We start from the raw sequence: 57,391 nt of genomic DNA, 5'->3' as shown, positions 1-57,391 counted from the left end.
CCGATCTCGGCGCCACGCTACGGCATCTACAGCCACCGTCTCGGCGACGCCTGGCTGGCGGGCGGCGCGTCGAACTCCGGCGGCAAGGTGCTTGCCCAGCATTTTTCCGTCGCGCGCATCATCGAGCTGAGCGCCGCGATCGACCCGGCGACCGAAACCGGCCTCGACTACTATCCGCTCGGCATACCCGGCGAGCGCTTCCCCATCGCGGATCCGGCGCTGCCGCCGCGGCTCGAGCCGCGACCCCAGTCCGAAGCCGACTATCTTAAAGCCATGCTGGAAGGCATCGCCGGCATCGAAGCGCTCGGCTATAGAAGGCTTGCCGAGCTCGGCGCGCCAAAACTGACCTCGGTGCGCAGCGTCGGCGGCGGCGCCGCCAATGCCGCATGGACCGCGATCCGCCAGCGCAAGCTCGGCGTCGATTTCCTGGCCGCGCTGTCCGACGAAGCCGCCGCCGGCACGGCGCGGCTGGCGCTCAAGGGCGCAAGCGAAGCGGGGCTGCTGTGAGCGCGAAACAGGCCAGACATCTCGACGGGGTCGCGGCACTCGCCGAGCGCTACGGCCTGTTCCTGCTCGACCAGTTCGGCGTGCTGCACGACGGACAGCAGCCCTATCCCGGCGCGGTGGAGACCCTGTCCGCGCTGAAGCGCGCCGGCAAGACGGTGATCCTGATCTCGAATTCCGGCAAGCGGGCGGCGCCGAACGAGCGCCGCCTGCTGAAGCTCGGCTTCGAAGCTGGAAGCTGGGATCATTTCGTCTCCTCCGGCGAGGTGGCGTGGCGCGCCTTCCACGACATGGCGGCCACGGGCGCGCTGAGGGCCGGCACGAAATGCCTGCTGATCAGCCGCGACGATGACCGCTCGGCGATCGACGGGCTGCCGCTTGCTCTGACCGACACCGGCAGCGACGCCGAGCTGGTGCTGATTTCCGCCAGCGAAGGCGATCGCTACGACCTCGAGCACTATCGCACTCTGCTAGCTCCGGCGGCGGCGCGGCGGGTGCCGTGCTTCTGCACCAATCCCGACCGGATCATGCTGACGGCTGTCGGATCGCGCTTCGGCGCCGGCGAACTCGCCGATCTCTACGAAAGCCTCGGCGGCAACGTCACCCGCATCGGCAAGCCCTATCCGGCGATCTACGAGGCGGCGCTGGCGCTGGCCGGCAATCCAGATCGCGGCAGCGTGGTCTGTGTCGGCGACAGCGTCGAGCACGACATCGCCGGCGGAGCCGGCGCGGGCGTCGCAACCGCGCTGGTGCGGTCGGGGATATTGGCCGACGTCAACGACCTCAGCGCGCTTTTCGACCGGGAAGGCGCGTACCCCGACTATACGCTGGACGCGTTCCGCTGGCGCTGATCGGCCGGCTTACCCGATCCGGTTTCCATCTTTCGGATCGAACAGGTGCAACGCCGCCGGATCGGCCGACAGCCGCACAATGTCGCCCGGCCTGACGTTGCTGCGCCCCATGACGAAGACGCAGACCTGCTGGTTGGCGAGCCTGACATAGAACTGCGTCGACAGGCCGAGCGGCTCTACCACCTCGACCTCGCCTTTCAGCGCGCCATCGTCGGCCAGTCTGATGTGTTCCGGGCGCAGCCCTATGGTGAGCGCATCGCCATCCTCCAGAGGCAGCCCGTCCGGCAGCCTGAGCTTCTGGCCGTCGGCGAGCACGGCATCGACCTTGCCGGCCTTGGGGACCTTCGCCGGCAAGAAATTCATGCCGGGCGAGCCGATGAAGCCGGCAACGAAAGTGTTGACCGGCCGGTCGTAGAGTTCGAGCGGATGGCCGACCTGCTGCACGTAGCCGTCATGCATGACGACGATGCGGTCGGCCATGGTCATCGCCTCGACCTGGTCGTGGGTGACGTAGACCGAAGTGGTCTTGAGCTGCTGGTGCAGCGCCTTGATCTCGGCGCGCATATGGACGCGCAGCTTTGCGTCGAGATTGCTGAGCGGCTCGTCGAACAGGAAGACTTTCGGATCGCGCACGATGGCGCGGCCCATGGCGACGCGCTGGCGCTGGCCGCCGGAGAGCTGGCGCGGCAGGCGGCCGAGGAAACTGTCGAGGCCGAGGCGTTTGGCGGCAGCGCCAACCCTGCCATCGATGGTCGTCTTCTCGGCCTTCTTCAACAACAGGCTGAAGCCCATGTTCGACGACACGTCCATATGCGGGTAGAGCGCGTAGGACTGGAACACCATGGCGATGTCGCGGTCCTTGGGCGCCACATCGTTGACCAGCCGCTCGCCGATGCGGATCTCGCCGCCCGAAACCTCCTCCAGCCCGGCGATCATGCGCAGCAAGGTCGACTTGCCGCAGCCGGACGGGCCGACCAGCACGACGAACTCGCCATCGGCGATCTCGAGGTCGACGCCGTGCAGGATGCGCAGCGAGCCATAATCCTTCTCGACATGTTGCAGCGTGACGGAAGCCATCGATTATCCTTTGACCGCGCCGGCGGTGAGGCCGGTGACGAGATAGCGTTGCAGGAAGGCGAAGAAGATGCAGACCGGGATCAGCGCCAGGATGGAGGCCGCCATCATCTGCCCCCAGTCGACGGCGAACTTGCCGATGAAGGTGAGCAGGCCGACGGCGAAGGTTTTCTGGTCGTCGCTCGAGATCAGCATCAGCGCGAACAGCAATTCGCTCCAGGCGGCGGTGAAGACGAAGCCGAGCGTCGCGCCCATGCCGGGCAAGGTCAGCGGCACGATCACACGGCGCATTGCCTGTGCACGCGTGCAGCCGTCGATCATCGCCGCCTCCTCCAGATCCTTCGGGATGCCGTCGAAGAAGGACTGCATGAGGAAGGTGGCGAAGGCGGTGTTGAAGGCGGTGTAGATGATGATCAGCCCGGCCAGGCTGTTGGTCAGGCCGAGATCGCCCATGATGCGGTAGATCGGCGGGATGACCATGACCAGCGGGAAGGTCTGGGTCAGCAGGAGCAAGATGGCGAGCGTCGCCTTGCCGCGGAAGGCGAAGCGCGACATGGCGTAGCCCGCGAGCGTGGCGATGACCGTCACCAATGCCGCCGTCGACACCGAGACGATGACGCTGTTCAGGAAATAGCGCGGGAAGTCGGAGGCTTCGAGCACGGTGACGAAATTCTGCAAGGTCGTCTGCGACGGCCAGAAGGTGATGCCTTCGGAATAGAGCAGGCGTTCCGGCGTCACCGAGATCTTCAGCGTCCAGAAGATCGGGAACAGCGCGAAGATCATGTAAGCGGCGATTGCCGCGTAGAGGCCGATGCCGCCGGCGAGGCGCGAGGAGGTGGAGCGACCGGCGATCATCAGACATGCCTCACAAGCGTCCGGCGGATGGCGATCAGCCCCACCGCATAGGCGAGCAGCAGCACCAGGAGCAGCACGGCGACCGCCGAGGCATAGCCCTTGTCCAGCGACTTGAAGGCGCTGACATAAATGTAGACCGGCACCGTGCTGGTCGATCCCGCCGGTCCGCCTTCGGTCATGACGAAGATCAGGTCGGCGAAGGTGGCGATCCAGATCGTGCGCAACATGACGGTGATGACGATGGTGGGCGCCAGGAACGGCAGCGTCACCTTGGTGAAGCGCTGCCAGGGCGAGGCGCCGTCGATTGCCGCGGCCTCGTGCAGTTCCGACGGGATCGACTTCAGCGCCGCCAGCAGCGTGATGGCGAAGAACGGGATGCCGAACCAGATGTTGGCGACAATCGGTCCCCACATGGCGGTGGCCGGATCGGAGAGCACATTGGTCGGTTCGGCCTTCAGCCCGAGCGCGAAGAGCCAGTGCGGCAGCGGCCCGATAATCGGGTTGAACAGCCAGGCCCAGGTGAGGCCGGAGAGGAAGGACGGCACCGCCCAGGGCAGGAACACCACCGCCTGCACCACCTTGCGGCCATAGAACGGCTTGTCGAGCAGCAGCGCCAGGCCGAGCCCGAGGAAGAACTGGAAGAACAGGCTGGCGACGGTCCACCACAGCGTGTTGATCAGCGCCTGACCAAGGACGGCGTCCGAGAGCATCGTCTGATACTGGCCGAGCCCGACATATTCCGACTTGAAGGCGGAGAATTTGCGGAAGGAATAGCTGATGCCGATGACCAGCGGCACCAGAAGCACAACGACAAGCAGGACGATAGCCGGCGAAAGATAAAGCCAGGGCTCGATCGCGGCCTTGCTCAGCCCGCTCTTGCGCGGCCGGGCGGCGGATCGGATTTCGGACACTGCGTAGGTCATACGGTGCTCGCGTTGGAGGGTGGGTGCCGGCGTTGGCGGCAGCGTCCTTCTCCCCGTTCACGGGGAGAAGATGCCGGCAGGCAGATGAGGGGCGGCGCGAACCTATGAAAGTATGGCGCTGCCCCTCATCCGGTCCTTCGGACCACCTTCTCCCCGTGAACGGGGAGAAGGAAGAAGGGTCACTTCTTGTTCTTAGCCAGCCAGTCCTGCTGCTCCTTGGTCAGGAACGCGGCCCATGCGTCGGCCGCCTCCTTGGCCGTCTTCTGGCCGAGCAGCACTTCCTGGAAGTTCTTGATCGCCACCTGGTCGACGAAGTTGCCGAGGTTTTCCAGATGCGTCGGCGGCGTCACCATTTCATATTTGGAGCTGTCGCTGAGCTCGGTGAACCAGCCCTTGAACTGCTCGGTCTTGAAATGGGCATCCTGGTCGGCGCCGTTGTGGATCGGCACGACGCCGACTTCCTTGGCCCATTCCAGATTGTCCTTCGGCGACAGCAGGGTGGCCATCAGCTTCCACGCATCGTCCTTGTGCTGGGAATTGGCGAACATCGCCCAGCCGGCATAGCCCAGCGTCGGGTAGGACTTGCCGCTCGGTCCGACCGGCAATGGCGCGACGGCGAAATCATCGGCGCTCATCTTGTCGGCGATGCCGAGCAGCGCATCCGGGTCCTGGTTGAGCATGGCGCAGGTGCCGGAATAGAAGCCGGTGACGGTCTCGTTGAAGCCCCAGCTCACGGCATCCTTCGGCGCCAGGCCGTTCTTGTACATGTCGGCCAGCATCTGCAGGCCCTTGACCGAGCCTTCGTCGTTGATGGTCGAGGTGCCGTCCTCGTTGAAGTAGCCGCCCTTGCCGGCGGCGATGTTCATGAACATGTGCATGCCGTTGAAAGCGCCCGGGCCGCCGCGCAAGCAGTAGCCATATTTGCCGGGGATGGCCGAGATCTTCTTGGAGTCCTCGACGAACTCGTCGAGCGTCGCCGGCGGGCCGTCGAGACCGGCTTCCTTGAACAGCTTCTTGTTCCAGAACAGAGCGTTCACATAGTAGCCGTAGGGGATCATGAACTGGGTGTTGTTGACGGTCGAGCCGAATTGCTTGGCGCGATCGCCGAGCGTCTTGGCGTCGTCCCACTTGGCCATGTAGGGACCGAGGTCTTCGAGCTGGCCGTTGTTGGCATAGAGGCCCATCCAGCGTTCCGGCATCTCGACGACGTCGGGCGTGTCGCCGGCCTGGACCATGGTGAGGAACTTCTCGAAGGCCTGGCCCCAGGGCAGCGAGACGAGCTCGACCTTGACGCCCGGATTGGCGGCCTCGAATTCGGCGATCTGCTTCTTCAGGAATTCGGTGCGCGGCGGGCTGGTGATGACCTCGACCATCTTGATTGTGCTGTCGGCCAGCGCGCCGCTGGCGGAAATCGCCAGGCCGGCGACGGCGGCAAGCATCAGCGTCAGTCTCTTCATGTTCAGGACTCCCATTTTTGAACGCTCAGTTTATTTTTTTGCTTTGTCGAAGGCCTGGGCGATGTCGGCCCAGAGATCCTCGACGCTTTCCAATCCGACATTGAAGCGGATGGTTCGGGGGCTGACGCCGAAGCGCGCCATCGAATTCAAGCCCGGCGTCTGCTCGAGCGAGGCCTTGGCCGGCACGACCAGGCTTTCATGACCGCCCCAGCTGACGCCGATGCGGAAGAATTTCAGCGCATCGACGAAAGCGGGAATGTCGACATCCTCCGTCACCTCGAAGGAGAATAGCCCGGCATAGCCGGCAAGCGTCGCCTTGCCGGGATGGTTGGAATAGGCGGGATGGTTGACCCGCTCGACCTTGCCGTGCGCCTTCAGCCGCTCGGCGAGGATGAGACCGCTTTTCATGTGATGCGGCAGCCTGAGCGGCAGGGTGCGCAGCCCGCGCAAAAGCAGCCAGCCTTCGAAGGGCGACAGCTTGCCGCCGAGCGAGGAATAGGTCTGCTCGTTGATGTGCCTGATATGGGCGGCGGAGCCCGCCACCACGCCGGCGACGGTGTCGCTGTGACCGCCGAGATATTTCGAAGCCGAGTGCAGGACGAGGTCGACGCCGTGCGCGATCGGCTTCTGGAACACCGGCGTCGCCCAGGAATTGTCGATGGTGGTGACGATGCCCTGCTCCTTGGCCAATCGCGTCAGATGGGCGATGTCCTGCAGTTCGAACATCATCGAGGTCGGGCTCTCGAGGTAAAGCAGCTTGGCGCCGGGAAGCGCCGCGGCAACGGCATCAGGGTCGGAGCCATCGACATAGTCGACCTTGATTTGCAGGCGCGGGAACAGCCGCTCGAACAGCCGGTAGGCATCGCCATAGCAGTTGCGCACGGCGACGATGCGCTCGCCGGCGCCGACAAAGGCGAGCACGGTGGCGCTGATCGCCGCCATGCCGCTGGAGAAGCCGCGCGCGGCTTCGGCGCCTTCCAAAGCCGCGACACGCGCCTCGAACTCCATCACCGTCGGATTGTCGCCGCGCGAATAGATCGGTTGCTTTCTGCGGCCGGCGAAGGTGTCGGCCATGTCGGCATAGCTGGCGAAGGTGAACAGCGAGGTCTGGTAGATCGGCGGCACCACCGGACCACCCGGGAACGGATCGTCATGCGCCAGCAGCGTCGCCGCCTCGGCCAGATAGTCGCTGCTGGAAAGGCCCGGGTCGAAACCGGTCGGGTGCTCGTTCATTTGCGGTCCGAAAGCTTGAGGTTGGCGGCACCGCGCTTCAAATCGTCCTCGACGGTGGCGATGAGCTTCAGCGCCTCGACGCGGGCGCCGTCGGGGTCACGCGCGGCAATGCAATTGAAGATGGTGCGGTGATATGGAAAGCTGGCATGGCCGAAATCGCGCACGCCCAGAGGATGTTCCCAGAAGCGGTGAAACATCTCGTACATGGCGGCGATGATCTGCTCGAACAGCGGATTGCCGGAGGCGCGGAAGATCGCCTGATGGAATTCCCAGTCCTCCTCCGACGACATGCCGGCGCGGGTCTGGAAGGCCTCCTCCATCAGGTCGAGCTTGCGCTCGATCTCGGCGAGCTCGGCCTTGCCGGCACGAATGGCGCAGAGCGCGGCGGCCTCCGCTTCCAGCGCGCGGCGGATCTCCAGCGTGGACATCAGGCCGGCGAAATCGTTACCGCCGGCAAGCGTCAGCGGCATGTGCAGCATGTCGGGCGAGACCGCGGCCTTGAGATAGGTGCCTGAGCCCTGACGGCGCTCGACGAGGCCGAGGCCCTCCCAGCGCGTCAACGCCTCGCGCACCGTGTTGCGGCTGACCTTGAGGCGCTCGGCCAGGATGCGCTCGGTCGGAAGCTTCTCACCGGGGCCGAGCGCTTCCTGTCTGACGAACCCCGCCAACGCCTTCAGCACCGCGTCGTCGCGGGCCGTCGTCTGGATGGGGGGCAAGTGATCGGTCACGCCGGCGGAGCCTAAAGTGGTTCAATGGTCCAACCAATTTCTGCACAGACCGACGGGCGAGTCAACAGCCGAGACGAGACAGGCCGAACGGCGCATGGATGCGCCATTCGGCCGGAAGGTTCAGCCGTGGGCGCGCACCGGGGCATTGCGCCAGCGCGCGAACATTTCCTCGCGGACCCGCCGGGACGCCGAGAGCCGCTCTTTCGCCTCCGCCAACACGGCAGGTGATGCCTCTGCGGGCGTGCCTGAACGGAAGGGAGGTGCCGGCGCATATTCGAGTGCAAGCTGCACGGTTTCGGCTTCGGCCTGTCCGAGCAGCCTGGCGACCAGGAGAAGACCGAAATCGATCCCCGAGGTGACGCCGCCAGCGGTGATCAGCTTGCCGTCCTCCACGATCCGCTCATCGACAGGGATGGCGCCGAATTCTTCCAGGAAATCACGCGCATACCAATGCGTTGTCGCGCGCTTGCCCTTCAACAGCCCGGCCGCGCCGAGCACCAAAGCGCCGCTGCACACCGAGGTGATGTAGCGCGCCTGCACCGCGCGCTCCCAGACGAAGTCGAGAACTGTCTGATCCTCCAGCAGTGCGTTGACGCCGCCGCCGCCAGGAATGCACAGCACGTCGAGAGGCCGGCAATCGTCGAAGGTGGCTGTCGCGGTAAGGGGCAGCCGCGTCGACGACATCACCGGATCGCGATCCTTCCAGATCAATTCCACCTCGGCGCCCTTTGCCGATGCCAGGACTTCGTAGGGGCCGGTGAGGTCGAGTTGCTGGACGTTGGGGAACACAAGGATGCCGAGACGAAGGACCATGGAAATCTCCTCAGGTTGACTCCGGCCAAGCTAAGGCATCATGCTTTGGCAAGATCGCCAATCACCCCTCGTTTCAAGCCAAAGCCATGCGCCGTATCGAAATCCTTGCCTATCCCGACGTCCAGCTCCTCGATGTCAGCGGGCCGCTACAGGTGTTCGCCAGCGCCAACGACTTCAAGATCCAGGCCGGCGAACCGGCGGCCTATGAGGTCATGGTCGTCGCCGCCTCGCCGCGGATCAGGACGTCGGCTGGCCTCGTGCTCGAGGCTACGCTGCTGCCGCCGCATGGGTCCGGGATCGACACGCTGATCGTGCCGGGCGGATGGGGCGTCAACGCGGCCTGCGAGGATCGCGAGCTCCTGCAATGGGTGATCGGCCGCTCGCGCGATGCCACGCGAACAGCCTCGGTTTGCAGCGGCGCCATGCTGCTGGCGACGGGAGGCCTGCTCGACGGCCGGCGCGCGGTTACCCATTGGGGGCGCTGCGCCGAATTCGCCCGGCGCTTTCCGAAGGTTCGGCTCGAACCCGATCCGATCTTCATTCGTGACGGCAATGTCTGGACGTCGGCGGGGGTCACGGCCGGCATAGATCTCGCGCTGTCCTTCGTCGAGGCCGATCTTGGCCGACGCATGGCGCTTGCCGTGGCACGCGAGCTGGTGGTGTTCCTGAAACGTCCCGGCGGCCAGGCGCAATTCAGCCAGACACTCAAGCTGCAGGAAGGCGACGAGCGCTTCGACCGGCTGCATGGCTGGATCCTGGACAATCTGGACGGCGACCTTTCGCTGCCGAATTTGGCCGACCGCGCCAACATGAGCCCGCGCAGCTTCTCGCGGCATTATCGCGAAGCGACGGGTCGGACACCGGCCCGCGCCATCGAAGAGATCCGAATCGAGGCGGCGCGGCGAATGCTGGAACGGGGACAGGCGATCAGCCAGACGGCCCGGCGCTGCGGCTTCGGCTCGGAAGAAACGATGCGGCGCGGCTTTCTACGCGTCCTCGGCACCAACCCGCGCGACTATCGCGAGCGTTTCTGATCGCGCCTTCTCGCCCTGAATGTTCGCTACAACGGGCTCTCGACCAGCCGATGTGACTGCACGGCGGCGCGACCGATTTCGGTCAGCGCGTAGATGCCGCGTTCGGCCCTGGCGAACCAGCCATAGTAATTGTGCAGCAGGATGCTCGCCGCCCGCGGCGAAAGCACTTTCAGGTCGCGCGGCCGCTTGGGACCATCGGCCATGGCGGCGGCACAAGCGAGCGCCTCCTGCCGGTAGGCGGTCATGATGGGCGTGCGCGTGCTGCCGCCGGTAGCCGGGTCGCCCTTGCGGCGATGATGCTCCTCCATTAGGCGCGAGCGCCGCCTGGGATCGCGCCTCGGCGGCAGGGCGGCGGGACTGAGCAGGAGTTCGACCTCGCCCTTGCCGCCAACCCCCAGCAGCCCGAAGCCAAGTCGCCGGCACAAGGCCCGAAACCGGCGATCGTGCTCGCGGCCCTTGCCGCGCGCCGACATGCGCGCGGCAAGCCAGACCTCGTCGCAGGCGGCGGCGCGATCGACGGCCTGGAGCACAAGCTCGAGATTGAACTGCAGTTTCAGTTCGCAGATGACGACCACCGGCGGCTCGCCTTCGCGCAGCCCGACCACGTCGCAGCCGCCGACTTCGCCCTTGACGGTGAAATCCAGGCTCTCGAGGTACCGCTTCACCGGGACGTAGAGGGACGTTTCCTGCATGCGGCGAGACATAGCCGATTCGGCCCGCGCCCGGACAGCGCCGCCAAAGTGAAGCCGGCCCGCACTATCGTGAAGAACCGCAGCGCGCGTTCGGCCTGGATCGATTGCGGCCAGCGCCGCGACGGCCATTCACTTCGACCAGAAGGCGCGCGGGACTACTGCCTGGTGAACGAACCGGTGTAGGTCTGGCCGGCAAGCGCATAACTGGCGGCCAGCGTTCCGTCGGGAAGCATTGTGGCGGTGACGTCGGCGCCGTTCGGCAGGCGCCCGAGCTTCAAAGTGCTGCCGACGATTTTCCCGGCGCCATCGGCCACTCCCGGCTTGTTGTCGGCCAGATCGCCCCACGCATAGGTGACAGTCACCTGCCCGCGCGGAGAAACCGTCAGCACGGCGAGCTTGCCTTCGTACATCCCGTCCAGCTGTCCGGCCCATATGCCCGAAAATGCGGCATACTTTGCCGGAACGCCCTTGCCGGGGGGCGTGACCACCACCGATGGATCCAAGACCGCCGAACCCTGGGGAGCCGGAACAGCAACCGCGGCAGCCACGGCAGGCTGGGGAGGTGGCGGTGGCGGCGCTTCAGGCGCCGACTGGCACGCGACGAGCGCGAATGCCGCGAATCCGAGCATCGGAAAAAGACTGTTTGGTGGAGCCAATCGGAATCGAACCGACGACCTCTTGAATGCCATTCAAGCGCTCTCCCAACTGAGCTATGGCCCCACTCCCGGCAGTCAGCCGGCGCCGTTTCCGGCGAAGAGATCCGGCGCGGGTTTGGATCCGCGCCGTCAAGTGCAGGCGGCTTCTAACCCCGCCTTCAGTCAAGATCAAGCCTTCAACGACCGCTTTTTCGTCACAGGCCAAAAAGGCCGGCAAACGGTCGCGCCCGGGGCCTGATCAGACCTCGTCGTCGTCGTCGCCGACGCCGATCATGTCAGAGACATCGTCGTCCTCTTCCTCTTCATTGGCAAGGAAGGTGTCGTCCTCGTCGTCGCCGAGGTCCACATCGTCCTCGTCGTCGCCGAGATCGGGAAAATCGTCGCCGCCCTTGGCCTCTTCGTCGGCCTCCTCGAGCGAAACGACCTCGGCGCCCTCTTCGTCCTCGCCGTCGACTTCCTTGTCGGCAACTTCCTCGTCCTCTTCGAGGGCAGAAATCTTGCCATCCTCGAAATAGGAACGCGGATAGCTCTTGCCGGTATAGGGCGAGACAATCGGGTCCTTGTTCAGGTCATAGAATTTCCGACCCGTTTCCGGGTCGATGCGTTTGGTGCCAAGTTCAGCTTTTGCCACAGCAGGCCTCGTAGATAGAAGAGTGGTCCCCTTAACCGCAGTTTACGGCGCTGTCAAAGCCAAAAGCCGGCTTCGGGCCGACGCCGCAAAAGCCCGCAATCGCAGGCGTTGCACCAAGGGGATGACCATTCCCGTCCGCCGTGATACGAGACCGCCGCAACAAAAGAAAAGTGCCGGTGCGCCGGCGTTCCATCCAGGGAAAACCATGTCTCACGCTGCCGCTCCGAAACCGGCCACGGCCCGCAAATCATCAGCGCTCTCCGGCACGGCGCGCGTGCCGGGCGACAAGTCGATCTCGCACCGTTCCTTCATGTTCGGCGGCCTCGCGTCCGGCGAAACCCGCATCACCGGCCTGCTCGAGGGCGAGGACGTCATGCGCACCGGCGCGGCGATGAAGGCGATGGGCGCGCATATCGAGAAGCGCGGCGCCGAATGGGTGATCCGCGGCACCGGCAACGGCGCGCTGCTCCAGCCCGAAGGCCCGCTCGATTTCGGCAATGCCGGCACCGGCTCGCGGCTCACCATGGGCCTGGTCGGCACCTATGACATGGAAACGACCTTCATCGGCGACGCCTCGCTGTCGGGCCGGCCGATGGGCCGGGTGCTGGAGCCGCTGCGCCAGATGGGCGTGCAGGTGCTGAAGGCGACGCCCGGCGACCGCATGCCGATCACGCTGCGCGGCCCCAAGCACGCCGCCCCCATCACCTACCGGGTGCCGATGGCCTCGGCTCAGGTGAAGTCGGCGGTGCTGCTGGCGGGCCTGAACACGCCGGGCATCACCACCGTGATCGAGCCGGTGATGACGCGCGACCACACCGAAAAGATGCTGAAGGGATTTGGCGCCAATCTGACGGTCGAAACCGACGAGCGCGGCGTGCGCCACATCTTCATCGAGGGCCAGGGCAAGCTCAGCGGGCAGACGATCGCGGTGCCTGGCGACCCGTCCTCGGCGGGCTTCCCGCTGGTGGCGGCGCTCATCGTGCCGGGCTCGGACATCGTCATCGAGAACGTGCTGATGAACCCGACCCGCACCGGCGTGCTCCTGACGCTGCAGGAGATGGGGGGCCGGATCGACATCCTCAACCCGCGCAATGCCGGCGGCGAGGACGTCGCGGACCTGCGCGTGCGCTCTTCGGAGTTGAAGGGCGTCACCGTGCCGCCGGAGCGGGCGCCGTCGATGATCGACGAGTATCCGGTGCTGGCGGTTGCGGCGAGCTTTGCCGAGGGCGAGACGCTGATGCAGGGGCTGGAAGAGCTGCGCGTCAAGGAATCCGACCGGCTTTCGGCCGTCGCCAACGGGCTGAAGCTCAACGGCGTCGACTGCACGGAAGGCGAAGCGACGCTTGCCGTGCGCGGCAGGCCGGGCGGCAAGGGGCTGGGCAGACACCCCAACGGGCCGGACACGACGGTAAAGACGCATCTCGACCACCGCATCGCCATGAGTTTTCTGGTCATGGGGCTGGCGAGCGAAAAGCCGGTGACCATCGACGATGCCAACATGATCGCGACGAGCTTTCCGGAATTCATGGGGCTGATGAAGGGGCTGGGCGCGGAGATCGATGTCCAAGGCTGAACGCGGGCCGGGCTGGATAAAGAGGGACGACGGCAAGATCTTCTACAGAGCAAGCCGTTGGTCTCCGGCTTATGCTGTAAGCCAAGAGCAATTCGACCGCCTTCGATCGCTTACAAATTCAGAGTGGGTCCTTGCGTGGTCAACAATCTCGATACCCGCCTTCGCATTCTTTGCGTGGTTTCAAGGTTTCTCTACCCTCAATACTTTCGCTTACTGCCTCGTTGGCTATTGCATTGTGAACTCGGCATACAGCGCCGTTTCCTGGCGCCGTCGTCAGCTGATCCTGCGGGACTCAACCCCCACAAGTGAGCATGTAGCTTTTCTCTCGCCATCGGATGTGATTTCAAGGATGCTGTCCGGTTTGAGCGTTTGGCAGAAACGACGCCTTCTCATCGTCGTTCTATGCGTAGTTGTGGGCAGCATAATTTCTCTTTCCCAAACCCTCTTTGGCTATTCACTGGGCTCACTTAAACCTGTTCATCCTATCGCTGCGTCGCTCGGCCTCTTGATATTTGTCCCAATGATGTTCCTGCTGATCAGTCATATATGGTTTGGCCTATTTGCGGACACATCCAGCATCGAGGTTGATCGTGGCTAACATGGGCGATGCTAGATACGTGACCATAGCCATCGACGGGCCTGCAGGCGCGGGCAAAGGCACGCTTGCCCGCCGGCTGGCCGACCACTATCGGCTGAACCTGCTCGACACCGGCCTGACCTATCGCGCCGTCGCGCATGCGCTGCTGCAGCTCGGCCTGCCGCTCGACAATGTCTCGGCGGCGGAAACCGCGGCGCGGCAGGTGGACCTTTCGAAACTCGATCGCGCCGTGCTGTCGGCGCATGCGGTGGGCGAGGCCGCTTCCAAGGTCGCCGTCTTCCCGACTGTGCGGCGCATTCTGGTCGAAAAGCAGCGCGCCTTCGCCAAAACGCCGCCGGGCGCCGTGCTCGACGGGCGCGACATCGGCACCGTCGTGTGCCCCGACGCCGACATCAAGCTTTACGTGACGGCAAGCGCCGAGGTGCGGGCGAGACGCCGGCTGGCGGAGATCGAGAGCATCGGCGGCAGCGCCGATTTCGTCACCATTCTGGCCGACATCGAGCGGCGCGACGAGCGCGACATGGGCCGCGCCGACTCGCCGCTCAAGCCGGCCGCCGACGCGCACTTGCTTGATACGTCCGAAATGGCTATAGAGGCCGCGTTCCTGGCGGCCATGGCGATCATCGACGACGTCCTGGCCAAGAGAAACAAGGCCTGAGCCGGGTTTTTCCTCGTGTTTCCGTTGCCGGAGGCGAAGAAGATACCCATATCGGGCACGAACCAGCCTGCCAGCATTCTTCATGCGCCGGACTTGCCGCTTTGAGCGGCCAAGGGCTCTTAGCCCGGAACGCCGGCAGGCTCACGCAACGCTAACCCACGGCGCCCGTCCCGCTCGATGTGCGGGGCACTTCAGGAGAAACAATGTCAGCTGCTAATCCGTCTCGCGACGATTTCGCGAGCATGCTCGAAGAATCATTCACCGCCGGCCATTCCGGCGAGGGCCAGGTTGTCCGGGGCACGATCACCGCGATCGAAAAGGACATGGCCATCATCGACGTCGGCCTCAAGGTCGAAGGCCGCGTGCCGCTGAAGGAATTCGGCGCCAAGGGCAAGGAGTCGTCCCTCAAGGTCGGCGACACCGTCGAAGTCTATGTCGAGCGCATCGAGAACGCGCTTGGCGAAGCCATGCTGTCGCGCGAGAAGGCGCGCCGCGAGGAGAGCTGGGTGCGCCTCGAGGAGAAGTTCACCAAGGGTGAGCGCGTCGAAGGCGTCATCTTCAACCAGGTCAAGGGCGGCTTCACCGTCGACCTCGACGGCGCCGTGGCGTTCCTGCCGCGCAGCCAGGTCGATATCCGTCCGATCCGCGACGTCTCGCCGCTGATGCACAACCCGCAGCCCTTCGAGATCCTCAAGATGGATCGCCGCCGCGGCAACATCGTGGTGTCGCGCCGCACCGTGCTCGAGGAGAGCCGCGCCGAACAGCGTTCGGAGATCGTGCAGAACCTCGAAGAGGGCCAGGTGGTCGAAGGCGTGGTCAAGAACATCACCGACTACGGTGCGTTCGTCGACCTCGGCGGCATCGACGGCCTGCTGCATGTCACCGACATGGCATGGCGCCGCGTCAACCATCCGACCGAGATCCTCAACATCGGCCAGACGGTCAAGGTGCAGATCATCCGCATCAACCAGGAAACCCACCGCATCTCGCTCGGCATGAAGCAACTCGAGAGCGATCCGTGGTCGGAGATCGGCACCAAGTTCCCGATCGGCAAGAAGATCAAGGGCACCGTCACCAACATCACCGACTACGGCGCGTTCGTCGAGCTGGAGCCGGGCATCGAGGGCCTCATCCACGTTTCGGAAATGTCGTGGACGAAGAAGAACGTGCACCCCGGCAAGATCCTGTCGACGACGCAGGAAGTCGACGTGGTGGTGCTCGAGGTCGATCCGGCCAAGCGCCGCATCTCGCTCGGCCTCAAGCAGACGCTCGAGAACCCGTGGGAGGCCTTCGCGCGCACCCATCCGGTCGGCAGCCAGGTCGAGGGCGAGGTCAAGAACAAGACCGAGTTCGGCCTGTTCATCGGCCTGGAAGGCGACGTGGACGGCATGGTCCACCTCTCCGACCTCGACTGGACCCGTCCGGGCGAGCAGGTGATCGAGGAGTACAATCGCGGCGACGTGGTCAAGGCGCAGGTGCTCGACGTCGACATCGAGAAGGAGCGCATCTCGCTCGGCATCAAGCAGCTGGCCCGTGACACGGTCGGTGAAGCGGCGACTTCGGGCGAACTGCGCAAGAACGCCGTCGTCACCTGCGAGGTCATCGGCGTCAAGGATGGCGGTCTGGAAGTGCGGCTGGTCGACAGCGGCATCGAGACCTTCATCAAGCGCTCCGACCTCAGCCGCGACCGTGACGAGCAGCGCCCCGAGCGCTTCACCGTCGGCCAGAAGGTCGACGCCCGCGTCATCGCCTTCGACAAGAAGACCCGCAAGCTGCAGGTCTCGATCAAGGCGCTGGAAATCGCCGAGGAGAAGGAAGCGGTCGCCCAGTACGGCTCGACCGACTCCGGCGCCTCGCTGGGCGATATCCTGGGCGCGGCGCTGAAGAAGCAGGGCAACTAAAGCATTCCAGGAAAACCGCGCAGCGGTTTTCCGTCCGGAATTGCTTGAGCCTCTTCGCCCAAGCCAAACAAGAACCCCGCCGGAGCGATCCGGCGGGGTTTTTTGTTTGGCCGCTCGACTGACCCGATATCAGAGCAATGCCAGGAAAAGTGTGAAACGGTTTTCCGTCCGGAATTGCGTCAAAACAAAGAGATACGGCGGTTCAGCGTTTCCATGAAACGATGAACAGCTCTAGGCCCTGCCGTAGAGCGGCACCAGCGTGCCGCTCATGGCCATATTGGTGGGCGAGGCGAGATAGGCGATCGCCTCGGCGGCGGCCTCCAGGCTCACCCATTTGGTGAAATCGGCGTCCGGCATGTCGGCACGGTTGGCCGGCGTATCGAGCGTCGAAGGCGCCACCGCGTTGACCAGTATGCCCTTGTGCTTCAGTTCCTCGGCCATCGCCACCGTCATCGCCGCGACCGCCGCCTTGCTGGCGGCATAGGCGACCATGCCCGAACCGCGCCGCGGATCGAGCCCGGCTCGCGCCGTGACGTTGACGATTCGCCCGGCCGTGCCCGAAGTCAGCATCGAGCGGATCGCGGCACGGCAACAGAGAAAGGTGGTGCGGGCGTTGGTGTCCATCATCTCGGCGAAGGAGGCCGATTCGATCTTCTCCACTGGCGCCATGGCAAAGCCGCCGGCCAGGTGAATCGATCCCCACAGGTCCGTCACCTGGTTGTAGAACGCCTCGACCTTGGTCGAATCCGACAGGTCGACATTGTGCGCCAGCCTGACGCGATCATGGGCGGCGAACGGAAAGTGCGGCGGCGCCACGGCATGGGCGTTGGGGACATGGCAGACCGCGCCCTGCTCCAGGAGCTTGCCGACAACCGCGCCACCCAGCGCCCCCGTGCCGCCGGTCACCACCATATGCCTGCCGTCCAGTGTTTCCGTCATATTCGACTGCTCCGGTCCATTTCACGCTTGCGCCACGCCGGCGCCGAACCTCGCGCCTTTCGCGCCGTCACTCAACTGAAATTTCGTTGACGCTAATTCACCGTTTCAGTTCGCCGGCCAACCGTCGAGGATCGCATCCCAGAGCAGGCGTTTCTCGGTCGCCGGACGCTCGGCCTTGTGCGTCAGCTTGTGCAGCCAGAAACGATCATGGACCGCGCGATGCGCTGCCTCGTCGAGCGGCTCGAAGAGCAGCCATTGCAGCTCGTGCGGGCGGTCGGCGCCGACCTGCGGCCTGGCCAGGAACTCGCGCCGAAGCCGCCGATGCAGGAGAAGCGCAGCCTCGAAATGGTAGGGGAACATGAAGTAGTCATGGAGCCCGTCATGGGCCTTCCAGTAGTCGGCCAGGCCGCAAAGAACGGTCTCGACCAACGGGTGCCCCTTGCGGGCGTGAATGAACCAGGTCTCCACGAGCCGGGGATGGCGACCGGTCTCGCGCAGGATGTAGAAATCCTCGCGCTCGATCTCCGGCGGCACAGGCTGCCGCAGCAGGATCGTGGCATCGAGCCATGTCCCGCCATGCCGGGCAAGCAGATCCAATCGGATGAAGTTGGAAAAATGCTGGCTGTTCATCAGCCCACGCCGCCGCTTGTCCCAGATATGGCCGGGCAGGTCGACATGGTCCTCGACGGTCCTGTCGTCGAGGACGACGAGCTGGCGCTCGCCCCTGTGGCGGGCGACCGAGCGCAGGCATGCCTTGACAACCGGCGGTGCCGCCTCGACGCCTTGCGCCCAGTATTGCCAGATCGGACCAAGATCGCCAGGCGCGCCGGCGGAGCCCCACCGCGAATGATCGACCGCGATGTGCCGCACCCGATGCAGCCGCTTGCGGGACCAGGTCATGCACAGCTTGGCGGCGCGCTTGCGCAGCGGCCAGGGCAAGATGCGCGAGGACGCTGCCCGGCGCAGCGGCGCAAGATAGGAAAGCCTGAGCGGATCGCGGAACGGCACTGCCTCGCTGAAGAACGAGCCCGCCGGGCCATCGCCTGACATCACGGCGCTCAATCCACCGTGACTTCGATGACCCGTGGCTTGCCTGCCGCGCGGGCGCGCCTCAGCGCATCCGCCAGGCCGTCCGTGCCGGCAAGCCGCTCGGCGACGATGCCATAGGCGTCGGCCAGCTTGCAGAAATCCGGCGGCGCGGGAGACACGCCGACCGGCTCGACGCCGACGTCGAGCATCGAGGTCTCGATCTCGCGATAGCCGCGATTGTTCCAGACGACGAAGATGACAGGCGCATCGGCATCGAGCGCCGCGCCGAGTTCCGGCAGGGTGAACTGGAAGCCGCCGTCGCCGGTCAAGCAGACGATGGAGGCCTCGGGCACGGCGAGCGCCGCGCCGATCGCCGCCCCCGGCCCGTAGCCCAGCGCGCCGAAGCCGGTCGCGGCGTTGAACCAGCCGCCCGGCCGGTCATGGTCGTAATAGAGGTTGGCGGCATAGATCGGCTGCGTCGAGTCGCCGACGATGATCGCGCCGGGCAAGGTGTCGCGGATCGTCTCCACGGCGCGCATCTGGCTGGTCAGGGCCGGGCTCAGTTCGGCGAGCGCGGCCTTTCGCGCGGCGGCCGCTCGGGCATCGCCGTCCTTTGCGGCGACATGAGCGGTACCGAGCTCGCCCAGCAGGGCACGAAGAGCCTCGGCGCAGTCGGCCTGAATCCCAACCGTCACCGGGCGGCGCACGATCTGGTCGGCGCCGATGTCGATGCGGATCAGATTGGCGGGCAGGACAAAGCCGCCATCGCCATAGCCGTCATAGTCGGTCGGGCCGAACTCGGTGCCGGCGGCAATGACCAGGTCGGCGTCCGCCATCAGCGCGCGCACCGGCTTGAGGCTGGGGCTCGCCGGCACGCACAGCGCGTGGCCGTGCAGCAGGCCGCGTGCGTTGGTCGTCTCGACGACCGGGGCGCCTAGCCTCTCGGCCAGCAGCCGCAACGGCGCCTCGGCCCATTTGGCGCCGCCGCCGGCCAGGATCAGCGGACGGCTTGCGGCCTTGCAGAGTTCTGCTGCCTGCTCGATCGCCGCCGTATCGGGCGACGGCGGCGGCGCATTGCTGAGCGAGGCGACGATGCCATTGCCGGGCTTGACCATGACGTTGGTCGGGATCTCGATGTGGACCGGACCGGGACGCGATGACGAGAACAGCGCGAAAGCGCGCGCCAGCACGCCGGGAAGCTCCTCGGCCTCGGTGATCCGGTGCGAGAACAGCGCCACCTTCTCCATCATGCCGCGCTGGTCGGGCAGTTCGTGCAGGAAGCCGAGGCCCTTGCCAAGCGTGTCGGTGGCATTGACGCCCGAGATCACCAGCATCGGCACCGAATCGGCGCGCGCCTGGCCCATGGCGGTGATGGTGTTGGTCAGCCCCGGACCGGTGATGACGAAGGCGACGCCCGGCCGGCCGCTGGCGCGGGCATAGCCGTCGGCCATGAAGCCGGCGCCCTGCTCGTGGCGCGGCGTGACATGGCGGATCCGCGAACGTGCCAGGCCGCGATAGAGCTCGACGGTGTGGACCCCGGGAATGCCGAAGACCGTGTCGACGCCATGCGCCTCGAGCAGTGTGATGAGCGCTTCGCCGATGGTGGTCATTGTTCTCCTCTTTCTGGTGCAAGGCCGAGTTCGGCCTCGACAGCCCTGATGCCAATCGCCGCCAATTCGCCGGGCGCGAACATCTCGCCGGCCAGGCAGCCTTCGATCCAGAGCCCGTCTATGAGCGCGTTGATCGCGATGGCATGGTGACGCAGCTGGCTTGCGTCCGGTTTGCGCTGTTCTGCAGCGAGCACCTCGGCCACAACCGCTTCCACCTCGTTGCGAAAGCCAAGATAGCCCTCGCGGTGGGCATGGGCCAAGGTCGGATCCGCATTGGCGCGGCCGATGAACGTTGCCCAGAGCGAAAACACCCGCGCGTCGATGATCGGCGTGCTGAGGTTGGCGGTGACGAAAGCCGCAAGACGCCGGCGCGGCGAGGCACCTTCCATGACCAATGCTGCTTTGGCCTGCTCGGTCATGCGGCCGACCAGCGCCGCATATGCCGCCTGCAGCAATTCTTCCTTGCCGGGAAAATAATGCCGGATCAGCCCGGCGGTGACGCCGGCACGCAACGCGATGGTGCGCAAGGTGGCGCCCTGCAGGCCATATTCCGCCACGCTGTCCAGGGTCGCTTCGATCAAATCCTGCCGCCGCCGGTCCTCGCCTTCGCGACGGAACTTGCGGCGGGATGGCGCATTCATTGGCGCAGGATCGGCCGCGTCAGGCATGTCGGCCCGCCTTCGCAAGCGATGCAGAGCGCATCCGCCTCGAAGATCTCTACCGTGCAGCCGGCGGCTTCCATCGCGGCTTTGGTCTTGGGAAAGCCCGCAACGGCAATGACTTTGAGCGGGTTGGTCGGCAGCACGTTCAAGCTGAGGCCGTTGGAAGCGGCGAACTCTTCGGCGTCGCCTTCGACCAGCCGGATGCCTCGCGCCTTCAGCATCTGATAGAACGGGGCCGGCAAAAGCGGTGAATAGACCAGTGCGAGGTCGTCGGCCAGCGGGCTGATCACCGACATCAGATGCAGGCAAGCCTCTTCGCCCTGCCACAGCGGCAGATCAAAACCGTAGACGGAAATGCCAAGCGGCGTCAGCAGGTTTGAAACCTGCTGGATGCCTTCCTGGTTGGAGCGCACGCCGCGCCCGATCGCCAGCGTGCGGCTGTCCACCCATACGCAATCACCGCCTTCGACCTGGCCAGGTGCCTCGACGCGGCCCAGTATCGGAATGCCCAGTCTCCTGTAGGTTTCCTCATGCAACGAGGGCTCGCTGGCGCGCAATGACTTGCCCATGGACAGGATCAGCGCGCCGCGGTCGGTCATCAGCGACGGGTCGTGCGTGAACACCGAATCCGACAGGCCGTCGGCCTTGTCCTCTATCCATTCGATTTCGGCGCCGGAAGCCGCCACCAGTTCAGCAAGGACCGCGTGCTGCAAGGCCGCTTTCGCCGGGTTGAAGCCCGGGCCATAGTGCCAGGCAGCCCTGTTGGCGTCACGCATGGCGTTGGCCGCCGACCGCATCAGCACGCGCCGCAGCGGCGCCGCCATGGACTGTGATCCGAAAGCGCTCATCGATGCCCTTCTAAGATGAAAAAAACCGAGAAAATTTCATGAAAGGCTATTTATACACTTGCGCAACAAGGCCGCAAGTGCCGTAATGAGCGGGATTGACGGGCTCGCGCTGTTGGGTCCATGCTGAAGTCTGGAGCGGGACAGTGCAGCGTATGTTGATTAGCCGGATGGACGTTCGACGACCTGCCGTAGCCCCTGCAGAGGCCACCTGGTGAGCGCGGTGGAAGCTGCCGCAGTGCGATCCGGCGAGGCGCAGAGCGGCGCCGCCGAAGCCATCCATGTCGAAAAGCTGCACAAGAAATTCGGCCAGTTGCATGTGCTGAAGGGCGTGTCGCTGTCGGCGCGCGACGGCGAGGTGATCGCCATCATCGGCGGCTCGGGCTCGGGCAAGTCAACGCTCTTGCGCTGCATCAACTGCCTGGAGAACCCGACCAGCGGCATCATCCGCGTCAATGGCGAGGAGATCAAGCTGAAGGCCGACAGCCACGGCCACACGGTTCCCGCCGACCGCAAGCAGATCGAGCGCATCCGCTCCAGGCTGGGCATGGTGTTCCAGAACTTCAACCTGTGGAGCCACATGACGCTGATCGAGAACGTCATCGAGGTTCCGGTGCATGTGCTGGGCGTCAAGCGCGACGAGGCGATCGCCCAGGCCGAGAAGCTGCTCGCCCGCGTCGGGCTGGCCGAGAAGCGCGACGTCTATCCTGCCTATCTGTCGGGCGGCCAGCAGCAGCGCGCGGCGATCGCCCGGGCGCTGGCGATCAATCCGCGCGTCATGCTGTTCGACGAGCCGACCTCGGCGCTCGACCCGGAACTGGTCGGCGAGGTGCTGAAGGTGATCGGCGACCTGGCCCGCGAAGGCCGCACCATGGTGCTGGTCACCCACGAAATGAAGTTTGCCCGCGAGGTCGCGACGCATGTCGTCTATCTCTACAACGGGCTGGTCGAGGAGGAAGGACCGCCAGAACAGCTGTTCGGCGCGCCCAAATCCGAAAGGCTCAAGCAATTCCTCCGCAACGTCGGCTAGTGCTGGCGTGAAGCGGGGCGAAAACCGGGAACACAACAAAATGGGAGTCCTGAAATGAAAACTGTTCTGAGAGCATTTGCCGCGGCACTGCTTCTCGGCGTCGCCGCGATGGGCGTGGCCAAGGCCGATCCGGTCAAGATCGGCGTCGCCGCCGAGCCCTATCCGCCTTTCACCTCGCCGGATGCGTCGGGCAAATGGGTCGGCTGGGAGATCGATTTCATCGACGCCGTCTGCGCCGAGGAGAAACTTGATTGCGTGATCACGCCTGTCGCCTGGGACGGCATCATTCCGGCGCTGACCACCAAGAAGATCGACCTGATCGTCTCCTCGATGTCGATCACCGACGAACGCAAGAAGACGATCGACTTCTCGGACAAGTACTATAACACGCTGCCGGCGATCATCGGCCCGAAGGACAAGAAATTCGGCGCCACGCCGGACGACCTCAAGGGCAAGGTGATCGGCGTCCAAGTGTCGACCACACACGCGGTGTACGCTAAGAAGCACTTCACCGAGGCGCAGGAAATCAAGGAATACCAGACCCAGGACGAAGCCAACCAGGATCTCGCCGCCGGTCGCCTCGATGCGGTGCAGGCCGATTCGATCGCGCTTGTCGAATACCTCAAGTCGGACCAGGGCAAGGCCTGCTGCGACCTGAAGGGCATGGTGGCTCCGGACGACGAAGTGCTGGGGCCGGGCATCGGCGCCGGCGTGCGCAAGGAAGACACCGACCTGAAGGCAAAGATCAACGACGGCATCAAGGCGATCCGCGCCAACGGCAAGTATGACGAGATCACGAAGAAGTACTTCGATTTCGACATCTACGGCGGCCCTGCGCAGTCGAACTGACCGCTGATGAGCGAATGACCACGCGGCGCCTTTGCGCGCCGCGTGGGTTCGCCGCAACCTGTCCATGCAGGCTTTCCGCAGGTGTATCCACCGGGCGGTCCTGGCTCCAGCAATCCGGGGGCGAAGCTGATCGACGCATTTCTTCCGGCCTCGGCGGCCGGCATCATGGAACTCCTCTCACCCGTGCCGCCGGGCTGGGGCGGAACTCTGTTGGTCGGGCTGCTGCATTCGATCGAGATCGCGGTCGGCGCCACCTGCCTCGGGCTTCTGATCGGCACCGGCGGCGCCTATGGCAAGCTCTATGGCGGGCCGGTGGTACGCGACCTGCTCGCCGTCTATACGACGGTGGTGCGCGCCGTGCCGGAACTGGTGCTGATCCTGCTGCTCTATTATGCCGGCACAGACCTGATCAACCAGGTGCTGACGGCGATGGGCTATCAGCGCGTCGACATCAGCGGCCTTGCGGCCGGCATTTTCGTGCTCGGCTTCGTGCAGGGCGCCTATTCGACCGAGGTCATCCGCGGCGCCATCCTGTCCATTCCGCAAGGGCAGATCGAAGCCGCCCGCGCATATGGCATGCCGCCAAGCCTGCTTTTGCGACGCATAACGCTGCCGGCGATGCTGCCGTTCGCCATTCCCGGCCTTGCCAATCTGTGGCTGATCGCCACCAAGGACACGGCGCTGCTGGCAGTCGTCGGCTTCTTCGAGCTGACGCTCGCAACGCGGCAGGCCGCGGGCGTCACCAAGGCCTATCTCACCTTCTATGTCGCGGCGGGCGCTCTCTACCTTACGCTGTCGCTGTTCTCCAACTTGATCATCGGCCGCGTCGAGGCGTGGGCGCGGCGCGGCATGCCTTCGGTCAAGGAGGCGCGCTGATGGCCAACGAAGCCGTCGTCATCAACGCCGTGGCGCGCGCCTCGCTGTGGCTGCAGCCGCATCGCGTTGTGCTGATCCTGATCGCGCTGGGCCTGGTCCTCGGCGCCGCCTTCTTCATGCGCTGGGACTGGCTGCCGCAATATTGGGAAATGGGTCTCGTCGGCATCTGGCGGGCGCTGTGGATCCTGGGCGTCACCTGCACGCTGGGCTTCCTGCTGGCGGTGCCGCTCGGCCTGGCGCAGGCCGGCGGCCCGTTCTGGTTCGCCATGCCGGCCAAGGTCTTCTGCACCATCATCCGGGGCACGCCACTGCTGCTGCAGCTCTGGCTGCTCTACTACGGCCTCGGTTCGCTGTTTCCGCAATATCCATGGATTCGCGACTCCTGGATGTGGCCCTATCTCAGGCAGGCATGGCCCTATGGCGTGTTGGCGCTGACCTTGTCCTTCGCCGGCTATGAGGGCGAGGTCATGCGCGGCGCCTTCGCCGGCGTGCCGAAGGGGCAACTGGAAGCGGCACGCGCCTTCGGCATGAGCCGCTGGAAGATCTTCCGCCGCATCTGGCTGCCGCAGGCCTTTTACAGGGCGCTGCCGACGCTGACCGGCGAAACGGTGCTGCAGTTGAAATCGACGCCGCTGGTGGCGACGATCAGCGTCATCGACATCTTCGCCGTCTCGTCCAAGGTGCGGCAGGATACCTACCTCACCTATGAACCCTTGCTGCTGCTGGCGTTGATCTATATGGCCATCACCGGCATTCTCGTCTTCGCCTTCAGCCGGATCGAGGCGCGGATTCCGGTCAAGATCGGGTAGGAATTAGTGGGTAGTCATTAGGGAGTAGGACGCAGGCGCTCGCTTCCACTACTCACTAATCCCTACTCGCTACTCACTAAAGGCACTGCAATGCAACTCAGTCTCGACCAGGCAACAGGACTGTGCCGGATGGCGGCGCTCGGCGCCGGCGCCAATGAGGAAAACGCACAGTCGCTCGCCGCCTCGATCGTCGCGGCCGAGGCGGAAGGGCTTGTCGCGGTCGGACTGTCGCATTTCATCGATTATCTCGAAGCGATCGAAGCCGGTCGTATCGACGGCAATGCCGATCCGGTCATCACCAGGCCGGCGCTCGCGGTCTATCTTTCCGACGCGCGCGGCGGCCTCGCCCATACCGGCTTCGACCGCACGGTCGAGGATCTCGCCAAGGCGGCAAAACTGTTCGGCGTCGCCATCTTCTCGCAGAAGAACGCTTACACCTGCGGCGCGCTCGGCTATTTCACCGGGCGGCTGGCGGCACAGGGGCTGGTGTCTTTCGCCGCCACCAACGGGCCGGCGGTGCTGGCCGGCTCCGGCTCGGTGAAACCGGTCTACTGCACCAATCCGATGTCGTTTGCCGCTCCGTCCGCCGACGGATCGCCGCTCGTCATCGACCAGTCGTCAAGCGCCACCGCCTTCGTCAACATCCGCAAGGCGGCCGAGGAGGGCAGGAAAATCCCCGAAGGCTGGGCGCTGGACGCCACCGGCAACCCGACCACAGACCCGGCGGCCGCCATGAAAGGCGCCATGCTTGCCTTCGGCGGCCAGCGCGGCGCCAACATCGCGCTGATGGTCGAAGTCCTGGCGGCGGGCCTTTCCGGCGCCAACTGGTCGCTTGACGCGCCCTGGTTCACCGGCGGCCCGGACAGCCCGGGAACGGGCTTGTTCGTGCTCGCCGTCGAGCCCAAGCTGCTCGACCCCGATTTCGAGCAGCGCATGCGTGACCAGCTCGACCGCCTGCGCCGCCGCTATGGCGTGCATGTGCCGGGCCGCGCCCGGGCGGAGGCGGCGGAGAAGGCCGTGGCGCGCGGCATCAACGCGCCCAAGGCGGTGATCCAGCGCATCTCCGAATTCGCCGAGCGCTATTCGGCTTGAGCAAGTCATCAAACGGCCTAGGCCTGCCGGCGATAGGCACCCTTGCAGCGGCTTCGGTCTGTGCCTAACATAAGCACAGACAGAAAAGACTGTTTCCATGAATACCCGCTTTGGCGTTGCCGTCCATATTTTGACGTTCCTTGAGAGCCAGGCCGGCGCGCCGGCTACGTCGGAATTGATCGCGTCCAGCGTCAACACCAACCCAACCCTGATCCGTCGGCTTCTGTCGCAGTTGGCCAAGGCGGGACTGACAACATCGCAGATGGGGTCCGGCGGCGGGGCACTGCTTGCCCGACCGGCGAGTTCCATCACACTTCTCGATGTCTGGCGCGCAATGGATGCGGCGCAGGAAGTGTTTGCCATGCATGAGGCGCCGAACCCGATGTGTCCTGTCGGCAGAAACATCAAAAGGACGCTCGGACTAAGAATCGCGAGGGTCCGCTCGGCAATCGATGCCGAACTGGCCAAAACCACGATCGCCGCGATGGCCAGCGATGTTTCCCTGAACGCAGAAGAGCGCCTCACAGCGCTGCCCTGACCCGGCCGTCACACTGAGAAATCGGCTTGACGCCAATATGTATCCATATTAGTCACATAAATGTGCAACTAAATTGGATACATATATGACTCCCTTAGCTCGCCGACACATGGCCGCCCTGGCGCTCGGCATCACCGCCCTTGCCACGCTTTCGGCCGTCATACCCGCAAACATCGCCCTTGCTCAAACGGAGACCGCTATGTCGATTCAGAAGAAGCAGGTCGTGGACCTGCTCAAAGCCATTGAAACCGCGGCCGCCGAGCCGGTCGGCGTGATCAATCCCGACAAGTACATCCAGCACAATCTCGGCGCGGCCGACGGCCTTGTTGGCTTCGGCGCCCTGCTTGCGGCGCTGCCTCCGGGCTCGGCGAAAGTGAACACGGTACGTGTGTTCCAGGACGGCGATCTGGTCTTTGCCCACACCGCGTACGACTTTTTCGGTCCGAAGATCGGCTTCGACATCTTCCGCTTCGAGAACGGCAGGATCGTCGAGCATTGGGACAATTTGCAGGAGACCGCCGGTCCCAATCCGAGCGGCCGTACGATGATCGACGGTCCGACCGAATTGAAGGATCTCGACAAAACCGAAGCCAACAAGGCGCTCGTCAGCGCATTCGCCTATGACATTCTTGTCAATGGCCGCATGGACAGGCTTGCCGGCTATTTCGATGGCAACGGCGAAAGCTACCGCCAACATAATCCGCAGATCGCCGACGGCCTTTCGGGGCTTGCCGCGGGGTTCGCGGCCTTGGCGAAAGCCGGAATTGCAATCAAATACGATCGCATCCACAAGGTGCTTGGAGAAGGCAATTTCGTCCTGGTCGTGAGCGAAGGCTCTCTCGGCGGGAAGCCGACTTCCTACTACGACCTGTTCCGCGTCGAGAATGGCAAGATCGCTGAGCATTGGGACACGATCGAGGCGATCCCGCCGAAGGCTGAATGGAAGAATGGCAACGGCAAATTCTGAGATCGCCTGGCAGTTGAACCTTTTTGCCCGACGCCACGACCGATGCATGCCGGGGTGGGTGCCCGGCCGGTGGCATACAGTCGAATGTGTCCAGGGCTGAGGCGGGGCGTGTTTGCTTCACGCCAAACTTGATGCCGTCTCAGGTCAGGCCGTCTCGTCAGACCCTGTTTCGGCGCGTTCGTCACCCGGAAAACCCCGCTTCGGCGGGGTTTTCTGCGTTTCGGGCCTGACGCTTCTTCGTCATTCGCGGCGGCAACGGTCAATCGGTCGACGCGCGCATCGGCAGGGCGTTCTGACGAGGGCCGAAACAAGCTCGTGATTGGCTCCGCCTGGCCTTTGCCTTTGGCGCGAAACCGACTATGAAACGGCTTCAGCCAGCCCCAGTATCTGGGCCCATCGGGAAAGCGCGCCGGAGCCAGCCATGACCGAAATCCTGCAGATCCCAAAGCTCGTCGTCGTCTTCGGCGGCTCCGGCTTTGTCGGCCGTCATGTCGTGCGGGCGCTGGCCAAGCGCGGCTATCGCATCCGGGTGGCGTGCCGCCGTCCCGACCTGGCCGGCCATCTGCAGCCGCTCGGCAATGTCGGGCAGATCCAGCCGGTGCAGGCCAATGTGCGGGTGCGCTGGTCGATCGACCGCGCCGTGCAGGACGCCGACCATGTCGTCAACCTGGTCGCCATACTGCATGAGAGCGGACGGCAGAAATTCGGCGCCGTCCACGAATTCGGCGCCCGCGCCGTGGCCGAGGCCGCGCGCTCGGTCGGGGCCGGCCTCACCCATATCTCGGCGCTGGGCGCCGACCTCAATTCGGCATCCGTCTACGCGCGCACCAAGGCGCTCGGCGAGAAGGCGGTACTGGAGACGATCAGCGACGCCGTGATCTTCCGGCCCTCGATCAATTTCGGCCCGGAGGACAGCTTCTTCAACCGCTTCGCCAACATGGCGCGCTACTCGCCGGTGCTGCCGCTGCTCGGCGGTGGCCAGACCAAGTTCCAGCCGGTCTATGTCGGCGATGTCGCCGAAGCCATCGCGCGCTCCGTTGACGGCAAGGTCGAGGGCGGCCGCGTCTATGAACTCGGCGGGCCGCAGGTGCTCACCTTCAAGCAGTGCATGGAAGAACTGCTCACCGTGATCGACCGCAGGCGGATCCTGGCGCCGGTGCCGTGGTGGGTGGCGAACCTGCAAGCCTCGATCCTCGGCCTGCTGCCCAACCCGCTGCTGACCAAGGACCAGGTGCTGCAGCTTCGCGAGCACAACATCGTGTCCGACCAGGCCGCCAGGGAAAACAGGACGCTTGCGGGCCTTGCCATCCAGCCGCAGTCGATCGGAACCATATTGCCGAGCTATCTCTGGCGCTTCCGCGCCGCCGGCCAGTTCCAGCGCAAACCCGCGGCCTGACCACAAGTCCAGACGGCTACGAGCCTCGCGCGGTGACCTGCATCGGCAGGCCGCCCTGCGGCTGCGTCGTCAGCTTCTGCACCGGCCATGGCCTGGTTTCGGCGGTGCTGTCGAAACGGAAGCGCGACAACAGGATGGCGAGCGCGATGATCGCTTCCTGCATGGCGAAGCTGGCGCCGATGCAGACGCGCGGGCCGGCGCCGAACGGCAGATACTGGAAGCGGTCGATCCGGTCGCGGTTTCCGGGATGGAAGCGCTCCGGCATGAAGGCGTCCGGCCTGTCCCACAGCTTGCGGTGCCGATGGACGACCCAGGGCATCACCAGCACGGCGGCGTATTTGGGTATGTGCAGGTCGTTCCAGGTCTCCGGTTCGATCGGCTCGCGATTGATCGACGGCGCCGGTGGATAGAGCCTGAGCGCCTCCTCGAAGGCGGCGCGGGTGAGCGGCATGGCGTCCAGCCATTTCGTCGGATCGGGCTCGCGCGCCAGCACGTCGTCGATTTCGCGCTCGATCTTGTCGCGCTCCCAGGGCGCCTCGGCCAGGCAATAGAGCGTCCAGCCGAGCGCGCGGGCCGTCGTCTCGTGGCCGGCGCCGATGAAGGTGATGATGTTGTCCTCGACTTCGGCGCGGGTCAGCCCGTCCGGCCCCTCGGCCCTGAGCAGAAGCGTCAGGAAATCCTGCGGCGCATGGTCGGGGTCGCGCTTCAATCGCTCCTCTCGCATCCTGACGGTGCCGGTGACGATGTCGCGGAAGTAGGCCATGGTCCTGCGGCCGCGGATCCGGGTGAGGCGCGGCAGCCATAGCGGAGCGCGCAAGAGGTCGAGCGGATCGACGCGGCCCATGGTCTCGAACAGGCGGTCGATCTCCTTGGCGAAGCTGCCGGGCTCGCCGGCGATCTCGCCGGAAAACAGCGTCTCGGCGAGGATGTCGAAGGTCAGCAGCGTCATGTCATGGGCGACGTCGGTGGTGCCGCCCGCCTCGTAGCGGGCGACGAACTCCAGCGTGCGCTTCAGCATCGGCTGGGCGAAGCCGAAAATGTGACGCGGCGTGAACACCGGCGCCATCGCCTTGCGCGAGCGCTTCCACACTTCGCCCTCGGCGGTGAGCAGGCCGTCGCGCAGGATCGGGCGCAGGATCATCTGGCGCACCGTCGCCATCTTGTAGTTGCGGGCATTGTCGACCAGCACATGGCGGATGAGGCCGGGGTCGTTGGCGATGACCAGCGGCCCGCCGACGCCGTTCACCGAGATCCAGGGTTCGTTGTAGGTCGGCTCGCCCCACAGTTCGAGCGGATTGCGGTAGACGATGCGCATCATCTGCAGCGTCGAGGGCGGCGAGGTGCGCGGCTTCGGCGCCGGCGGCACGAAGGGGGCGGGCTGGGTGTCCATCGGCTTGCTCCGCTTGTCGCCTCGAATGTAGTGCCTGCCCCGCCCGGCGTCCATGCGGCCGAAGGGCCAGCCGTGATCGCCCTCGCCTCGGCAATGTCCGCTCTCCGGAATGTGACCGTCCGCTCGCCACGGCTTCTTGCCGCCCGCGGCCGCATGCCTTAGGGGGCAGTCACCGACAGATACCTGGCCGCAGGAGCCCGCCTTGAAACACCGGTTGAACATCATCATCGGCAGCACGCGACCAGGCCGGGCCGGGCCGGTCTTCGCCCATTGGCTGGACGGCTTCGCGCGCGAGCATGGCAAGTTCGAGCCGGTGCTGACCGACATCGCCGCATTCGACCTGCCGATACTGGATGAGCCGCACCACCCGAGGCTTGCCAAATACGAGAAGGACCACACCAAGGCATGGTCGAAGGCGATCGATGCCGCCGACGCTTTTGTCTTCGTGGCGCCGGAGTACAACTATTTCGTTGCGCCGGCGATCGTGAATGCGGTCGACTATCTCTCGCGCGAGTGGAAGTACAAGCCCGCCGCCATCTTCAGCTATGGCGGCGTCTCCGGCGGCCTGCGCGCGTCGCAAGCCGTCAAGCCGCTGCTGACATCGGTGGGCGTAATGCCGATCCCCGAGGGCGTTGCCCTGCCGCTCTACCAGAAGCTGCTCGAGAGCGACGGCTCTTTCCGGCCGAGCGAGCAGGTGCAGGCCGGCGCCAAGGCCATGCTGGACGAGCTGTTGCGCTGGAGCGAGGCGCTGAAGCCGCTGCGCGCCGGCTAAGGCTCATTCAAGGCCGAACTACCCGGCTTGTTCGCGCCATAAAGAGATGAAATGCTCCGGCAGATAACCGGCCGGGGCGGTTTGGACTTTGCGTTTTCTTCTTGCGCTATTGCTGATCCTTTGGACGAGCGCCGCCGCCCTGGCGGAGCGGCGCGTGGCGCTGGTCATCGCCGATGACGACTACCGGCTGATCCGGCCGCTCGCCAACCCCGTCAATGACGGCGAGGCGATGGAAGGCGCGCTGAAGAAGCTCGGCTTCGAGGTGGTGCTCGAGACCAACCGGGACCTGCGCCGCACGCGCCGCGCGCTCGACGATTTCCGCGAGGACGCCAGGGGCGCCGACGTGGCGCTGGTCTATTTCTCCGGCCATGGCGTCGAGATCTCCGGCGACAACCGCCTGCTGCCCGTCGATGCCGATGCCTCCTCGCTCGACGCGCTGGAGAAGACCAGCCTGCCGCTGGAGGAGGTGCGCGAAGCGGTCGCCGCCACGGCCAAGGTCGGGCTGATCGTGCTCGACGCCTGCCGCAGCGATCCCTTCGCAGGCGCGGGCAGCGAGGGCCGTGGCGCGACGTCGCTGGCCAAGGACGCAGCCGACAAGGTCCGGCCGGGCCTCGGCCGCGTCGGCCGGGCGGAGAACATCCTGTTCGCCTTTGCCGCCGCCCCCGGCGAGACGGCCGCCGACGGAACCGGCCAGAATTCGCCCTTCACCGCGGCGCTGACGAAATACCTCGGCACCGACGGGCTCGAAATCCGCTCGGTGCTGACGCTCGTGCAACAGGAGGTCTACGACCTCAGCCGCGGCAAGCAGCTTCCCTATGTCGAAAGCGGCCTGCCGCAGCTGTTCTTCGCCGCCTCGACCAAGGAGCAGTTGCCGGAGCGCGAGCGGCTGCTGCTGGCCATGGCCGACGTGACGCCGCAGATGCGCGGCGAGGTCGAGCAGATCGCCAGCGACGCCGACATGCCGCTGGCGCCGCTCTATGGCGCGCTGATCAGCACCGACACCAGCCACCTTTCCGCCGAAAGCCTGAACGCCAGGCTGCGCGAGGCGGCGGATGCCTTCGTCAAGGTGCGCGGCGAGATGAAGACGCTCGCCTCGGACGACCCGCAGGTGACGGCGCTGCGCCGGCAGGCCGAGGAGCAGCTCTCGCTCGGCGCGTTCGACGCGGCGCGTGAAAAACTCGCGGCGGCGGCCGAGATCGACAGCACCTCGCGCAAGGCGCTGAAAGCCAATTTCGTCAGCCGCACGCTGTCTGAAGCCGCAACGCGCTATCTGTCGGCGGGCGCGGCGCGCGCCGACCTCGACTACACCGCGGCGATCAGGGACTACGAGGAGGTGCTGTCGCTTTTTGGCGAGGCCGGGCAGTCGGCGCTCAAGCTCGACGATGCCGACCGCCAGATCCGCACGCTGGACGAGCTCGGCAAGCTCTACATCACTGTCGGCAACACCGCCGCCGCGGGTCGCGCCTACGAGGCGCTGCTGGCCAATCTCGAGCAGCGCGTGCGCCAGGAGACCGACCCCAGCGTGCGGCGCGACCTCGCCGTCAGCCACACCAAGCTCGGCAATGTCAGGATGACGCAGGGCGACCTGCCGGGCGCGCTGGAGAACTACCAGACGGCGCGAACGATGCTCTCCGAGCTGACCGCGGCCGATCCCGGCCGGCTGGAATGGTTCGGCGACCTTGCCATGAACGACGACAAGATCGGCAATGTGCTGGTGACGCAGGGCAATCTGGCCGGCGCCGCGCAAGCCTACCAGGAAAGCCTGTCGATCAAGAAGGAACTGGCCGGCCATGAGCCGGAGCGTGATGATCTGCAGCGCGAACTGACGATCTCCTATGACGAAATCGCCGGCCTTGCCCGTAGCGCCGGCCGGCTGGACGATGCGCAGACGTCCTATGAGGAAAGCCTGCGGATCCGGCTGGCGCTGGCCGCGAAGCAGCCGGACGACGCCGAGCGGCAGCGCGACGTCTCGGTCAGCCATGACACGATCGGCGACTTGAAGCGCGAGCGCGACGATGCCGCAGGCGCGCTCGCCGCCTACCGGGACAGCCTGGCGATCGTCGAGCGGCTGGCAAGCCGCGACCCCGACAACACCGAGCTGCAACGCGACCTGTCGGTCGGCAACACCAAGGTCGGCAATGCGCTGAAGGACCAGGAGAACTGGCCGGCGGCGCTTTCTGCCTACCGGCAGGCGCTGGCCCAGGCCCAGGCGCTGGGCGACAGCGATTCGGACAACACGGAGTGGCAGCGCGACCTCTCGGTCAGCCTGGAAAAGGTCGCCGGCGTGCTCGCCATCCAGGGCGACCGCAAGGGCGCGCTGAAACTCTATCTCGACAGTTTCACCATCGTCGACAGGCTGGCCAGGCTCGATCCGGCCAATTCCGACTGGCAGCGCGACCTGTCGATAACGCTGTCCGAGATCGGCATGCTGAAGGCCAAGCAGCGCGACATCAAGGGCGCGCGCAAGGCCTTCGAGGACAGCCTGGATATCCGCCAGCAGCTTGCCCAATCCGACCCCGAAAACGCCACCTGGCAGCGCGACCTGGTGGTCGCGATGATCGATTATTCCCAGGTCGCGAGGAACCCGAAGGCCGTGCTTTCCGAGGCGCTCGAGCGGACGCTGGAGCTCGACCGCAGCGGCCGGCTGGCGCCGCGATACAAGTTCATGATCAAGTTTCTCCAGGATCGGCTGGCCAGGACAAAATAGCCTGCGGCGGGGCTAGCTCCGGACAGCCGGCTTTCCCGCCCGGAAATGCCGGCAAACCTTGGAAAAACCGGCATTTGCGCCTATATCTAGGACATCAAAACGGCGCGATTCGGAGCCAGTTTCCAGCGCTGGACCAGCAGCCATCAATCAGACAGGTTTTCATGAGCGATCAGACTGAAAGCGCCAATGGCGCGGAAGCCGAGTACGGCGCCGATTCCATCAAGGTTTTGAAGGGGTTGGATGCCGTCCGCAAGCGGCCGGGCATGTATATTGGCGACACCGACGATGGCTCGGGCCTGCATCACATGGTCTATGAGGTGGTTGACAACGCCATCGACGAGGCGCTGGCCGGCCATGCCGACCTGGTCTCAGTGACGCTCAACCCCGACGGTTCGGTGACCGTCATCGACAATGGCCGCGGCATTCCGACCGACATCCACCCCAGCGAAGGCGTCTCGGCAGCCGAAGTGATCATGACGCAGCTGCATGCCGGCGGCAAATTCGACCAGAATTCCTACAAGGTGTCGGGCGGCCTGCACGGCGTCGGCGTCTCGGTGGTCAACGCGCTCTCGGCCTGGCTGAAGCTCAAGATCCGCCGCAATGGCGAGATCTTCGAGATGGGCTTCACCCACGGCAATGCCGACGCGCCGCTGAAGGTCACCGGCAGCTACGCGCAGGACAAGCAGCCGGGCACCTATGAGGGCCGCAGCGGCAGCGAGATCACCTTCTTCCCGTCGGCCGAGACCTTCACCATGGTCGAGTTCGACTATGGCACGCTGGAACACCGGCTGCGCGAGCTCGCCTTCCTCAATTCCGGCGTGCGCATCGTGCTGACCGACGCCCGCCATGCCGACCTCGTCCGCCACGAGCTGCACTATGACGGAGGCCTCGAAGAGTTCGTCAAATATCTCGACCGGGTCAAGAAGCCGCTGATCCAGACGCCGATCGCGATCCGCGCCGAGCGCGACGGCATCACCGTCGAGGTGGCGATGTGGTGGAACGACAGCTACCACGAGAATGTGCTGGCCTTCACCAACAACATCCCGCAGCGCGACGGCGGCACCCATCTGGCCGGCTTCCGCGCCGCGCTGACCCGGCAGATCACCGGCTATGGCGAGTCCTCCGGCCAGACCAAGAAGGAAAAGGTTTCGCTCACCGGCGACGACTGCCGCGAGGGCCTGACCGCCGTTCTCTCGGTCAAGGTTCCGGATCCGAAATTCTCCTCGCAGACCAAGGACAAGCTGGTCTCCTCCGAAGTCCGTCCGGTCGTCGAAAGCCTGGTCAATGAGGCGCTCGGCACATGGCTCGAAGAGCATCCGAGCGAAGGCAAGGTGGTGGTCGAGAAGGTGATCCAGGCGGCGGCTGCCCGCGAGGCGGCGCGCAAGGCACGCGACATCACCCGCAAGAGCACGCTTGGCGTCACCTCGCTGCCCGGCAAGCTTGCCGACTGCCAGGAACGCGATCCGGCGAAGTCCGAGATCTTCATCGTCGAGGGCGACTCGGCCGGCGGCTCGGCCAAGGGCGGCCGCTCGCGCCAGAACCAGGCGATCCTGCCGCTGCGCGGCAAGATCCTCAACGTCGAGCGCGCGCGCTTCGACCGCATGCTCTCGTCCGACATGATCGGAACGCTGATCACCGCGCTCGGCACCTCGATCGGCAAGGACGAGTTCAACGCCGACAAGCTGCGCTACCACAAGATCATCCTGATGACCGACGCCGACGTCGACGGCGCCCACATCCGCACGTTGCTGCTCACCTTCTTCTTCCGTCAAATGCCGGAGCTGATCGAGCGCGGCCATCTCTACATCGCCCAGCCGCCGCTCTACAAAGTGACGCGGGGAAAGAGCTCGCAATACCTCAAGGACGAAAGCGCCTATGAGGAATATCTGATCGATTCCGGGCTGGAGGAAGCCTCGCTGACGCTGGGTTCGGGCGAGGTGCGGACCGGCCAGGACCTGCACAGCGCCATCGACGATGCGCTGGCGGTACGCCAGCTGATCAACGGCCTGCACACGCGCTACAACCGCAGCGTGGTCGAGCAGGCGGCGATCGCCGGGGCGCTCAACGCCGATGTGCTTGCCGATCTCGGCCGCGCCAACGCCATGGCCGAGCGCGTCGCCAAGCGCCTCGACCTGATCGCCGAGGACACCGAGCGCGGCTGGACCGGCCGGCTGTCGACTTCCAATGACGGCGTCGGCGGCTATGTGTTCGAGCGCACGGTGCGCGGCGTCAAGGAATTCGTGCAGCTCGACGCCGGGCTGATCAATTCGGCCGATGCGCGCCAGCTCGACCGCTATGCCTCGCGTCTTACCGAGGTCTACAGCGAGCCGCCGGTGCTGCGCCGCAAGGAGGTCTCCGAGACCATTGCCGGGCCGCTGGCGCTGCTCAACGCAGTGTTCGCGACCGGCCGCAAGGGCCTGACCATGCAGCGCTACAAGGGCCTGGGCGAGATGAACGCCGAACAGCTGTGGGAAACCACGCTGGACCCGAACGTCCGCTCGCTTCTGCAGGTCAAGGTCACCGACGCCACCGACGCCGACTCGCTGTTCTCGCGACTGATGGGCGACGAGGTGGAACCGAGGCGCGAGTTCATCCAGGACAATGCGCTGTCGGTCGCCAATCTGGACATCTGAAGCCGGCTTACCTTTGTGCCTCGGCGAAGCAAATTGCTCGCCGAGGTGCCGACTTAGCTAACGGGTCGACTTTTCGATTGCGGTCAAGGTGGAGAGTCGGCCGGCCGGTTTACCAGCCCTATCCTGCATCGACGCCGAACATCTCCCTCGCCTGCTCGGCCGTATAGTAGCCGAGCCTGACATCCTCGGCGACCAGCTTCGGGTCACGCTCGCCCGGATCGCCATAGCCGCCGCCTCCCGGCGTGCCGACGCGCACGCGATCGCCGGCCTTGAGGGAAATGTCCTGCTCCTTGGACAGATGCGGCGGCACATGCGCCTCGCCGCCGCGGAACACGGTCACCGTGTTGGGCGCGCCGTCCTTGCCGCCGAGCGCGCCTTGCGGGCCGAAGCGGCCATGGTCCATGACGAAGGAGGCGCGGGCATCGCCGCGCAGGATCTCGACCTCGTAGGCCAGACCGAAGCCGCCACGCTGCTTGCCGGCGCCGCCCGAACCTTCGCGCAGCGCATAGTGGCGGTAAAGCACCGGAAAAGCCTGCTCCATGATCTCGACCGGCGGCGATTTGGAGATGCCGATCGTCGAGCAGCCATTGGTCAGGCCGTCATGGCCGGCATTGCCGCCATAGCCGCCGCCGGAGATCTGGTACATGACATAGTCGCGACCGCGCGCCGGATCGTTGCCGCCGAGCGCGAAATTGCCGCTGGAGCCGGCTGGAGCCGCCGTCACCTTGTCCGGAAGCGCCTGCACCATGGCCGCGAACACCGCCTCTGCGATGCGCTGTGAGACCTCCGCAGCGCAGCCCGAAACCGGACGCGGATAGCGGGCGTCGAGGAAGGTCCCTTCCGGCCGCCTGACGTCGAGCGGCTCGAAGGCGCCGGCGCTGATCGGCACATCCGGGAAGATATGGCGCATGGCGAGATAGACCGACGACAGCGTCGTCGCCAGCACGCTGTTCATCGGTCCGGCGCAGGGTTTCGAGGAGCCGGCGAAATCGAAGGTCAGCGTGTCGCCCTTTTTCTCGACGGCGAGCGCAATCGTCAGCGGCTCGTTCACCACGCCGTCGGAATCGACGAAGGCCTTGGAGCGGTAGACGCCGTCCGGAATGGCGGCGATGTTGGCGCGCATCTGGTCGGCGGCGCGGCGGCGCAGCTCGGCGATCGCCTCTACAACCGTTTCATCACCGTAACGATCCAGGATTCCGTTGAGCCTATCCTGCCCGATCAGCAGTGCCGCGGCCTGGGCGCGGATGTCGCCGATGCGCTGGTCTGCGACGCGGATGTTGGAGCAGATGATGGCGTAGATCTCCGGGTCGAGCACGCCCTTCTTGAACAGTTTCACCGGCGGCAGCCGCAACCCCTCCTGCTCGACGGCGGTGGCCGAAGCGGAAAAGCCGCCCGGCACCGAGCCGCCAATATCCGGCCAGTGGCCGGTGTTGGACAGCCAGCAGAAGATCTTGTCGCCGCGGTAGACCGGCATGACGAAGCGCACGTCCATCAGATGGGTGCCGCCGAGATAGGGATCGTTGACGATGTAGATGTCGCCCGGTTCGGGCGCCAGGCAGCGGCCGTCGGCGATCATCTCGATCACGGTTTTCGTCGAATACTGCATGACGCCGACGAACACCGGCAGGCCCTGGCTGCCCTGCGCGATCAGCGAACCGTCAACCGCCGAATAGATGCCGTCGGAGCGGTCGTTGGCCTCGGCGATGACGGGCGAGAAGGCGGCGCGGGAAAACGTCAAATCCATCTCGTCGCAGACCTGCTGCAGTGCGGCCTGCAGGACCGAAAGCGTGATGGTGTCGAGCTTTGCCATATCAAGCCTCGCCGATGTCGATGATGATGTTGCCGTCGGCATCCGAACGTGCGCGGTCGCCGGGCTCCAGCACCGTCGTGGCGTCCATCTGTTCGAGGATCGCCGGCCCTTCGATGACGGCGTCGAGCGGCAGTTTTTCGCGGGCGTAGACCGGCGTGTCGTGCCAGGTGCCGTGATACCAGACCGGCCGGGTCTCGCGCCGGGCTTCCTCGAGCGTCGCCGCGCGCCCCGCCGGGTCGATCAGCCGCGACAGATCGATCGCCGGGCGCACGCCGGTGACCGAGGTGTTGAGGTTGACGAGGTTGGCGCGGATCTCCGGCAACTCGACCTTGAAGCGGGCGAAATAGGCTTTTTCGAACAGAAGCTGCAGCGTGGCGCGGGTCACGGTAGACGACGGCAGCGGCACGTTGATGATGTGCGTCTGGCCAACGAACTGCATGTCGGCTGAGTGGGTGACGCGGATCGTGTCCGGCTTCACCGCTTCCTTGGCAATCAGTTCCTCGCCTTCGGTCCGGTGCCGTTCCAACACCTCGTGAAGCAAGGCTTCATCGAGCAGCGCCACCGGCTGGTTGATCGTGTTGACGAAGTCATGCCGGAGATCGGCGACGACGCAGCCGAGCGCGTTGGTGATGCCTGGCCGCGCCGGAACCAGCACCTTTGGCAGGCCAAGCTCGCGGGCGAGTGCCGTCGCGTGCAGTGGCCCGGCGCCGCCGAAGGCGAACAGCGCGAAATCGCGCGGGTCGTGGCCGCGCGCCACCGAGACCATGCGGATGGCGCCGGCCATCTTGATGTTGCCGAGCCTCAGGATTGCGCCTGCCGCCTCGACGCCGGAGAGGCCGGTGCGCCTGCCGATCCTGTCCTCGAATATGCCGGTGACGCGCTCGACGGTGACCGGATTGTCGACCGCGAGCAGCTTCTTCGGCGCCAGCCGCCCCAACACAAGATTGGCGTCGGTGATGGTCGGCTCGGTGCCGCCGCGCCCGTAGCAGATCGGGCCCGGATTGGCGCCGGCGCTTTCCGGGCCGATCTGGATCAGGCCGGCCGCGTCGACACGCGCGATCGAGCCGCCGCCGGCGCCGACCGTATGCACAGCCACCATCGGCACATGGATCGGCATCGCATATTCGATCTCGATCTCGTTCGACACCGCGGGCTCGGCATTGCGGATCAGCGCCACGTCGGTCGAGGTGCCGCCCATGTCGTAGGTGACGAGGTTCTCGTAGCCGGCGCGCTTGCCCGTATAGGCTGCGGCGATGACGCCGGAGGCCGGGCCGGACATCACCGTCTTTGCCGACTCCCGGGTGACGAAGCGGGCCGAGATCATGCCGCCATTGCCGTTCATGATCAGGAAGTCACGGGCATAGCCCTTCGCGGCGAGCTCCTTGCGCAGCCGCTCGACATAGCGCTCCAGGATCGGCTGCACCGAGGCGTTGACCGAAGCCGTCACGCCGCGCTCGAACTCGCGCGCTTCCGACAGCAGCGCATGGCCGGTGGTGATGTAGCCGTTCGGCCAGATCTCGCTGGCGATCTCGGCCGCGCGCCGCTCATGCGCCGGGTTGGCGTAGGAATGCAGGAAATGGATGACGAGAGACTCGCAGCCGGCCTCCAGCAGCCTCTTCACCGCGTCCCGCATGCCGGCCTCGTCGAGCGCGACGCGCACCGCTCCCGAGGCCTCGACGCGCTCCGCGACTTCAAGCCTGAGATCGCGCGGAATGACCGGAACGAATGTCCCCGTCATGCCATAGGGCTGCGGCCTGGTGCGCCGGCCAAGTTCGATCACGTCGCGAAAGCCGAGCGTGGTGATCATGCCGGTCCTGGCCAGGCGGCGCTCCAGCACGGCGTTGGTGGTGGTGGTCGTGCCGTGCACGATGAGGTCGATGCCGTCGATCGCAAAGCCGGTGGCGCCGAGCGCCGAAACGACGCCGAAAGCCTGGTTTTCGACCGTCGTCGGGGTCTTGGCGATATGCACCCTTCCGCCGTCCTTGCCGTCGATCAGGATGAGGTCGGTGAAGGTGCCGCCAACATCGATGCCGGCAACGACGCTGCCCAGGGAATCCCGCGGTTGCGCCGAAAAATTCTCTTTCATTGTCGAAACCCGAAATGCGCGGCCTACGGATATGGCTTGGTTTGGAACGGTGTTTTACGCTCGCATCTTGACGCCGAGATCATTTGTATACTAATAAATTTCCGACACAAGAGCTTACCGCTTGGCAGTGTACAAGGAGCGCATCGGAACCTGACCGGTTCGGGCGCGCAGGAGAAGGTTTGGCGCCAGCGCCGTGAGCCTGGGCCAGAAGGTTGGGTTTGATGAACACGACATCCGCGTTGAACGCCGCCGGCGCCAGGCCGCTGCAGTTCCCTATCCCGGCCAATGTCTATGCCGAGACCGTCGTCTCGGTGAAGCATTACACCGACCGCCTGTTCTCGTTCCGCATCACCCGGCCGCAGTCGCTGCGCTTCCGTTCCGGCGAGTTCGTGATGATCGGCCTGCCGAATGCCGAGAAGCCGATCTTCCGCGCCTATTCCGTCGCCAGCCCCGCCTGGGACGACGAGCTGGAATTCTTCTCGATCAAGGTGCCGGACGGTCCACTGACCTCCGAGCTGCAGAAGATCCAGGTCGGCGACACCGTCATCATGCGTCAGAAGTCGACGGGCACGCTGGTGCTCGACGCGCTGACGCCCGCCAAGCGTGTGTTCATGATCTCGACCGGCACCGGCATCGCGCCCTTTGCCAGCCTGCTGCGCGATCCCGACACCTATGAGAAGTTCGACCAGGTCATCCTGACCCACACCTGCCGCGACAATGCCGAGCTCACTTATGGCCAGGAGCTGGTGGCGGCACTCGAGAGCGATCCGCTGATCGGCGAACTGACCGGCGGCCGCGTCACGCTTTACAACTCGACCACGCGCGAAGAGTCGGCGCGCATGGGCCGCATCACCGCGCTGATCGGCTCCGGCAAGTTCTACACCGACCTCGGCATCGACAAGCTCAATCCCGAGACCGACCGCATCATGATCTGCGGCTCGATGCACATGCTGAAGGACGTCAAGGAACTGGCCGAAAGCCTCGGCTTCCAGGAAGGTTCGCTCAGCCATCCGGCAACCTTCGTCGTCGAGCGCGCCTTCGTCGGCTGAGTCGTAGCCGGGAGGCTTCAGCTCCTCCCAAATCCGTTTTGACCATGCGGTCAAAAATCAGCTGCTTTCGCGGCCTTTTTCCGCTATGAGCCTTTTGAGGACTCGTGGAGCACTGCTTCACGGGCTATCTTCTTGCGTGTCGCCCAAAACCGTCGAGCGGTTTTGAGGAACGACGCGCACGAAGCATTAAGCGCAAGCCGCTGAATGGAAGGGCAGGAGATGAGCAGCACAATCCGCGACGCCGACCTCGGCACGTCCAAGGTCACCTCGCTGCCGGCGCGCGCCGCCGCCAACACGCCCGTGCCGCAAGGCCATATTGCGCGCAATCCCGGCATGCGGCTCGATCTCGGCTTCCTGGAATCGGTGCGCAGCGTCAACCGCTCGGCGCTGGAGCGCCGCGTCGCGACGCTGACCAAGCGGCGCTCGATCAAGGCCGACAACCAGGCGGCGTGGCTGCTGCGCGCCGTCGCCTGCATGGACCTGACGACGCTGAACTCCAACGACACCGACGAGCGTGTGCGCCGGCTCTGCGCCAAGGCGATCAACCCGTTCCGGCGCGACATCGTCGAGGGGCTGGGCATTGAAGGCGAAACCATCCGGCCGGCCGCGGTCTGCGTCTACCATCCCTTCGTCGCCACCGCTGTCGACGCGGTCCGCGGCACAGGCATCCATGTCGCGGCCGTCTCCACCGCCTTCCCGCACGGCCTGGCACCGCTGTCGACGCGCCTGCAGGAGATCGAGGCCTCGGTCCGCGACGGCGCCGACGAGATCGACGTCGTCATTCCGCGCGGCCTGGTCTATGGCGCGAAATGGCAGGAACTGTTCAACGAGATCGTCGCCATGCGCGAAGCCTGCGGCGAGGCGCACCTCAAGGTCATCCTCGGCACCGGCGACCTCGCCACGCTGCGCAACGTCATGCTGGCCTCGATGGTGGCGATGATGGCTGGCGCCGACTTCATCAAGACCTCGACCGGCAAGGAGAGCGTCAACGCCACGCTTCCCGTCGGCCTCGCCATGGTGCGCGCCATCCGCGCCTATTTCGAGGAGACCGGCTACCTCATCGGCTTCAAGCCGGCCGGCGGCATTTCCACGGCCAAGGTCTCGCTCGACTGGCTGGTGCTGATGAAGGAAGAGCTTGGGCGACCGTGGCTGGAGCCGGAGCTGTTCCGCTTCGGCGCGTCGAGCCTGCTCACCGACATCGAGCGTCAGCTCGAGCATCATTTGACCGGGCACTATTCGGCCAACCATCGCCACGCGATGGCCTAGCCCGCGAAGTCGCCCGCCAAGAACCAAAAACCTCCTGCGGTAGGAGCGCCCCCATGAACATTCTCGAACGCTATCACGCCATGGAGTACGGCCCGGCGCCGGAGGCGCGCAACGAGGCGGATGCCTGGCTCGCCGCGCGCGATTTCTCAAAGGCGCTGTTCATTGGCGGCGAGTGGAAGGCAGCCGCCGGCGGCAAGACCTTCGAGACCAGCGAGCCGTCCTCGGGCAAGCTGCTGGCCAAGCTTTCGGATGCAGGTGCGGCCGATATCGATGCCGCCGTGGCTGCGGCCGCCAAGGCGCTACCGAAATGGAGCGCCAGCTCTGGGTACCAGCGCGCCAAGGTGCTCTACGCCATCGGCCGCGCCATGCAGCGCCACCAGCGCCTGTTCGCGGTTCTGGAATCGATCGACAACGGCAAGCCGATCCGCGAAAGCCGCGACATCGATGTGCCGCTGGCCATCCGCCATTTCATCCACCATGCCGGCTGGGCGCAGGCGCTGGACAGGGATTTCCCCGATCACAAGGGTGTCGGCGTCGTCGGCCAGATCATCCCGTGGAATTTCCCGCTGCTGATGCTGGCCTGGAAAATCGCGCCGGCACTCGCCGCCGGCTGCACAGTGGTGCTGAAGCCGGCCGAATTCACGCCGCTCACCGCCGTGCTGTTCGCCGAGATCTGCGAACGCGCCGGCGTGCCGAAGGGCGTCGTCAACATCGTTCAGGGCGGGCCGGAAGCGGGCGCGGCCATCGTCAATCATCCCGGCATCCAGAAGATCGCCTTCACCGGCTCTTCCGAGGTCGGCAAGATCATCCGCAAGGCGACCGCCGGATCGGGCAAGAAACTGTCGCTGGAACTCGGCGGCAAGTCGGCCTTCATCGTTTTCGAGGACGCCGATCTCGACAGCGCCGTCGAAGGCCTGGTCGACGGCATCTGGTTCAACCAGGGTCAGGTCTGCTGCGCCGGCTCGCGGCTGCTGGTGCAGGAAGGCGTCGCCGATGCCTTCATCGCCAAGGTCAAGGTCAGGATGAGCCGGCTGCGCCTCGGCAGCCCCCTCGACAAGAACACCGATATCGGCCCGCTGGTCGACCGCAGCCAGCTCGACCGCGTCAAGGGACTGGTCGCCGAAGGGGCGAAACAGGGCGCCGTCTGCTGGCAGCCGGACGCGGCCTTGCCGTCTTCCGGCTACTACCACCTGCCGACGCTCGCCACCGGTGTTTCGCCGGCTAATATACTTGCTCAGGAAGAAGTCTTCGGCCCGGTGCTGGCAGTCATGAGCTTCCGCAACACCGAGGAAGCGATCGAGCTCGCCAACAACACACGCTATGGGCTTGCCGCCTCGGTGTGGAGCGAGAACGTCAACCTTGCGCTGCATGTCGCGCCACAGCTGAAGGCCGGCGTGGTCTGGGTCAACGGCACCAACATGTTCGATGCCGCCTGTGGCTTCGGCGGCTATCGCGAAAGCGGTTTTGGCCGCGAGGGCGGACGCGAGGGCATGTATGAATATCTGGCGGCGAAGCTGCCGCTCGGGCCGGTCATCAAGGCAGCGGCCGCCGCTTCAGCTCAGCCTGTGGAACAGGCCGATGGCACCGTCATCGACCGCACGGCAAAGCTGTTCATCGGCGGCAAGCAGGTCCGGCCGGACGGCAACTATTCGCGCGCCATCGCAACCGCCAAGGGCAGGCTTGCCGGCGAAGTCGGTCTCGGCAACCGCAAGGACATCCGCGATGCGGTTTCCGCTGCCCGCGCATGCAAGGCGTGGCCGGAGGCGACCGCGTTCAATCGCAGCCAGGTGCTTTACTATCTGGCTGAAAACCTGTCCGGCCGCGCCGACGAGTTCGCCGCCCGCCTGGTCCAGCTGACCGGCGTGACGGCAAAGGCCGCAGGCGAGGAGGTCGAGCAGTCGATCGAACGATTGTTCCTCTATGCCGGCCTGACCGACAAGTTCGAGGGCCGCGTGCACCAGCCGCCGGCCCGCGCCGTGACGCTTGCCCTGCACGAGCCGGTCGGCGTCGTCGGCGTCGTGGCGCCCGACAATCAGCCGCTGCTCGGCTTCATCTCGCTGGTGGCGCCGGCGCTCGCCATGGGCAACACCGTGGTCGCCGTGCCCTCGGAGCGGTATCCGCTGCTCGCCACGGATCTCTATCAGGTGATCGAGTATTCCGACATTCCGGCCGGCGCCATCAACATCGTCACCGGCCGCGGCGCCGAGCTCGCCGGCGTGCTGGCCAAGCATGACGATGTCGATGGGCTGTGGGTGTTCGCCGATGCCGAGACCTGCGCCAAGGCGGAGGCCGACTCCATCGGCAACCTCAAGCGCGTCTGGAGCGGCAACGGCCGCGGTCTCGACTGGGCCTCGGACGATGCGGCCGGCGAGGCGTTCCTGCGCCGCGCCATCGAGGTCAAGAACGTCTGGGTGCCCTACGGCGACTGACACCTGACAGGGTGCCGCGTTTGTCGCAGCCTTCGGGCTTGACGGGTTCAGAAATGTTCTTTAACGAGAAAAAACAATTGGCCTCCAGCAGACAGCGGCTCAGGCGGGACCATAGTGTCCGCCTGGCACATTGCGTCCCGCCTGGCTGCCGCTAAAACGCTCGCGAGAACCTGGAGAGAAACGATGGCGGATCTGGCAGGCAAGGTGGTTGTCGTCACCGCGGCGGCGCAAGGCATCGGCCGGGCGAGCGCGCTGGCGTTCGCCAAGGCCGGCGCCACGGTCTATGCCACCGACATCAACGAGGCGCCGCTGGCCGAACTCGCCAAGACGCCGGGTATCAAAGCCCGCAAACTGGACGTGCTCGATGACGCGGCCGTCAACGCCGCGTTCGCCGAGATCGGCCCGGTCGACGTGCTGTTCAACTGCGCCGGCTACGTCCATGCGGGCTCGATCCTCGAGATGAAGGACGCCGACCTCGACTTCGCCTTCAACCTCAATGTGCGCGCGATGATCCGCACCATCCGCGCCGTGCTGCCGGGCATGCTGGAGCGCGGCGACGGATCGATCATCAACATGTCTTCGGTCGCTGGCGCCGGCAAGGGCGTGCCCAACCGCTTCGCCTATGGTGTGACCAAAGCCGCAGTCATCGGCCTGACCAAGGCGATCGCCGCCGACTATGTCGCCAAGGGCATTCGCTGCAATGCCATCTGCCCGGGCACGGTCGAGAGCCCGTCGCTGCAGGACCGCATGCATGCGCAAGGGGATTACGAAGCGGCCCGCGCCGCCTTCATCGCCCGCCAGCCGATGGGACGCCTCGGCACGCCGGAAGAAATCGCCGATCTCGCCGTCTATCTGGCCGGCGCCACCTACACGTCGGGGCAGGCCTACAATATCGACGGCGGCTGGTCGATCTGACCTCGGTCCGGCGCGGTCCGGATCGAGAAGTCTGAAAATCCCGCGCGCCGGCGGCCAGACGCAGTGACCGTGCTTGCCCGGGACCGGGGCGATGGGTACGGTCCGCCCGGTTTCCGCGAGGTCGCTTCGGCGGAGAGTTTGCAAACGGCCACGGGGCCGCAAGTAGGAGAAGGATTTAGATGAAACTGCTGCGCTATGGCGAGGTGGGGAGCGAACGTCCCGGCCTGCTCGATGCGGATGGGACCATCCGCGACCTCTCGGCCCACGTCGCCGACATTGGCGGCACGGCGCTTCATCCGGCTTCACTGGACATGCTGTCGAAGCTCGATGCGAAATCGCTGCCGGCGGTTTCCGGCAGCCCGCGCATCGGCGCCTGCGTCGCCGGCACCGGCAAGTTCATCTGCATCGGCCTCAACTATTCCGACCACGCCGCCGAAACCGGCGCCACGGTGCCGCCGGAGCCGATCATCTTCATGAAGGCGAGCTCGGCGATTGTCGGGCCTGACGACGACGTGCTTATCCCGCGCGGCTCGGTCAAGACCGACTGGGAGGTCGAACTCGGCGTCGTCATCGGCAAGACCGCGAAATATGTCTCGGAAGCCGAGGCTCTGGACTATGTTGCCGGCTATTGCGTCTCGCACGACGTGTCCGAGCGCGCCTTCCAGGCAGAGCGCCAGGGCCAATGGACCAAGGGCAAGAGCTGCGACACGTTCGGCCCGATCGGCCCGTGGCTGGTCACCAAGGACGAGGTGGCCGACCCGCAGAACATCAAGATGTGGCTGACCGTCAACGGCAAGACGATGCAGAACGGCTCGACCAAGACCATGGTCTATGGCGTCGCCTATCTGGTCTCCTATCTCAGCCAGTTCATGTCGCTGCATCCAGGCGACATCATCTCCACCGGCACGCCGCCCGGCGTCGGCCTCGGCATGAAGCCGCCGGTGTTCCTGAAGGCCGGCGACGTGGTCGAGCTCGGCATCGAAGGGCTGGGCCAGCAGAAGCAGACGTTTAGGGCGGACGCGTAAAGCGCCGCCTCCCCTTCTCCCCTGTGGTATTGCGGAAGGAGAGAAGGCGGTTTCGCGCCCTTCCTCTCCCCCGTCGATCGGGGGAGAGGTGTCGAGCGAAGCTCGAGGGGGTCGACCTGACTCGACCATTGTCATTTCAAGCTAAGCAATGATCAGGCTCGTCAGCGGCGGCGCATTTGAGGACCTGCTTCCCCCACTCCGTCGCCGCTTCGCGGCGCCACCTCTCCCCCCTCCGGAGGGAGAGGAAAGACGCATCTACTTCAGCACCCTCCCATCCGCTCCGAACCTATACGTCTTCGCCGGGTCCGGCGTCGCGTAGAGCGTCGAGCCTGGTTCGGCGTTGTAGACGCCGAAGATGCGCACGGTGAGCAGCCCGGCCTTCTCGCAATCGAGATAGAGGTTGGTGTCGGCGCCGAGATGCTCGGCATGCACCACCGTGCCCTTCCAGGCGCCTGATGTCGTGTCGACGGTCAGGTGCTCGGGCCGCACGCCGACGGTCTTGGCCGTCTCGCCGAGCCTGGCGCCGTCGATGAAGTTCATCTTCGGCGAGCCGATGAAGCCGGCGACGAATTCATTCGCCGGCGAATTGTAGAGCTCCATCGGGCCGCCGATCTGCTCGATGCGGCCGGCGTTGAGCACGACGATCTTGTCGGCCAGCGTCATCGCCTCGACCTGGTCGTGGGTGACGTAGATCATCGTCGCCTTCAGGCGGCGATGCAGCTGCGCGATCTCCAGCCTGGTGTTGACGCGCAGCGCCGCGTCGAGGTTCGACAAAGGCTCGTCGAAGAGGAACAGCTTCGGCTCGCGCACCACGGCGCGGCCGATGGCGACGCGCTGACGCTGGCCGCCCGACAGTTCGGCCGGACGCCTTTCCAGATAGGGCTCCAGCGACAGCATCGAGGACGCGATGCCGATGCGGCGGTCGATCTCGGCCGCCGGAGTGCCGGCCTGCTTGAGGCCGAGGCCCATATTGTTCTTCACCGTCAGATGCGGATAGAGCGCATAGGTCTGGAAGACCATGGCGATGCCGCGCTTGGCGGGCGGCGTGACGGAGACGTCCTGGCCATCGATGACCACCCGGCCGGAGGTCGAATCCTCAAGCCCGGCGATGACCCGCAGCAGCGTCGACTTCCCGCAGCCGGAGGGGCCGACGAAGACGACGAACTCGCCGTCATTGACCTCCAGGTCGATGCCTTTCAGCACCTCGACCGGCCCGAAAGCCTTTTTCACATTCTCGATGTTCAGCGAACCCACGGCGTCGTCCCTGTTTTGACTGGTTCTAGAGTTTGACGGCGGCGCCGCTGCGCACGCTTTCGTCGGCGGCGAGGCAGACGGCGAGCGACTTGACCGCGTCGTCCATATGCCTGGTGAGGTCGATGTCCTCACGGATGGCCTTGAGCAGGAAGGCCTGTTCGAGGTCGCAAAGATCCTGATGGCCGGGCTCGCCATCCATCGACAGCAACTCGTCCTGTTTGGCAAACCTGCCGTCCGGCCCGGTCGCGGCGCTGTGCAAGCGGATGGTCGAGGTCTTGGTGTGGGTGTCGATGTCGTCGGACTTGATGCCTTCCTTCATGACGATCGACACGCAGCCCTTGGGCGAGATGACGTCCTTGACGAAGAAGGCGGTCTCCGAGATCATCGGACCCCAGCCGGCCTCATACCAGCCGACCGAGCCGTCCTCGAACAGCACCTGCAGGTGGCCGTAATTGTACATGGAAGGGGCGACCTCGTCGGTCAGCCTGACTCCCATGCCGCGCACCTCCACCGGATTGGCGTCGGTGATCTGCAGCATCACGTCGAGATAATGCACGCCGCAATCGACGATCGGCGACGTCGTCTGCATCAGCTGCTTGTGCGTGCCCCAGGTATGGCCTGACGATTGCTGGTTGAGGTTCATGCGGAACACGTAAGGGCCGCCGAGCTTGCGCGCCTCGGCGATTAGCCTGACCCAGGACGGGTGGTGGCGCAGGATGTAGCCGATCACCAGTTTCCTGCCGTTGGCCTTGGCGGCGGCGACGACGCGCCTGGCGTCCGCCACTGTGGTTGCCAGCGGCTTCTCGACGAAGACATGGCAGCCCGCCTCGAACGCTCGCACCGCATAATCGGCATGGCTGTCGGAATAGGTGGCGATCGCGGCGACGTCGGGCTTCTCCTCGCGCAACGCCTCCTCGAAGGAGCGCCTTATGCCGTAGCCGGCGAGCCCGTCCTGCAGCGGCACGTCGGAGCGGTTGACGAGTGCTGCGATCTCGAAGCCCGGATTGGTGTGATAGGCCAGCGCATGGCTGCGGCCCATATTGCCGAGCCCGGCGACGACGACGCGAAGGGGTTTGTCGCTCACCTGGTTGCTCCACTTTTTCTTGAGAGGGTGTCACCCCACCCGGCGCTTCGCGCCGACCTCCCCATCAAGGGGAGGTAGGGCGTTGGCGTGAACATCCTCATTGCCGAAGAAGTTGCTCTGAATAGAAACGAGGGGCGGTCGATGAAAAAGCGACGACCTTCTACCTCCCCTCGATGGGGAGGTCGGCGCGCAGCGGCGGGTGGGGTGAGGCACGGCCCCACGGAGAATTGGCGGTCCGCATTCACTTGACGGCTCCCGAGGTGATGCCGCGGATCAGCTGCCGCGAGAAGATGACGTAGAGGATCAGTACCGGCAGGATCGCCAGCGACAGCGCCGCCAGGATTGCGTTCCAGTTGGTGACGAACTGGCCGAGGAAGAGCTGGGCGCCGAGCGTCACCGTCTTGGTCTCTTCAGATGGCGCCAGGATCAGCGGGAACCACAGATCGTTCCAGATCGGGATCATGGTGAAGACGGCGACGGTCGCCATCGATGGGCGCACCAGCGGCAGCACCAGCCGGAAGAAGATCGTGTATTCCGACAGGCCGTCGATGCGCCCCGCATTCTTCAAATCGTCCGACACCTGCTTCATGAATTCCGACAGGATGAAGATGGCGAGCGGCAGGCCCTGCGCCGTGTAGACCAGGATCAGCGCCGTCAGTGTGTTGACCAGCCCGCTTGCCACCATCAGCTGCAGGATGGCGACGGTGCCGAGGCGGATGGGGATCATGATGCCGAGCGCGAGATAGAGCCCCATCATCGTGTTGCCGCGGAAGCGGTATTCCGACAGCGCGAAGCCGGCCATGGCGCCGAACAAAAGCACGAAGAACAGCGAGGCGACAGTGACGACGAGGCTGTTCTGGAAATAGTGGATGAAGTCGCCCTGGCCGATCACCGTGGTGTAGCCGATCAGGTCGAAGGTCTTCGGCGTCGGCGGCGTCAGCGGCGCGCCAAAGATCGCGGCGCGCGACTTGAACGAGTTGACGATGACCAGGATGACCGGAAACAGCGCGATCGCCGTATAGGTCAGCAGGACCGCGTGGGCGCCGATGGTGCGGGGAAGCGAATGGGTTGCAGTGCTCATGGCTCGCCTCCTCAGAACTGGTAGCGACGCAGGCGCGTCTGGATGAGGAACAGGTAGACGCAGACGCCGCCGAGGATGATCAGGAACATCATCGTGGCGATCGCCGCGCCCATGTTGGGGTCGCCGACCTGCAGCTGGAAGCCGAAGAAGGCGCGGTAGAGGAAGGTGCCGAGGATGTCGGTCGAATAGTTCGGCCCGGCGAGCGCTCCTTGCGCGGTGTAGATCAGGTCGAAGGCGTTGAAATTGCCGACGAAGGTGAGGATCGAAATGATGCCGATCGAGGGCAGGATCAGCGGCAGCTTGATCTTCCAGAACTGGGCCATGCCTGTGACGCCATCGCATTCGGCCGCCTCGATCACCTCGTCCGGGATCGACAGCAGTGCGGCGTAGATCAGCATCATCGGGATGCCGACGAACTGCCAGACCGAGACCAGGCTGAGCGCGGTCAGGGCGTATTGCTCCTTGCCGAGCCACGGCGTGAACAGGCTCTTCAGGCCGACGAAGTCGAGCAAATGCGGCGCCACGCCCCACAGCGGCGACAGGATCAGCTTCCAGGCGAAGCCGACGATGACGAAGGACAGGATGGTCGGCACGAAGATCGCCGTGCGGTAGAAGGCGGCGAAGCGCAGCCTCGGGCTGGACAGCAGCGCGGCCAGCAGCACGCCGATCGGGTTCTGCACCAGCATATGGATGATGAAGAACCAGACATTGTTCCTCAGCGCGTTCCAGAAATTGACCGACCAGTTGGGATCGCCGAACAGGGTGCGGAAATTGTCCAGCCCGACGAAGACCTGGGACTGCTCGATGTTGCGGAACAGCGAAAGCTGCAGCGTGCCGGCGAGCGGCAGGATCATGATCGCCGTGTAGACGAGCACGGCCGGCGCCAGGAAGATGGCGATGTGCCAGCGGATCGGTCTTTTCGGTCGTGTTTGTGCGGCCATGAGTTCGGTCCCCGCCGTCTCTCTCGGTTCCAAATCGTATGATGCTAGATGATGCCTCTATGCACGGCCCGATCGTCCCCTGCGGGAGAGGACAAGGCCCGCGATTGCGACTTCGTCTTCCCCGCTCGATGAGAGGGTAAGACCGAGAGGCGGCGCCGACAATCGCTATCTAAAAACTGTCCGAATGCCGGCCGGGCAGATGCCCGGCCGGTCCGTTGCCTGAGCTCTTACTTCGCCGGCTTGTACCAGCTGTCGAGGCCGGTCTGCAGCTTCTTGGCCGCGGCCTCCGGCGTGTCGGTGCCGTTGATGACGTTGGCCGATTCAACCCAGGTCTCGTTCTCGAGGTTCGGCGTGCCGCGCGACAGGATCTGGTAGGTCGAGCGGATGGTCGACTTGCACTTGCCGCGCCAGGAGACGAATTCCTGCGCCAGCGGGTCTTCCATCTTCACCGGCGTGTTGTTCAGGCTGAAGAAGCCCGGCAGCGCGTTGGCGTAGATGGTAGCGAAGTCCGGCGAGGCGACCCAGGACAGGAACTTCTTGGCCGCGTCGGCATTCTTCGACGCCGCGTTCAGACCCATGCCGATGTCGGTGTGGTCGGAGATGTAGCAGGTGTCGCCGGCCTTCTGCACCGGCGGCGGGAAGGCGCCCATCTTGAACTGCGCCTGGGTGTTGAACAGGCCGATCTCCCACGAGCCGGCCGGATAGATGGCGGCGCGGCCGAGCGTGAACAGGTTCTGGCTGTCCGGATAGGTCTGGGCCTCGAAGCCGTCGCCCAGATAGGGCTTCCACTTGGCCAGTTCCTTGTAGGGCTCGACCCAGTCGGCGTCGGTCAGCTTCTGGTCGCCCTTGATCAGCGCCAGACGGCCGTCCTCGCCCTTCCAGTAGTTCGGGCCGATGTTCTGGTAGCCCATGGTCGCGGCTTCCCAGAGGTCCTTGGTGCCCATCGCCATCGGGATGTAGGTGCCGTCGGCCTTGATCTTGTCGAGCGCGGCGTAGAACTCCTCATTGGTGGTCGGCACCTTGATGCCGAGCTTGTCGAAGGCGTCCTTGTTGTAGATGAAGCCGTGGATGACCGAGGCCATCGGCACGCAGAAGCTCGCCTTGCCGTCGTCGGTCTGCCAGGCCGCCTTGGCGACCGGCGAGAAGTTCTCCATGCCGGGCAGCGCCGAGAGATCGGCGAGGTTGCCCTTCTTGAAGAGTTCCAGCGACTTGTCGAAGGGGCGGCAGGTAATCAGGTCGCCCGCCGAGCCGGCGGCGAGCTTGGCGCCGAGTGCGGCGTCATACTCAGTCGGCGCCGAAGGCGCGAACACCACCTTGATGCCGGGGTTCTTGGCTTCGAAAGCCGGGATCAGCTTGTCCTTCCAGATGGTCAGGTCGTCGCCGCGCCAGCTTTCGATGTTGAGCGTAACGTCATCGGCATAGGCCACCCCGGCGGAGCCGAGGATGCTGGTGCCGAGCAGAAGGGCCGTCAGTAGTTTGGTCGTCATTTTCAGTCTCCCTGTTGACCTTTTTCAGGTTCGGTTTTGATGAGAACGGGGGGCTAGCGCCCCTTGCTCCCCTCGATCGCGGAAAGGGCCGGCCGGAGCTTCCGCCCGGTCCCTTCCAGTATCTTCTCGGCCGTGTCGGCGTTGGCGGCGCCGGCGGCGAGCAGAATGGCGGTCTTGACCACGCCGCCGCTCTGTTCGAGCAGGCGCGCAGCATCGTCCCTGCCGCGCCCGCTGATGGCGGCGACGATGCGGATGGCGCGGTCGCGCAGCTTGATGTTGTCGGCGGTGAGGTTGACCATGTAGCCGTCATGGACATGGCCGAGATGGATGGCGGCCAGCGTCGACAGCATGTTGAGGGCGATCTTCTGGGCGGTGCCGGCGCCCATGCGCGTCGAGCCGGCAATCAGTTCGGGCGGCGTCTCGAGCACGATCGCGACATCGGCCGACCGGAACAGCGGCACGTCCCGGTTGTTGGCGATGGCGATGGTTGCGGCGCCCCGGCTCCGTGCGTGCTCCAGTGCGGCGACCGCATAAGGCGTCGAGCCGCTGGCCGAAATCGCGATCAGGCAATCGCGCTCGCCGATGCCGGCGGCGGCGACGGCGGCCGAGGCTTCATCGGTGTCGTCCTCCGGCCCGCCGGCAAGGGTGCGGAAGGCCTCGTCGCCGCCGGCGATCAGGATGGCGATGCGGTCGCGCCCGATGCCGAAGGTGCCGGGCAGTTCCAGCGCGTCGGCCAAGGCCATCAGACCCGAACTGCCGGCCGCCGCATAGGCGAGCCTGCCGCCATCCTTCAGCCGCTCGGCGACGATTTCGGCTGCAGCGGCTATGGCGGGGATGGCGCCGCGCACGGCCTTGGCGGCCTCGATCTGCGCATCGGCAAGAAAGGAAAGGATGGCGTCCGGAGCCTGGATATCCAGCCCCTCGGCATTCTGGTGATGCGCTTCGGTGCGCTTCTCGGCCATCCGTTGTCCTCCAACTGACGAAACAATACCAAAAAAATACCACTTGTCCACACGGATTAACGAATTCGCCGCGCGAAATTCGCCTTGCCGGCAAAATATCGTGGTTTTTCAATAAAATACGCCTTAATCTTTTTGAAAGCGAAATTAACTCTTGGCTATTGGTATTTTATTGGTATTATCCGTCCGGAGGAGAAATCGCGTGAATTTCGTACTTGGCATCGATGGCGGCGGCACCAGCTGCAGGGCGGCCCTTGCGACCGCTGACGGCGTCGTGCTTGGCCGCGCCAAAAGCGGCGCCGCCAACATCCGCACCGACCTCACCGGCGCCAGGACCAACATTGTCGAGGCGGCACGGCAGGCCTTCGTCGCCGCCGGCAAGAATCCGGAACTCATCCCGCAAACGCCCGCCATTCTCGGCCTCGCCGGCGCCAATGTCGGCACTTACAGGCAGCAGCTCGAGGCGATCCTGCCGTTCAGCGCCAGCCGCGTCGAGACCGACGCCGAGATCGCGCTGGAGGGTGCGGTCGGGCCCAGCGACGGCGCCATGGCCATCCTCGGCACCGGCACCGCCTATATGGCGCGCAAGGCGGGCAAGTCACGCGCTATTGGCGGCTGGGGTTTTCAGGTCGGCGACCAGGGCAGCGGCGCGCGCATCGGCCGCGACCTGCTGGAGCAGACACTGCTCGCCTATGACGGCATCCGTCCGGGCTCGCCGCTGACCGAGGCGATGCTCGCCGTCTTCCGCAACAACCCCGAGGACGTCGTCGAGTTCACCACCAATGCCAAGCCCGGCGATTTCGGCGGTTTCGCGCCCAAGGTCTTCGACCATGCCGCCAAGGGCGATCTTGTCGCCAACTGGATCCTCGACAAGGCGGTTGCCGACGTCGAAGCCTCGCTCGGGGCGCTCGATCTTGCCGGCAATGCGCCGCTCTGCCTGCTAGGCGGCCTGGCGCCGCTCTATGCGCCGCGGCTTTCGGCGCGCTACCAGGCGCTGCTGAAGCCGGCGCTCGACGATGCGCTCGGCGGCGCCGTGCAGATGGCGGTGCGCATCTTTGCGCGCGGTTCGGAGGTTGCCCAATGAGCGCCGCCGACCAGATCTTCGCCATGCTGAAGGAATCGTCGCAGAGCGGCGCGCCGCTCTATCTGCAGCTCAGGAAGAGCATCGAAGAAGCGGTCAACCGCGGCCTGATCGGGCCGGGCGACGCGCTGCCGTCGGAGCGCGACATCGCCAGCAAGGCCGACATCTCGCGCGTCACCGTGCGGAAGGCGGTGCAGGATCTGGTCAAGGGCGGCATCCTCGTCCAGCGCCACGGTTCCGGCACCTTCGTCGCCCCGCGCATGGAGCGCGTCGAGCAGTCGCTGTCCAGGCTCACCTCGTTCACCGAAGACATGGCTCGGCGCGGCATGGTGGTGCGCTCGGCCTGGCTCGACCGCGGTCTCTATGCGCCCTCGCCCGACGAGACGATGGTGCTCGGCCTGTCGTCGAACGAGCTGGTGGCGCGGGTGGCGCGCCTGCGCATCGCCAACGACACGCCGCTGGCGATCGAGCGCGCGTCGCTCTCGGCCAGCGTGCTGCCCGATCCCGAGGCGATCGGCTCCTCGCTCTATGCCGCGCTGGAACTGACCGGCAACCGGCCGGTTCGCGCCGTGCAGCGCATCTCGGCCGCCAATCTCGGCGACGGCGATGCGCGCCTGCTGGAAGTGCCGCCAGGGGTTGCCGGCCTGCATATCGAACGTATTTCCTATCTTGCGAGCGGCAAGGTGATCGAATTCACCCGCTCGATCTACAGGGGCGACGCCTATGATTTCGTCGCCGAACTCCGGCTGACCGGGCCGGGAGAGGAGAGCCGGCCATGAGCGCTACCCCCACCCATATGCGGCGCGAGATCGAGGAGATCCCGGAGGCCACGGCCCGCCTGCTCGATGGCTCGGCCGCCGTGCTGAGCGAAGCCGGGCGCGGCATCCGCGAGCGCGATCCGAGCTTCGTCGTCACCGTGGCGCGCGGCTCGTCCGACCATGCCGCCACCTTCATGAAATACGCCGTCGAACTGACCGCCGGCCTTGCCGTCGCCTCGGTCGGCCCGTCCATCGCCTCGATCTATGGCGCCAGGCTGAGGCTCGCCGGCTCGGCCTGCCTGGCGATCTCGCAATCGGGCAAGAGCCCCGACATCGTCGCCATGGCGGAGACGGCGCGGGCCGGCGGCGCGCTGACCGTCGCCATCACCAACACCGCCGATTCGCCGCTGGCGCGCGCCTCGGACTTTGCCATCGACATCCTGGCCGGGCCGGAGCGCAGCGTCGCGGCGACCAAGACCTTCGTCAATTCGGCGGTCGCCGGCCTGGCGCTGATGGCGCATTGCACCGGCGACGATGCGCTGCTTGCGGCATTGGCCCGCCTGCCGGAGCATTTCGAGAAGGCAATCGCCTGCGACTGGATGGCGCTGGCCGGCGCGCTTGAGACGCCGCGGTCGCTGTTCATCCTCGGCCGCGGTCCGTCTGCGGCGATGGCCAATGAGGCGGCGCTGAAATTCAAGGAAACCTGCGGCATGCATGCCGAGGCCTACAGCGCGGCCGAGGTCATGCACGGGCCGCTGGCGCTGGTCGGGCCGGACTTCCCGGTGCTGGCGCTCGCCGCGCGCGACGCTTCCGAACCGTCGGTCGCCGAGGCGGCCGACAATCTGGCCGGCAAGGGCGCGGCTGTGTTCGTGACATCCGGCAAAGCGACCAAGGCACGGGCCCTGCCCTATGTGGCGACCGGCCATCCGCTGACCGATCCGCTGGCGCTGATCGTGTCGTTCTATGGCTTCGTCGAGGCCTTTGCCCGCCATCGCGGCCTCGACCCCGATACGCCGCGCAATTTGCGCAAGGTGACGGAAACCGTATGAGCGACCGTTTCGCCCTCACTGGCGCCCGCATCTTCGACGGCGCCGACTGGCACGACAATGCGGCCCTCGTGGTGAGCGGCGGCCTGGTCGAGGCCATCCTCCCCGCCGGCGCCATTCCGGCCGGTGTCGATCGCATCGAGACCGACGGCCTGCTGGCGCCGGGCTTCGTCGACCTGCAGGTCAATGGCGGCGGCGGCGTCATGCTCAACGATCATCCGGATGTCGCTTCGATCGAGACCATTTGCCGGGCGCACGCGTCCTTCGGCACCACCGCTCTGTTGCCGACGCTGATCACCGATACGCCAGCGATCACGGCGGCCGCCGTCGCGGCCGGCGCCGCGGCGGCGCGGCAGAAGGTGCCGGGCTTCCTCGGCCTGCATCTCGAGGGCCCGCATCTGTCGGTCGCCCGCAAGGGCGCGCATGACCCGGCGCTGATCCGGCCGATGACGGACGCGGACCAGGCGGCGCTGATCGCGGCGCGGAAGGAACTCCCGGTCTTGCTGACCACGATCGCGCCCGAATCGGTCGAGCCGGCGCGTGTCGCGGCCCTGGCAAAGGCCGGCCTCATCGTCAGCCTCGGCCATTCCGACACCGGCTATGCCACGGCGAGCGCCTTCGCCGCCGCCGGCGCGACCGTGGTGACCCATCTCTTCAACGCCATGAGCCAGATCGGCAACCGCGAGCCGGGGCTGGCGGGCGCGGCCATCGACACAGGCGGGTTGTCGGCCGGAATCATCGCCGACGGCATCCATGTCGATCCAGCCACTATGGCGATCGCGCTGCGCGCCAAGA

51 protein-coding genes and 1 tRNA gene (2 of these 52 only partly in view) are annotated in these 57,391 nt (G+C 65.5%); 27 read left to right on the top strand and 25 right to left on the bottom strand.

Going from position 1 to position 57,391, the window contains the following annotated elements:
* Window positions 1-507, top strand: partial view of an FGGY-family carbohydrate kinase gene (locus EN786_RS20895; protein WP_127311348.1) — the 3' end only. It extends 768 nt beyond the left edge of the window; 507 of the gene's 1,275 nt are visible here — the last part of the coding sequence; its start codon lies off the left edge, out of view; it ends in the stop codon at window positions 505-507.
* On the top strand, window positions 504-1,355 hold the full coding sequence (locus tag EN786_RS20890) for a TIGR01459 family HAD-type hydrolase (protein WP_127311347.1): 852 nt from the start codon (window positions 504-506) through the stop codon (window positions 1,353-1,355). Before EN786_RS20895 ends, EN786_RS20890 begins: the two co-directional genes overlap by 4 nt.
* 9 nt (window positions 1,356-1,364) lie before the next feature.
* Here EN786_RS20890 and ugpC read toward each other — a convergent pair whose 3' ends face one another.
* The 7 genes from ugpC to EN786_RS20855 form a co-directional block, all read right to left on the bottom strand.
* A complete protein-coding gene (gene ugpC / locus EN786_RS20885) occupies window positions 1,365-2,432 on the bottom strand; it encodes a sn-glycerol-3-phosphate ABC transporter ATP-binding protein UgpC (RefSeq protein WP_135908806.1) in 1,068 nt (355 codons plus the stop codon).
* A gap of 3 nt (window positions 2,433-2,435) precedes the next feature.
* Window positions 2,436-3,284, bottom strand: a complete 849-nt coding sequence (locus tag EN786_RS20880) for a carbohydrate ABC transporter permease (RefSeq protein WP_127312080.1) — start codon at window positions 3,282-3,284, stop codon at window positions 2,436-2,438.
* Window positions 3,284-4,207 carry a sugar ABC transporter permease gene (locus EN786_RS20875; RefSeq protein ID WP_127312081.1) on the bottom strand — a complete coding sequence of 308 codons (924 nt, stop codon included), beginning with the start codon at window positions 4,205-4,207 and terminating at the stop codon, window positions 3,284-3,286. The genes EN786_RS20880 and EN786_RS20875 overlap by 1 nt, the downstream gene beginning before the upstream one ends.
* A gap of 179 nt (window positions 4,208-4,386) precedes the next feature.
* Window positions 4,387-5,664, bottom strand: a complete 1,278-nt coding sequence (locus EN786_RS20870; RefSeq protein WP_128272146.1) for a sugar ABC transporter substrate-binding protein — start codon at window positions 5,662-5,664, stop codon at window positions 4,387-4,389.
* A gap of 30 nt (window positions 5,665-5,694) precedes the next feature.
* Entirely contained in the window at window positions 5,695-6,897 is a 1,203-nt protein-coding gene (locus EN786_RS20865) for a PLP-dependent transferase (protein ID WP_127311698.1), read from the bottom strand.
* Window positions 6,894-7,625, bottom strand: coding sequence for a FadR/GntR family transcriptional regulator (locus tag EN786_RS20860; RefSeq protein WP_127311697.1), 732 nt, complete (start codon window positions 7,623-7,625; stop codon window positions 6,894-6,896). The genes EN786_RS20865 and EN786_RS20860 overlap by 4 nt, the downstream gene beginning before the upstream one ends.
* A gap of 120 nt (window positions 7,626-7,745) precedes the next feature.
* Window positions 7,746-8,438 (bottom strand): DJ-1/PfpI family protein, encoded by a 693-nt coding sequence (locus EN786_RS20855; protein ID WP_127311696.1) that lies wholly within the window; start codon window positions 8,436-8,438, stop codon window positions 7,746-7,748.
* 86 nt (window positions 8,439-8,524) lie between these two features.
* Between EN786_RS20855 and EN786_RS20850 the strand changes: the two genes are divergently transcribed.
* Window positions 8,525-9,472, top strand: a complete 948-nt coding sequence (locus EN786_RS20850; RefSeq protein WP_135908804.1) for a GlxA family transcriptional regulator — start codon at window positions 8,525-8,527, stop codon at window positions 9,470-9,472.
* Window positions 9,473-9,498: 26 nt separating this feature from the next.
* On the opposite strand, the gene EN786_RS20845 is transcribed toward EN786_RS20850, so the two are convergent.
* The 4 genes from EN786_RS20845 to EN786_RS20830 form a co-directional block, all read right to left on the bottom strand.
* Complete coding sequence (locus EN786_RS20845; RefSeq protein ID WP_127311341.1) at window positions 9,499-10,164, bottom strand: DUF2161 family putative PD-(D/E)XK-type phosphodiesterase; 666 nt, start codon at window positions 10,162-10,164, stop codon at window positions 9,499-9,501.
* A gap of 155 nt (window positions 10,165-10,319) precedes the next feature.
* Window positions 10,320-10,655: a hypothetical protein gene (locus tag EN786_RS20840; RefSeq protein ID WP_245520393.1), complete on the bottom strand. Its 336-nt coding sequence runs from the start codon at window positions 10,653-10,655 to the stop codon at window positions 10,320-10,322.
* Window positions 10,656-10,808: 153 nt separating this feature from the next.
* Window positions 10,809-10,884: transfer RNA gene (locus tag EN786_RS20835), tRNA-Ala, on the bottom strand.
* A 174-nt stretch (window positions 10,885-11,058) separates the two neighbouring features.
* Window positions 11,059-11,451 (bottom strand): TIGR02300 family protein, encoded by a 393-nt coding sequence (locus EN786_RS20830; protein WP_135908802.1) that lies wholly within the window; start codon window positions 11,449-11,451, stop codon window positions 11,059-11,061.
* Window positions 11,452-11,656: 205 nt separating this feature from the next.
* Here EN786_RS20830 and aroA point away from each other — a divergent pair, with 205 nt between their 5' ends.
* The 4 genes from aroA (at window position 11,657) to rpsA (ending at window position 16,181) form a co-directional block, all read left to right on the top strand.
* The gene (gene aroA, locus EN786_RS20825) at window positions 11,657-13,024 is read left to right on the top strand and encodes a 3-phosphoshikimate 1-carboxyvinyltransferase (protein ID WP_135908800.1); all 1,368 of its coding nucleotides are present in this window, start codon (window positions 11,657-11,659) and stop codon (window positions 13,022-13,024) included.
* A complete protein-coding gene (locus EN786_RS20820) occupies window positions 13,011-13,622 on the top strand; it encodes a hypothetical protein (RefSeq protein ID WP_127311343.1) in 612 nt (203 codons plus the stop codon). Before aroA ends, EN786_RS20820 begins: the two co-directional genes overlap by 14 nt.
* A 1-nt stretch (window position 13,623) precedes the next feature.
* Window positions 13,624-14,280, top strand: a complete 657-nt coding sequence (gene cmk, locus EN786_RS20815) for a (d)CMP kinase (RefSeq protein WP_127311344.1) — start codon at window positions 13,624-13,626, stop codon at window positions 14,278-14,280.
* 203 nt (window positions 14,281-14,483) lie between these two features.
* Entirely contained in the window at window positions 14,484-16,181 is a 1,698-nt protein-coding gene (rpsA, locus tag EN786_RS20810; protein WP_127284419.1) for a 30S ribosomal protein S1, read from the top strand.
* A 231-nt stretch (window positions 16,182-16,412) separates the two neighbouring features.
* Here rpsA and EN786_RS20805 read toward each other — a convergent pair whose 3' ends face one another.
* From EN786_RS20805 to EN786_RS20785, 5 genes are all read right to left on the bottom strand, one after another.
* Window positions 16,413-17,120 carry an SDR family NAD(P)-dependent oxidoreductase gene (locus tag EN786_RS20805; protein WP_135908798.1) on the bottom strand — a complete coding sequence of 236 codons (708 nt, stop codon included), beginning with the start codon at window positions 17,118-17,120 and terminating at the stop codon, window positions 16,413-16,415.
* Between the two features lie 105 nt (window positions 17,121-17,225).
* Window positions 17,226-18,170, bottom strand: a complete 945-nt coding sequence (locus tag EN786_RS20800; protein ID WP_127310151.1) for a capsular polysaccharide synthesis protein — start codon at window positions 18,168-18,170, stop codon at window positions 17,226-17,228.
* Window positions 18,171-18,178: 8 nt separating this feature from the next.
* Window positions 18,179-19,759, bottom strand: a complete 1,581-nt coding sequence (locus EN786_RS20795) for a 5-guanidino-2-oxopentanoate decarboxylase (protein ID WP_135908796.1) — start codon at window positions 19,757-19,759, stop codon at window positions 18,179-18,181.
* Complete coding sequence (locus EN786_RS20790) at window positions 19,756-20,400, bottom strand: TetR family transcriptional regulator C-terminal domain-containing protein (protein ID WP_245478252.1); 645 nt, start codon at window positions 20,398-20,400, stop codon at window positions 19,756-19,758. The genes EN786_RS20795 and EN786_RS20790 overlap by 4 nt, the downstream gene beginning before the upstream one ends.
* Window positions 20,397-21,269, bottom strand: a complete 873-nt coding sequence (locus EN786_RS20785; RefSeq protein WP_127310148.1) for a dimethylarginine dimethylaminohydrolase family protein — start codon at window positions 21,267-21,269, stop codon at window positions 20,397-20,399. The genes EN786_RS20790 and EN786_RS20785 overlap by 4 nt, the downstream gene beginning before the upstream one ends.
* Window positions 21,270-21,480: 211 nt before the next feature.
* On the opposite strand from EN786_RS20785, the gene EN786_RS20780 reads away from it, so the two are divergent.
* The 8 genes from EN786_RS20780 (at window position 21,481) to EN786_RS20745 (ending at window position 28,823) form a co-directional block, all read left to right on the top strand.
* Entirely contained in the window at window positions 21,481-22,296 is an 816-nt protein-coding gene (locus EN786_RS20780) for an ABC transporter ATP-binding protein (protein WP_127310147.1), read from the top strand.
* A 54-nt stretch (window positions 22,297-22,350) separates the two neighbouring features.
* The gene (locus EN786_RS20775) at window positions 22,351-23,145 is read left to right on the top strand and encodes a transporter substrate-binding domain-containing protein (protein ID WP_127310146.1); all 795 of its coding nucleotides are present in this window, start codon (window positions 22,351-22,353) and stop codon (window positions 23,143-23,145) included.
* 210 nt (window positions 23,146-23,355) lie between these two features.
* Window positions 23,356-24,021, top strand: coding sequence for an ABC transporter permease (locus EN786_RS20770; protein ID WP_127310153.1), 666 nt, complete (start codon window positions 23,356-23,358; stop codon window positions 24,019-24,021).
* On the top strand, window positions 24,021-24,830 hold the full coding sequence (locus tag EN786_RS20765; RefSeq protein ID WP_135908794.1) for an ABC transporter permease: 810 nt from the start codon (window positions 24,021-24,023) through the stop codon (window positions 24,828-24,830). Before EN786_RS20770 ends, EN786_RS20765 begins: the two co-directional genes overlap by 1 nt.
* Window positions 24,831-24,920: 90 nt before the next feature.
* Entirely contained in the window at window positions 24,921-25,922 is a 1,002-nt protein-coding gene (locus tag EN786_RS20760) for an Ldh family oxidoreductase (protein WP_127286874.1), read from the top strand.
* Window positions 25,923-26,019: 97 nt separating this feature from the next.
* Complete coding sequence (locus EN786_RS20755; RefSeq protein ID WP_127310144.1) at window positions 26,020-26,460, top strand: Rrf2 family transcriptional regulator; 441 nt, start codon at window positions 26,020-26,022, stop codon at window positions 26,458-26,460.
* 199 nt (window positions 26,461-26,659) lie between these two features.
* A complete protein-coding gene (locus EN786_RS20750; RefSeq protein WP_210212294.1) occupies window positions 26,660-27,427 on the top strand; it encodes a nuclear transport factor 2 family protein in 768 nt (255 codons plus the stop codon).
* A gap of 421 nt (window positions 27,428-27,848) precedes the next feature.
* A complete protein-coding gene (locus EN786_RS20745) occupies window positions 27,849-28,823 on the top strand; it encodes a complex I NDUFA9 subunit family protein (protein ID WP_127310142.1) in 975 nt (324 codons plus the stop codon).
* A 16-nt stretch (window positions 28,824-28,839) separates the two neighbouring features.
* Here EN786_RS20745 and EN786_RS20740 read toward each other — a convergent pair whose 3' ends face one another.
* Window positions 28,840-30,213: a cytochrome P450 gene (locus EN786_RS20740; RefSeq protein WP_127310141.1), complete on the bottom strand. Its 1,374-nt coding sequence runs from the start codon at window positions 30,211-30,213 to the stop codon at window positions 28,840-28,842.
* 202 nt (window positions 30,214-30,415) lie between these two features.
* Between EN786_RS20740 and EN786_RS20735 the strand changes: the two genes are divergently transcribed.
* The 3 genes from EN786_RS20735 (at window position 30,416) to gyrB (ending at window position 36,325) form a co-directional block, all read left to right on the top strand.
* Window positions 30,416-30,985 (top strand): NADPH-dependent FMN reductase, encoded by a 570-nt coding sequence (locus tag EN786_RS20735; protein WP_127310140.1) that lies wholly within the window; start codon window positions 30,416-30,418, stop codon window positions 30,983-30,985.
* A gap of 88 nt (window positions 30,986-31,073) precedes the next feature.
* Window positions 31,074-33,692: a caspase family protein gene (locus EN786_RS20730; protein ID WP_135908792.1), complete on the top strand. Its 2,619-nt coding sequence runs from the start codon at window positions 31,074-31,076 to the stop codon at window positions 33,690-33,692.
* Window positions 33,693-33,853: 161 nt separating this feature from the next.
* Complete coding sequence (gene gyrB / locus EN786_RS20725; protein WP_127283418.1) at window positions 33,854-36,325, top strand: DNA topoisomerase (ATP-hydrolyzing) subunit B; 2,472 nt, start codon at window positions 33,854-33,856, stop codon at window positions 36,323-36,325.
* Window positions 36,326-36,443: 118 nt separating this feature from the next.
* Here the strand turns inward: gyrB and EN786_RS20720 are convergent, their stop codons facing one another.
* Together EN786_RS20720 and EN786_RS20715 are read right to left on the bottom strand one after the other, a co-directional pair.
* Window positions 36,444-38,135: a hydantoinase B/oxoprolinase family protein gene (locus EN786_RS20720; RefSeq protein ID WP_135908790.1), complete on the bottom strand. Its 1,692-nt coding sequence runs from the start codon at window positions 38,133-38,135 to the stop codon at window positions 36,444-36,446.
* 1 nt (window position 38,136) lies between these two features.
* Window positions 38,137-40,221 carry a hydantoinase/oxoprolinase family protein gene (locus tag EN786_RS20715; protein WP_127312035.1) on the bottom strand — a complete coding sequence of 695 codons (2,085 nt, stop codon included), beginning with the start codon at window positions 40,219-40,221 and terminating at the stop codon, window positions 38,137-38,139.
* 221 nt (window positions 40,222-40,442) lie between these two features.
* Here EN786_RS20715 and EN786_RS20710 point away from each other — a divergent pair, with 221 nt between their 5' ends.
* The 5 genes from EN786_RS20710 (at window position 40,443) to EN786_RS20690 (ending at window position 46,905) form a co-directional block, all read left to right on the top strand.
* Window positions 40,443-41,270, top strand: coding sequence for a ferredoxin--NADP reductase (locus EN786_RS20710; RefSeq protein WP_127311997.1), 828 nt, complete (start codon window positions 40,443-40,445; stop codon window positions 41,268-41,270).
* Window positions 41,271-41,489: 219 nt separating this feature from the next.
* Entirely contained in the window at window positions 41,490-42,536 is a 1,047-nt protein-coding gene (gene deoC, locus EN786_RS20705) for a deoxyribose-phosphate aldolase (protein WP_127311996.1), read from the top strand.
* 53 nt (window positions 42,537-42,589) lie between these two features.
* On the top strand, window positions 42,590-44,965 hold the full coding sequence (locus EN786_RS20700) for an aldehyde dehydrogenase family protein (RefSeq protein ID WP_135908788.1): 2,376 nt from the start codon (window positions 42,590-42,592) through the stop codon (window positions 44,963-44,965).
* Window positions 44,966-45,148: 183 nt separating this feature from the next.
* Entirely contained in the window at window positions 45,149-45,880 is a 732-nt protein-coding gene (locus EN786_RS20695; protein ID WP_127311740.1) for an SDR family oxidoreductase, read from the top strand.
* Between the two features lie 179 nt (window positions 45,881-46,059).
* The gene (locus EN786_RS20690) at window positions 46,060-46,905 is read left to right on the top strand and encodes a fumarylacetoacetate hydrolase family protein (RefSeq protein ID WP_127311739.1); all 846 of its coding nucleotides are present in this window, start codon (window positions 46,060-46,062) and stop codon (window positions 46,903-46,905) included.
* 255 nt (window positions 46,906-47,160) lie between these two features.
* Here the strand turns inward: EN786_RS20690 and EN786_RS20685 are convergent, their stop codons facing one another.
* The 6 genes from EN786_RS20685 to EN786_RS20660 all read right to left on the bottom strand — a co-directional run bounded on the left by EN786_RS20685 (window position 47,161) and on the right by EN786_RS20660 (window position 53,714).
* Complete coding sequence (locus EN786_RS20685) at window positions 47,161-48,159, bottom strand: ABC transporter ATP-binding protein (protein ID WP_127311738.1); 999 nt, start codon at window positions 48,157-48,159, stop codon at window positions 47,161-47,163.
* A 25-nt stretch (window positions 48,160-48,184) separates the two neighbouring features.
* Entirely contained in the window at window positions 48,185-49,243 is a 1,059-nt protein-coding gene (locus EN786_RS20680) for a Gfo/Idh/MocA family oxidoreductase (protein WP_127311737.1), read from the bottom strand.
* Window positions 49,244-49,484: 241 nt separating this feature from the next.
* The gene (locus EN786_RS20675; protein WP_126056910.1) at window positions 49,485-50,324 is read right to left on the bottom strand and encodes a carbohydrate ABC transporter permease; all 840 of its coding nucleotides are present in this window, start codon (window positions 50,322-50,324) and stop codon (window positions 49,485-49,487) included.
* An 11-nt stretch (window positions 50,325-50,335) separates the two neighbouring features.
* A complete protein-coding gene (locus EN786_RS20670; protein WP_127283408.1) occupies window positions 50,336-51,265 on the bottom strand; it encodes a sugar ABC transporter permease in 930 nt (309 codons plus the stop codon).
* A 227-nt stretch (window positions 51,266-51,492) separates the two neighbouring features.
* On the bottom strand, window positions 51,493-52,752 hold the full coding sequence (locus tag EN786_RS20665) for an ABC transporter substrate-binding protein (protein ID WP_127311310.1): 1,260 nt from the start codon (window positions 52,750-52,752) through the stop codon (window positions 51,493-51,495).
* 53 nt (window positions 52,753-52,805) lie between these two features.
* Complete coding sequence (locus tag EN786_RS20660; RefSeq protein ID WP_127311309.1) at window positions 52,806-53,714, bottom strand: N-acetylmuramic acid 6-phosphate etherase; 909 nt, start codon at window positions 53,712-53,714, stop codon at window positions 52,806-52,808.
* A gap of 199 nt (window positions 53,715-53,913) precedes the next feature.
* Here EN786_RS20660 and EN786_RS20655 point away from each other — a divergent pair, with 199 nt between their 5' ends.
* The 4 genes in view from EN786_RS20655 to nagA are tightly spaced (each overlapping or abutting the next) and all read left to right on the top strand, a layout consistent with a single transcriptional unit that may run on beyond the window.
* Window positions 53,914-54,795, top strand: coding sequence for an N-acetylglucosamine kinase (locus EN786_RS20655; protein ID WP_127311308.1), 882 nt, complete (start codon window positions 53,914-53,916; stop codon window positions 54,793-54,795).
* Window positions 54,792-55,571 carry a GntR family transcriptional regulator gene (locus tag EN786_RS20650; protein WP_127287221.1) on the top strand — a complete coding sequence of 260 codons (780 nt, stop codon included), beginning with the start codon at window positions 54,792-54,794 and terminating at the stop codon, window positions 55,569-55,571. Before EN786_RS20655 ends, EN786_RS20650 begins: the two co-directional genes overlap by 4 nt.
* A complete protein-coding gene (locus EN786_RS20645) occupies window positions 55,568-56,599 on the top strand; it encodes an SIS domain-containing protein (protein WP_127287222.1) in 1,032 nt (343 codons plus the stop codon). Before EN786_RS20650 ends, EN786_RS20645 begins: the two co-directional genes overlap by 4 nt.
* Window positions 56,596-57,391 carry the 5' portion of an N-acetylglucosamine-6-phosphate deacetylase gene (nagA, locus tag EN786_RS20640; protein ID WP_135908787.1) on the top strand. The gene runs 362 nt beyond the window's last position, so 796 of the gene's 1,158 nt are visible here — the first part of the coding sequence; its start codon is at window positions 56,596-56,598; its stop codon lies beyond the right edge, outside the window. The genes EN786_RS20645 and nagA overlap by 4 nt, the downstream gene beginning before the upstream one ends.

The sequence above is a fragment of the Mesorhizobium sp. M4B.F.Ca.ET.143.01.1.1 genome (genome assembly GCF_004792275.1).
GTDB lineage: Bacteria > Pseudomonadota > Alphaproteobacteria > Rhizobiales > Rhizobiaceae > Mesorhizobium > Mesorhizobium abyssinicae.
This window is presented reverse-complemented; position numbering and strand designations above follow the sequence as displayed.

Excerpts from the sequence above, each read along its gene's own strand:
- EN786_RS20865 (WP_127311698.1), bottom strand. The coding sequence starts at position 6,897 with ATGAACGAGCACCCGACCGGTTTCGACCCGGGCCTTTCCAGCAGCGAC.
- deoC (WP_127311996.1), top strand. The coding sequence starts at position 41,490 with ATGAGCAGCACAATCCGCGACGCCGACCTCGGCACGTCCAAGGTCACC.
- EN786_RS20845 (WP_127311341.1), bottom strand. The coding sequence starts at position 10,164 with ATGCAGGAAACGTCCCTCTACGTCCCGGTGAAGCGGTACCTCGAGAGC.
- EN786_RS20805 (WP_135908798.1), bottom strand. The coding sequence starts at position 17,120 with ATGACGGAAACACTGGACGGCAGGCATATGGTGGTGACCGGCGGCACG.
- EN786_RS20675 (WP_126056910.1), bottom strand. The coding sequence starts at position 50,324 with ATGAGCACTGCAACCCATTCGCTTCCCCGCACCATCGGCGCCCACGCG.
- gyrB (WP_127283418.1), top strand. The coding sequence starts at position 33,854 with ATGAGCGATCAGACTGAAAGCGCCAATGGCGCGGAAGCCGAGTACGGC.
- EN786_RS20645 (WP_127287222.1), top strand. The coding sequence starts at position 55,568 with ATGAGCGCTACCCCCACCCATATGCGGCGCGAGATCGAGGAGATCCCG.
- EN786_RS20795 (WP_135908796.1), bottom strand. The coding sequence starts at position 19,759 with ATGACCACCATCGGCGAAGCGCTCATCACACTGCTCGAGGCGCATGGC.
- EN786_RS20790 (WP_245478252.1), bottom strand. The coding sequence starts at position 20,400 with ATGAATGCGCCATCCCGCCGCAAGTTCCGTCGCGAAGGCGAGGACCGG.
- EN786_RS20720 (WP_135908790.1), bottom strand. The coding sequence starts at position 38,135 with ATGGCAAAGCTCGACACCATCACGCTTTCGGTCCTGCAGGCCGCACTG.
- EN786_RS20660 (WP_127311309.1), bottom strand. The coding sequence starts at position 53,714 with ATGGCCGAGAAGCGCACCGAAGCGCATCACCAGAATGCCGAGGGGCTG.
- EN786_RS20785 (WP_127310148.1), bottom strand. The coding sequence starts at position 21,269 with ATGAGCGCTTTCGGATCACAGTCCATGGCGGCGCCGCTGCGGCGCGTG.
- EN786_RS20690 (WP_127311739.1), top strand. The coding sequence starts at position 46,060 with ATGAAACTGCTGCGCTATGGCGAGGTGGGGAGCGAACGTCCCGGCCTG.
- rpsA (WP_127284419.1), top strand. The coding sequence starts at position 14,484 with ATGTCAGCTGCTAATCCGTCTCGCGACGATTTCGCGAGCATGCTCGAA.
- EN786_RS20870 (WP_128272146.1), bottom strand. The coding sequence starts at position 5,664 with ATGAAGAGACTGACGCTGATGCTTGCCGCCGTCGCCGGCCTGGCGATT.
- EN786_RS20740 (WP_127310141.1), bottom strand. The coding sequence starts at position 30,213 with ATGGACACCCAGCCCGCCCCCTTCGTGCCGCCGGCGCCGAAGCCGCGC.
- EN786_RS20875 (WP_127312081.1), bottom strand. The coding sequence starts at position 4,207 with ATGACCTACGCAGTGTCCGAAATCCGATCCGCCGCCCGGCCGCGCAAG.
- EN786_RS20755 (WP_127310144.1), top strand. The coding sequence starts at position 26,020 with ATGAATACCCGCTTTGGCGTTGCCGTCCATATTTTGACGTTCCTTGAG.
- EN786_RS20850 (WP_135908804.1), top strand. The coding sequence starts at position 8,525 with ATGCGCCGTATCGAAATCCTTGCCTATCCCGACGTCCAGCTCCTCGAT.
- EN786_RS20715 (WP_127312035.1), bottom strand. The coding sequence starts at position 40,221 with ATGAAAGAGAATTTTTCGGCGCAACCGCGGGATTCCCTGGGCAGCGTC.
- EN786_RS20695 (WP_127311740.1), top strand. The coding sequence starts at position 45,149 with ATGGCGGATCTGGCAGGCAAGGTGGTTGTCGTCACCGCGGCGGCGCAA.
- EN786_RS20670 (WP_127283408.1), bottom strand. The coding sequence starts at position 51,265 with ATGGCCGCACAAACACGACCGAAAAGACCGATCCGCTGGCACATCGCC.
- EN786_RS20665 (WP_127311310.1), bottom strand. The coding sequence starts at position 52,752 with ATGACGACCAAACTACTGACGGCCCTTCTGCTCGGCACCAGCATCCTC.
- cmk (WP_127311344.1), top strand. The coding sequence starts at position 13,624 with ATGGGCGATGCTAGATACGTGACCATAGCCATCGACGGGCCTGCAGGC.
- EN786_RS20820 (WP_127311343.1), top strand. The coding sequence starts at position 13,011 with ATGTCCAAGGCTGAACGCGGGCCGGGCTGGATAAAGAGGGACGACGGC.
- EN786_RS20710 (WP_127311997.1), top strand. The coding sequence starts at position 40,443 with ATGAACACGACATCCGCGTTGAACGCCGCCGGCGCCAGGCCGCTGCAG.
- EN786_RS20880 (WP_127312080.1), bottom strand. The coding sequence starts at position 3,284 with ATGATCGCCGGTCGCTCCACCTCCTCGCGCCTCGCCGGCGGCATCGGC.
- EN786_RS20700 (WP_135908788.1), top strand. The coding sequence starts at position 42,590 with ATGAACATTCTCGAACGCTATCACGCCATGGAGTACGGCCCGGCGCCG.
- ugpC (WP_135908806.1), bottom strand. The coding sequence starts at position 2,432 with ATGGCTTCCGTCACGCTGCAACATGTCGAGAAGGATTATGGCTCGCTG.
- EN786_RS20760 (WP_127286874.1), top strand. The coding sequence starts at position 24,921 with ATGCAACTCAGTCTCGACCAGGCAACAGGACTGTGCCGGATGGCGGCG.
- EN786_RS20650 (WP_127287221.1), top strand. The coding sequence starts at position 54,792 with ATGAGCGCCGCCGACCAGATCTTCGCCATGCTGAAGGAATCGTCGCAG.
- EN786_RS20855 (WP_127311696.1), bottom strand. The coding sequence starts at position 8,438 with ATGGTCCTTCGTCTCGGCATCCTTGTGTTCCCCAACGTCCAGCAACTC.
- EN786_RS20800 (WP_127310151.1), bottom strand. The coding sequence starts at position 18,170 with ATGTCAGGCGATGGCCCGGCGGGCTCGTTCTTCAGCGAGGCAGTGCCG.
- EN786_RS20775 (WP_127310146.1), top strand. The coding sequence starts at position 22,351 with ATGAAAACTGTTCTGAGAGCATTTGCCGCGGCACTGCTTCTCGGCGTC.
- EN786_RS20765 (WP_135908794.1), top strand. The coding sequence starts at position 24,021 with ATGGCCAACGAAGCCGTCGTCATCAACGCCGTGGCGCGCGCCTCGCTG.
- EN786_RS20750 (WP_210212294.1), top strand. The coding sequence starts at position 26,660 with ATGTCGATTCAGAAGAAGCAGGTCGTGGACCTGCTCAAAGCCATTGAA.
- aroA (WP_135908800.1), top strand. The coding sequence starts at position 11,657 with ATGTCTCACGCTGCCGCTCCGAAACCGGCCACGGCCCGCAAATCATCA.
- EN786_RS20745 (WP_127310142.1), top strand. The coding sequence starts at position 27,849 with ATGACCGAAATCCTGCAGATCCCAAAGCTCGTCGTCGTCTTCGGCGGC.